General features: G+C 71.9%; 35 protein-coding genes. 11 read left to right on the top strand and 24 right to left on the bottom strand.

From position 1 onward, the window contains the following. Positions 1 to 72: 72 nt before the first annotated feature. Positions 73 to 573 carry a Tn3 family transposase gene (locus ACWDS7_RS14915; RefSeq protein WP_451929727.1) on the top strand — a complete coding sequence of 167 codons (501 nt, stop codon included), beginning with the start codon at positions 73 to 75 and terminating at the stop codon, positions 571 to 573. A gap of 297 nt (positions 574 to 870) precedes the next feature. Here ACWDS7_RS14915 and ACWDS7_RS14910 read toward each other — a convergent pair whose 3' ends face one another. The 7 genes from ACWDS7_RS14910 to ACWDS7_RS14880 all read right to left on the bottom strand — a co-directional run bounded on the left by ACWDS7_RS14910 (position 871) and on the right by ACWDS7_RS14880 (position 7,123). Continuing rightward, entirely contained in the window at positions 871 to 1,719 is an 849-nt protein-coding gene (locus tag ACWDS7_RS14910) for a cytochrome c biogenesis CcdA family protein (RefSeq protein WP_451929726.1), read from the bottom strand. 1 nt (position 1,720) lies between these two features. Beyond that, positions 1,721 to 2,500: a DsbA family protein gene (locus ACWDS7_RS14905; RefSeq protein WP_451929725.1), complete on the bottom strand. Its 780-nt coding sequence runs from the start codon at positions 2,498 to 2,500 to the stop codon at positions 1,721 to 1,723. A 143-nt stretch (positions 2,501 to 2,643) separates the two neighbouring features. Beyond that, entirely contained in the window at positions 2,644 to 3,180 is a 537-nt protein-coding gene (locus ACWDS7_RS14900; protein ID WP_451929724.1) for a DinB family protein, read from the bottom strand. 5 nt (positions 3,181 to 3,185) lie between these two features. After that, a complete protein-coding gene (locus ACWDS7_RS14895; RefSeq protein ID WP_451929723.1) occupies positions 3,186 to 4,361 on the bottom strand; it encodes a flavin monoamine oxidase family protein in 1,176 nt (391 codons plus the stop codon). 61 nt (positions 4,362 to 4,422) lie between these two features. Next, positions 4,423 to 5,718, bottom strand: coding sequence for an MFS transporter (locus tag ACWDS7_RS14890; protein ID WP_451929722.1), 1,296 nt, complete (start codon positions 5,716 to 5,718; stop codon positions 4,423 to 4,425). Between the two features lie 132 nt (positions 5,719 to 5,850). Further along, complete coding sequence (locus tag ACWDS7_RS14885) at positions 5,851 to 6,132, bottom strand: hypothetical protein (protein WP_451929721.1); 282 nt, start codon at positions 6,130 to 6,132, stop codon at positions 5,851 to 5,853. Positions 6,133 to 6,232: 100 nt separating this feature from the next. Beyond that, on the bottom strand, positions 6,233 to 7,123 hold the full coding sequence (locus ACWDS7_RS14880) for a LysR family transcriptional regulator (protein WP_451929720.1): 891 nt from the start codon (positions 7,121 to 7,123) through the stop codon (positions 6,233 to 6,235). Between the two features lie 236 nt (positions 7,124 to 7,359). Here ACWDS7_RS14880 and ACWDS7_RS14875 point away from each other — a divergent pair, with 236 nt between their 5' ends. Beyond that, positions 7,360 to 7,605, top strand: a complete 246-nt coding sequence (locus ACWDS7_RS14875) for a hypothetical protein (protein WP_451929719.1) — start codon at positions 7,360 to 7,362, stop codon at positions 7,603 to 7,605. Between the two features lie 328 nt (positions 7,606 to 7,933). On the opposite strand, the gene ACWDS7_RS14870 is transcribed toward ACWDS7_RS14875, so the two are convergent. From ACWDS7_RS14870 to ACWDS7_RS14795, 16 genes are all read right to left on the bottom strand, one after another. Next, positions 7,934 to 8,359 (bottom strand): MerR family transcriptional regulator, encoded by a 426-nt coding sequence (locus ACWDS7_RS14870; RefSeq protein WP_451929718.1) that lies wholly within the window; start codon positions 8,357 to 8,359, stop codon positions 7,934 to 7,936. A gap of 539 nt (positions 8,360 to 8,898) precedes the next feature. Continuing rightward, a complete protein-coding gene (locus ACWDS7_RS14865) occupies positions 8,899 to 9,267 on the bottom strand; it encodes an STAS domain-containing protein (RefSeq protein WP_451929717.1) in 369 nt (122 codons plus the stop codon). A 261-nt stretch (positions 9,268 to 9,528) separates the two neighbouring features. Beyond that, entirely contained in the window at positions 9,529 to 10,674 is a 1,146-nt protein-coding gene (locus ACWDS7_RS14860) for a LysR family transcriptional regulator (RefSeq protein ID WP_451929716.1), read from the bottom strand. Positions 10,675 to 10,693: 19 nt separating this feature from the next. Then, complete coding sequence (locus tag ACWDS7_RS14855) at positions 10,694 to 11,866, bottom strand: glycine C-acetyltransferase (protein ID WP_306875493.1); 1,173 nt, start codon at positions 11,864 to 11,866, stop codon at positions 10,694 to 10,696. Next, entirely contained in the window at positions 11,866 to 12,894 is a 1,029-nt protein-coding gene (tdh, locus tag ACWDS7_RS14850) for an L-threonine 3-dehydrogenase (RefSeq protein ID WP_451929715.1), read from the bottom strand. Before tdh ends, ACWDS7_RS14855 begins: the two co-directional genes overlap by 1 nt. A gap of 206 nt (positions 12,895 to 13,100) precedes the next feature. After that, entirely contained in the window at positions 13,101 to 14,171 is a 1,071-nt protein-coding gene (locus tag ACWDS7_RS14845; protein WP_451929714.1) for an SPFH domain-containing protein, read from the bottom strand. 2 nt (positions 14,172 to 14,173) lie between these two features. Continuing rightward, complete coding sequence (locus tag ACWDS7_RS14840) at positions 14,174 to 14,608, bottom strand: NfeD family protein (RefSeq protein ID WP_306863040.1); 435 nt, start codon at positions 14,606 to 14,608, stop codon at positions 14,174 to 14,176. 108 nt (positions 14,609 to 14,716) lie between these two features. Beyond that, complete coding sequence (locus ACWDS7_RS14835; RefSeq protein ID WP_451929713.1) at positions 14,717 to 15,808, bottom strand: Ig-like domain-containing protein; 1,092 nt, start codon at positions 15,806 to 15,808, stop codon at positions 14,717 to 14,719. Between the two features lie 199 nt (positions 15,809 to 16,007). Continuing rightward, positions 16,008 to 17,144, bottom strand: a complete 1,137-nt coding sequence (fahA, locus tag ACWDS7_RS14830) for a fumarylacetoacetase (RefSeq protein WP_451929712.1) — start codon at positions 17,142 to 17,144, stop codon at positions 16,008 to 16,010. Further along, positions 17,144 to 17,932: a hypothetical protein gene (locus ACWDS7_RS14825; protein ID WP_451929711.1), complete on the bottom strand. Its 789-nt coding sequence runs from the start codon at positions 17,930 to 17,932 to the stop codon at positions 17,144 to 17,146. The genes fahA and ACWDS7_RS14825 overlap by 1 nt, the downstream gene beginning before the upstream one ends. Then, entirely contained in the window at positions 17,914 to 19,083 is a 1,170-nt protein-coding gene (locus tag ACWDS7_RS14820; protein WP_451929710.1) for a homogentisate 1,2-dioxygenase domain-containing protein, read from the bottom strand. Before ACWDS7_RS14820 ends, ACWDS7_RS14825 begins: the two co-directional genes overlap by 19 nt. A gap of 182 nt (positions 19,084 to 19,265) precedes the next feature. Continuing rightward, entirely contained in the window at positions 19,266 to 20,504 is a 1,239-nt protein-coding gene (locus ACWDS7_RS14815; RefSeq protein WP_451929709.1) for a cytochrome P450, read from the bottom strand. A 39-nt stretch (positions 20,505 to 20,543) separates the two neighbouring features. After that, positions 20,544 to 21,938 carry an NAD(P)/FAD-dependent oxidoreductase gene (locus ACWDS7_RS14810; protein WP_451929708.1) on the bottom strand — a complete coding sequence of 465 codons (1,395 nt, stop codon included), beginning with the start codon at positions 21,936 to 21,938 and terminating at the stop codon, positions 20,544 to 20,546. Then, positions 21,928 to 22,161 (bottom strand): ferredoxin, encoded by a 234-nt coding sequence (locus tag ACWDS7_RS14805; RefSeq protein ID WP_451929707.1) that lies wholly within the window; start codon positions 22,159 to 22,161, stop codon positions 21,928 to 21,930. Before ACWDS7_RS14805 ends, ACWDS7_RS14810 begins: the two co-directional genes overlap by 11 nt. A gap of 333 nt (positions 22,162 to 22,494) precedes the next feature. Next, entirely contained in the window at positions 22,495 to 23,049 is a 555-nt protein-coding gene (locus ACWDS7_RS14800; RefSeq protein WP_451929706.1) for a hypothetical protein, read from the bottom strand. Between the two features lie 304 nt (positions 23,050 to 23,353). Further along, positions 23,354 to 23,986 carry an IclR family transcriptional regulator gene (locus ACWDS7_RS14795; RefSeq protein WP_306863057.1) on the bottom strand — a complete coding sequence of 211 codons (633 nt, stop codon included), beginning with the start codon at positions 23,984 to 23,986 and terminating at the stop codon, positions 23,354 to 23,356. Between the two features lie 140 nt (positions 23,987 to 24,126). On the opposite strand from ACWDS7_RS14795, the gene ACWDS7_RS14790 reads away from it, so the two are divergent. The 8 genes from ACWDS7_RS14790 to ACWDS7_RS14755 all read left to right on the top strand — a co-directional run bounded on the left by ACWDS7_RS14790 (position 24,127) and on the right by ACWDS7_RS14755 (position 37,859). Continuing rightward, positions 24,127 to 25,326 (top strand): NAD(P)/FAD-dependent oxidoreductase, encoded by a 1,200-nt coding sequence (locus ACWDS7_RS14790; protein ID WP_451929705.1) that lies wholly within the window; start codon positions 24,127 to 24,129, stop codon positions 25,324 to 25,326. 118 nt (positions 25,327 to 25,444) lie between these two features. After that, positions 25,445 to 27,169 (top strand): fatty acyl-AMP ligase, encoded by a 1,725-nt coding sequence (locus ACWDS7_RS14785; RefSeq protein ID WP_451929704.1) that lies wholly within the window; start codon positions 25,445 to 25,447, stop codon positions 27,167 to 27,169. Next, positions 27,169 to 31,038: an MMPL family transporter gene (locus ACWDS7_RS14780; protein WP_451929703.1), complete on the top strand. Its 3,870-nt coding sequence runs from the start codon at positions 27,169 to 27,171 to the stop codon at positions 31,036 to 31,038. Before ACWDS7_RS14785 ends, ACWDS7_RS14780 begins: the two co-directional genes overlap by 1 nt. Further along, positions 31,035 to 32,408: an MFS transporter gene (locus tag ACWDS7_RS14775; protein ID WP_451929702.1), complete on the top strand. Its 1,374-nt coding sequence runs from the start codon at positions 31,035 to 31,037 to the stop codon at positions 32,406 to 32,408. Before ACWDS7_RS14780 ends, ACWDS7_RS14775 begins: the two co-directional genes overlap by 4 nt. Beyond that, positions 32,405 to 33,622 carry a glycosyltransferase gene (locus tag ACWDS7_RS14770; RefSeq protein ID WP_451929701.1) on the top strand — a complete coding sequence of 406 codons (1,218 nt, stop codon included), beginning with the start codon at positions 32,405 to 32,407 and terminating at the stop codon, positions 33,620 to 33,622. Before ACWDS7_RS14775 ends, ACWDS7_RS14770 begins: the two co-directional genes overlap by 4 nt. 310 nt (positions 33,623 to 33,932) lie before the next feature. Further along, positions 33,933 to 35,282: a hypothetical protein gene (locus ACWDS7_RS14765; RefSeq protein WP_451929700.1), complete on the top strand. Its 1,350-nt coding sequence runs from the start codon at positions 33,933 to 33,935 to the stop codon at positions 35,280 to 35,282. Between the two features lie 633 nt (positions 35,283 to 35,915). Next, positions 35,916 to 37,031 (top strand): FAD-dependent oxidoreductase, encoded by a 1,116-nt coding sequence (locus ACWDS7_RS14760; protein WP_451929699.1) that lies wholly within the window; start codon positions 35,916 to 35,918, stop codon positions 37,029 to 37,031. 33 nt (positions 37,032 to 37,064) lie between these two features. Continuing rightward, positions 37,065 to 37,859: a L,D-transpeptidase family protein gene (locus ACWDS7_RS14755; protein WP_451929698.1), complete on the top strand. Its 795-nt coding sequence runs from the start codon at positions 37,065 to 37,067 to the stop codon at positions 37,857 to 37,859. A 15-nt stretch (positions 37,860 to 37,874) separates the two neighbouring features. Here ACWDS7_RS14755 and ACWDS7_RS14750 read toward each other — a convergent pair whose 3' ends face one another. Further along, positions 37,875 to 39,029, bottom strand: a complete 1,155-nt coding sequence (locus tag ACWDS7_RS14750; protein ID WP_451929697.1) for an alpha/beta hydrolase — start codon at positions 39,027 to 39,029, stop codon at positions 37,875 to 37,877. 254 nt (positions 39,030 to 39,283) lie between these two features. On the opposite strand from ACWDS7_RS14750, the gene ACWDS7_RS14745 reads away from it, so the two are divergent. Next, entirely contained in the window at positions 39,284 to 41,236 is a 1,953-nt protein-coding gene (locus tag ACWDS7_RS14745; RefSeq protein ID WP_451929696.1) for a beta-ketoacyl synthase N-terminal-like domain-containing protein, read from the top strand. The last annotated feature ends 91 nt before the right edge of the window (positions 41,237 to 41,327 follow it).

Raw genomic sequence — 41,327 nt, 5'->3', positions numbered from 1 at the left:
GAGTGTGAGGCCAGAAGCCGCAGTACTCGGCAGTCATCTGCGGTAGACCGTCACTGAGCATACAAGCGCACGATTCGGTTCCGATGTTCCCCAGAGCCCGGCACCGCCTCCACTGAGGCGATCTTGTCGCGGTTCACCCGCTCGGCCTCGCATCCGGCCTACCAGGCGATGCTCGAGATCGGCCGGGCCCAGCGCACCATCTTCGTGGCCCGCTATCTGCGTGAGCGTGACCTGCAGCGCCAGATCGAGGAGGGGCTGAACGTGGTGGAGGCGTGGAATGGCGCCAACACGGTGATCTGCTACGGCCGGGGCGGGGAGATCTCCACCAATCGGCGTGAGGAGGTGGAGATGACCGCGTTGTGCCTGCGGATCCTGCGAGCCGCCCTGGTTTACGTGAACACCCTCATGCTGCAGGACGTGCTGGCCGAACCGCAGTGGGCGGCCCTGCCCACCTCGGCCGACCGGCGGGGTCTGACCCCGCTGTTCTGGCAGCATGTGCGTCCTTACGGCGAGGTGCGGCTGAACATGGAGGCCCGGCTGCCGATCACCGGCCCCGCCAACGTGACCGGGTGAGCGGGAACTGCCGGCCTAACCCGTCTGCGTAGGCCGTCTTCCAGGATGTCGCACAGCCAGGGGCCGTTGCCCGCTCCTGCGCCACCGGTGGGCGTACGACTGAGCTGGTGCGGTGGCGGCTGGCGGGTGGCAGGACCTGTGTGCCGAAGTCTGGGCCGCAAGGCCAAGGAGGACGACCTGGCTGCGTACGGGGCCAGCAGGAGTAGGCACGATGCCCGCAGGGCCAGCGTCGGCTACGCCGCTTCGGTTGGGGGGTGTCTGCGGCAGGGCACGGTCGGCCTCAGTGCACTCGTCGTCTCACGATTGCCGTGTGTGCCTGTGCGGGGTGCGGCGGCCGGTGCGTGAGCGGTGGCGTAGCAGCCGGAGTGCGGCGGTGGGCGCGAGGAGCACAGCAGCGGCGATGACGACGGCGACGTTGGAGATGCCGGCGCCGAGCCGGGCGATCCCCGTCTCGAGGGCATACTGTGTGCCGATGGACAGCAGCCCGGCCGCGTCGGGATCTCGCGAGGTGATCAGCAGCAGTACGCCGAGGACGAGGGAAAGCGTCCCGGAGATGATGGCGTGCCAACTGTTGGTCCAGCGGCCGAGGCGGAGCATGCGAGGTCGCAGCCAGGTGCGGACGCCGCCGGACCAGCGCCTCCAGACCAGGGCGAGCAGCAGCAGTGGCAGGGCCATCCCGGCGGCGTAGATGACGAGCAGGACGGCACCGTAGACGGGGTTGGCGCCGGCGGCCGCGATCATCAGCACGGATCCGAGGATCGGGCCGGTGCAGACGCCGGCGACGCCGTAGGCGGCGCCGAGCAGGAACACCGTCCACGCAGTGCCAGGCTCGTGCTGCCCCGTGCGGCTGAGCGAGGGCAGAGGTATGCCGAGCACCTGGATGAGGCCGAAAACGATCACTATGATGGCGACGGCGACCAGCAGAGTGCCGCGCTGTTGGGACAGGAACGCCCCTGCGGTCCCGGCGAACACGCCGAGGGGTACGAGCGTGGCGACGAGTCCCAGGTAGAACACGCCGGTACGGGCGAGCAGAAGCGCGGGCCGGGAGAAGGCGTAGGCGAAGAACGCCGGCAGCAGCATGACTGAGCACGGGGACAGCAGGCTCAGCAGACCGCCGAGGAGCGCACCGAGATAGCCGATGTCCATCTCAGCCCTTCCCGGTCGTGGCCAGTTGCGCGTCGATGAGCTGGCGGAACACCTCGATGGGTTGCGCGCCGTTGACGGCTTGATCGCCGAGGACGAACGTGGGGGTGCCGCTCACGCCGAGCGCGTGGGAGGTGGCGGCCTCCTTCTCCACCAGCTGCGCGGTGGCGGGGTCGTCGAGCGCCTTGGTGAATGCAGCGACGTCCAGCTTGCCGATCGAGGCGGCGATGGCGATGAACTCCTTGCGGCTCCAGTCGGATTTCCCGGCGAAGGTCCGGGCGTAGAGCGCTTCGTAGTACGGCCAGAACAGGTTCTGCCGGGCCGCTGCGCGGGCGGCGATCGCGGTGTTGACCGAGTGCTGGCTGAGGACGGGTGCGTCGCGCCATTCGATGCGGAGTTTGCCCTGCGCAACGTACTCGGACATGAGGGCGGGCAGGGTCTGCCGGGCGAAGGCGGCGCAGTACTTGCAGGTGAAGTCGGCGTATTCGATGAGGACGACGGGGGCGTCCACCGGGCCGACCGCGGCGGGGTCGTCGGGGTTGCGCCGTACCAGTTGCGCCAGGGGGCTCTGGCTGGTCGTCGTGGTGGGGGCGGCGTCCGGTGCCGCAGTGCTGGTGGGAGGCTGGGAGGCGGTGTGTTGCGAGGTTTGTGCCAGGATCCCGACGATGGCAACGACGAGTACCACGACTGCCACGGTGATCAGCCGTATGGTGCGTGAGCGTCGCTGCTCGGTACCGGTGGGGGTCTTCGTCGCTCCGGAGGTCGACGCGGTGCGCTCGCTCACGTGAGGTCAGCCTCCGTGACCTGCTGCGAGGTGGTTTGGTCTGTCATGTACCGCAGGTCAAGCATGGATATGAGCTTTCCGATCATTCATGGTCAGGCATCGGTGAGGGTGGGGCGTGCTGGCGGCTGGGCGGCCCTGATGGGTCAGTGGGTCCAGCCGCACACCACCAGGTAACCGTCAACGGTGGTGATGAGATCAGAGGTGGGGGCGTCGGGCAGGGCGTGACCGAGGTCGCGGTTGCGGACCTCGCCGATCCAGCGGTCATGCTGGTATTCGTGGTTGATGATCGCCATGAGCAGCGTCTGCGCGATGATCTTGAGTTGGGCTGGGGCGCCCACGTCTCTGGCTCCGATGGCGTTGATGCGGGTGTGGACCCGTTCGCCGACGGTGGCGCGGAAGTCGGCCAGGCGCCGGGGATCGGGCAGGGGCAACCGGTTTGCTTCCGGGGTGGCGGAGTCCATGAGGTCGTCCAGGTCGGGGGCGGGGCTCGGTTCGGCCGCGGTGAGGTTGCGGATCATGAAGTGGGCCACGTGGGCCTGGTGGCCCAGGTGCCAGCCGATGGGGCTGAAGTCCTGCTCGGGCCGCCAGTGCAGTTCCTCGGCCGTCAGGTCGCGCCAGAGTTCGTCGGTGTAGGCGCGGGCGCGGTCGTATTCGGCCAGCAATTGCGGGATCTCATACATGGCGGTCACATCCGATCGTGGTAGGAGCGCTCACGGCAGGCTTCGGCCTTGGGGCGCGTGGCGTACGGCTGGCGGGTGGGGCACCCAGTCTTCCCGAGCCCAGCTGCCGGTGCCGAACCGGCTCGCTGCGAGAGATGGGCGGTAAGGACGGCGCGAGCGGACCTCTCCCCTGCCAGGAGTGCGCCCTCGACGTGGCCGGCATGGTCGGTGGCGGTTTCGGTCGATGCCCAGTGCAGCCGGCCGGCCAGCGCGGGCCGCTGGTAGAGCGGATGTCCGAACAGGTCGTAGTTCGTCAGCTGCTGCACTCCGGGCGGCGAGGTCCACCGCTCGGTGCTCCAGTCCTGTATATGCAGTGTTTCGGGCTGGGCCGCTTCCTGGCCGAACAGTCGCGCGAGCTGGGTGGTGACGGCCCTCTCGAAGCCGGGACCAGCAGCAGCGGCGGCGGGGGCGAAGCCGAACACGGCGGCATGCGTGCCGTCCGGCCCGGACATGTCGTGGACCTCCCGCAGTGGGCCGGTCCAGCTGATTGCCGCCCCGGCCAGGCCGCCCGCCCGCCAGAACGGGCTTCGATAGGTGGCCACGACCTTGACGACGCCGCCCATCCACACAGGCGTGGCCGCGGCGAGGTGTGCCAGCTCCGGCTCCAGTGAACCGTGGAAGTCGATGCTCGCCACCGCGAGCGCCGGCGGAATGGCCAGCACGACCTGGCCGGCGTTCAAGCGTTCAGCGCTCGCCCCTACCTCGATCGTGTCACCGTTCGGGCGAATAAGCGTGACCGGAGTCGACAGCCGCAGCGCGGCGGCCGGGAGCCGGGCCGCGAGGCCGGAGGTCAGCGCCGCCGCGCCGGGCCGATACCGGTAGGCAGGGGCGTCGATCGGGTTGCCGGTGACCCGCTGGATGCCGGTGGGGTGCTGCGCGAGCGCGTCACCCGCGAGGTGCTGGTCGAAGACGGCGACATCCAGCCGGGCGGCGAGCGCGGCGACCCGTGGCTCGCCGTCCCAGAACCAGGTGGCGCCCAGGTCGAGCCCGTCGTCGGTGGTCATCATCCGGCCTCCGGTGCGCTCACGCGCCTCCAGGCATACCGTGTCGAGCCCGGCCGCGTGCAGGGCGACCGCTGCTGTGAGGCCGGCCGCGCCGGCGCCGACCACGACGACGTCGTGCTGAGGGGCGGTAGGCGCCATGTGCGCCTCCCTTCTATCTGGTCTGCCTGGGCGCTTCTGTCTGGTCAGTCTGGGCGGAGCGTCACGCGTTCTGGCGGGTGAGGGTACGGCTGGCCATGAGGACGCCCAGCGGGATGAGCGCGATGAGGGCCACGACGGACAGCAGGGAGAAGCTGCTGACGGCCAGCAGCGGCCCGGACGCGAACGCCGCGGTCGCCCCGCACAGATTCGACAGCGCGTCGACGCCGCCTTGGGAGGATGCGCGGGTCTCGGCGGAGACAGCGGCGTTGAACAGCGCGGAAGCGGCGACGTTGACGAAAGACCACCCGATGCCCAGCAGGATCAGCGAGGTGATGATCCATCCGGTGTCGTCGGGTTTCACGGCGGCGATCAGGAGCGAGGCGGCCAGGACGCCGAGCCCGGCACTGATCGCCAGCCGATGACCGTAGCGGTCGGCGATCAGGCCGACGAGCGGGGCCGGGGCGTACATGCCGACGATGTGCAGGCTGATCGTGATGCCGACGAGGGGGATCGAGCCACCGTGGTGGGTGAGGTGGACCGGCGTCATCGTCATGATCCCGACCATGACGATCTGGGCGGCGAGAATCGCGATCACCGCCACCCGGGCGTGCCAGTTGACGCGCAGCTCGGCGAGCACCTGCCGGATACGGCCCGGCTGCCCGCGGCCAGGATCCGCGGGTGCCGGCGGGGTGGCCTGCCGGAGGACCAGCAACGGATCGGGACGCAGCCACAGCCACACGATCAGACCGGCAATGGCCAAGCAGAGCGCGGCGATGAGGAAGGCCGCCGCGTACACCGTGAGGCCGGTGGCGGCGCCGATGATCTCGCCGGGCACGCCAAGGTTCGGGCCGAACACGGAGCCGAGCGTGCCGACCCAGACGATCAGGGCCAGAGAGCGGGCCTTGTGGTGCGGCAGGGCGAGGTCGGTGGCGGCGAACCGCGACTGCAGGCTCACCGCCAACCCGGCGCCGATCAGCAGCAGGCCGCCGAAGAGCGGGACGATCAGGCTCCACTGCGCCGCGGCGACCAGCACCGCGGCGCCGGCTGCGGCCGTCCACCAGCCGCCCGCGAGGGCGACGCGGCGGCCACGGCGTGCGGCCAGCGTGCCCAGCGGCAGGCCGAGCAGGGCCGCGCCGAGTGTGCTCGCGGTCCGGGCCAGGCCCGCCCAGGCTTCGTTGTCGGTGACCGCTCCGGCCAGCAGGATCCCGATCGAGGGCGCGACACCCACCCCCACGGTGCCGATGATCTGCGCGAAGACCAGCACGGTCATCGTGCGCCGCTGGACAGCATCGACAACCGGCCTTGCCGGGGTGGACAGGTGGGGGCCGGTGTCGGCGAGGTGTTCGGGCTCAGGCACGGGCGTCCTTGTCTGAGCGACGTGCGGCGGCGGTGACCGAGCGGCGCTCACCATGAGTACGGATGGCGGGGCGTGGACAGCGGCGTGGACGGCAGAGCTGGCGGTGACTACACGCCTGTGCCGTCGACGGCGTCAGACGCTCTGGTAGATGCGCACGTCCGGAGCCGTGTTGAGGTAGGGCTGCAGAGCGGTGACGACGTGCTGGATGAACAGCTCACTGGACAGGTACGCCTGTGCGTCATCGACGGTGGCGAAGCCGTGCAGCACCTGCACGTCCTCGTCCCGCGCCAGCAGATCCTTGCTCTTGGCGCCGGCGACGGTGTCCAGGAACGGCTGCTTGTAGCGCTGGTAGACGCCCGCGGCGGCGGCACGATCAGCCGCACTGACGTCCAAAGTGATCTGAAGGTAGGCCATGGGTTTCTCGTTTCGCTCGAGGGCCGGCCACGGCGTGGCGGCCATGCGCCGAAGCTATGTCCAACATCGCCCGGCCGGTAGATCGGCAGCGCGAATACGGCTATAGGCGGCGGTTATCGCCAAGCGAGGCGACGAGCCGGCTCAGGTCAGCCGCGTATCGGGAGGTGGGGTCCCACACCGCCTCGTAGAACAACTCGACCGGCTGGCCGTCGTCGATGAGCGGGCGGGCGGTGAGACCGGCGTCGGTCAGCTTGGACTCGGGCAGGATCGCCATGCCCAGGCCGAGGCCGACCCACTGCTCCAGGACCTGGTAGCCGCCGGCCTCACCGGGATAGGCACGCAGCGGCAGGTCGTGCTCCTCAAACAGCTGGGTGGTGAACCTGGTCAGGCCACATGCGTCGGGCACCAGGATGAACTGCGCGTCGGCGGCGTCACTCAGCTCCACCACCGCCGACGACGCCCGCGCGTGAGCGTCGATCACGACGACCGGCTCGGAGTGGATGACGCGGTGCTCGAAGCGAGGTAGCGGGTTGACCGACGGGATCAAGATGATGTCGAGCTTGCCCTCGGCGAGCGCGTCGTGCAGGTCGGCCATGTTCGCCTCCCGCAGCACCAGATCCCCGGGAACGGGCAGGCGGCGGACGGCGCTGAAGGCCTCGGCGACCAGATCGGGGCTGATCAGCGGAGAGACGCCCAGGTGAATGCGGGGCGCCTCCGGAGAGGTCATTCGCCGCGCCTCGGCGGTGATCGCATCCAGTGCCGACAGGGCGGTGTCGACCAGCGGGATCAGCAGTGCCGCCTCGGCGGTCAAGGTCACACCGCGGGTGGACCGCTCGAACAACCGCACGCCCAGGCGCTCCTCCAGCCGGGCGATCGCGTTCGACAAGGCAGGCTGCGTGATCCCGTGAGCGCGCGCTGCTGCGGAGAACGAGCGGGCGTGTGCCACCGAGCGCGCATAGCGCAGCGCCTCCGGGTTCAGCCGCTCAGCCATAACTGGAGGTTATCATCCGATTCACGCCGCCCATCTACCTGCGCTCGCCCGCTCCGCCATATCGTTCGTGAATGCTTGGAGCCTGTAGGCACATGCTCCGATGATGAAGGGGGAAGTGTTGTCGACCACGTTCCGGCGCATGGCGGTCACCGAGCCCGGCGGGCCTCTGCGCCCCGTCGACGAGGCGCTCGCCGATCCCGAGCCCGGCTGGGGCTCAGTCCGATTCCTTATTCGCGGTGGTGTCCGTCTTATGGTCGTTCACGCCCGCCGTGGCGCACTACGTCGAACACCCCACGGCGGACGAGACCAGGAACCTGGCCGGACGGTTCCGCGCCCGGGGGCTGGACGTACTGCGGGTCGACGGCGGCCGGATCACCGCGATCACGTCGTTCGAACCGCGCTACTTCGCGGCGTTCGGCCTGCCCCCGGTCCTGCCGCGAGCGCGGGATTCCGGCGGCGCGAGGTGGTCTGGCCTGCGGTGAGGTCCGCGACTACGACGCGGCCGCCTGCACGACGCGCTCGTCCGGGTGCGAGGGGTAGAGGTCGAACTCGAAACGGTCGGCGGTGCCCGCCGGCGCTCCGGCCACGGCGCGGTGCTGTGCCTGGCCGGCCTTCCGCTGCGCGTGCTGCGCAATCCGGGGCCGGGCCTGGTCACGTTGATCGAGGTAAGCCGGAACCGGCTACGCGAACGGGCTTGGCGTACGTTTCCGATGCACTCCGACCCCCGCCACCAGGCGCGACCGCCCTGCCGCTATGGGGCAGGGGGCCGCGGACCACTGGATCGCCAACGAGGGCCGTGATCACCGGCCCTCACGCCGAGCGGTGGCCGGCGTTCTCGGGCCGCTGGTCGCGGGACTGCTGCAGCTCGGCGTTGATGCGCAGAGCCTCGGCGAGCTGGTCTTCCAGGATGATGATGCGGCAGGCGGCCTCCAAGGCGGTGCCCCGGTCGACGAGCTCCCGCGCGCGGGCGGCCAGACGCAGCTGGTAGCGGGAGTAGCGGCGGTGACCGCCGTCGGAGCGCTGCGGCTCGATCAGTTTGGCGGTGCCCAGGCTGCGCAGGAACGCCGGGGTGACGCCGAGCATCTCGGCGGCCCGGCCCATGCTGTAGGCGGGGTAGTCCTCGTCGTCGAATCGGTGACCTGGAGTGTCATCGGAGGCGGCGGGGGGCCTCTCGGCCGGGTGGGCTCTGTCGGTGGTGTCCTGGAGCGAGGGGCTCGATCGGACGGCCGACGCCATCGGTGCTTGATCCATATACCTTCCCGAATGCCAATAGGGGCCCCGGCGCCATAATGCGCCGGGGCCCATGAGGTTCAACACCATCTAGCGGCCATTTGGCCGACTTACTTGCTTCCGCATGGGGCCGCCCGGTAGGGGCGGGGATGCGGGGATCGCGAATGCGTGACCGTAGACCACCGTCCAATCCGTGGAGCTGCGGTACCCGTGCGGCGAACTTCAGCCGGCAACGGGCGATCCTGATGGCGTTCAACACTCCTTTCGTTTATCCCTGCTTCTTCTTCGAACTCGTACACCACGTGGCAGCGCGTCCACGGCCGGGACCCTTCACCTGCATCGGCCCTGGCACGTCCGACCTTCTGCCGTCAACCTGCCTCGTTCACTGCTATCCACGTCCGCCCGGGCAGTCCGTCGTGATGCTTGAGTATTGCTCTGCCCTCGTGGATCCGTTCCTTGCGATGTCAGGAACTCTATCCTCAACTAACTCAGATGTCTACCTCAGTCACTACAGATTTTTGATCCCGAGAAAGTAAGGATGATTCCTACGTCGAGAGCAGGTCAGCGACAGCCTGCTCGATGCTGTCGCGCAGCTCGAAGTGGGCCAGCAGGCCGGTGCGTTCCAGCAGATGCCGCAGGCCGTCCGGGATCCCCACGAGCAGGAGCCGGCTGGTGGCGGTGGCCTGAACGCGTTGCAGGGCGTGGGCCAGGACCCCCAGGGCGGTGGAGTCGTAGAAGGTCAGCTGCGACAGTTCCAGCACCAGGCGCGGGCCCACGTTTGGTTCCCAGAGCGTGTCGATGTGGTCGGTGAGCGTGGGCGCGGTGACGAAGTCCAGGTGCCCGCCGACCTCCAACACGCTGCAATGCCCCCGATGGGTCACCCGCACCCGCAACTCCTGCTCGTGATGATTCACCTCAGCCCCTCCTCCTGCGTACCGCCGGCGAAGCCCTGCGATACCCCGATGAAGAGCGGGAATGCCCAGCGCCGCGGACGGAAGGAGGCATGACGTCGCGCGAGGACAGACGCATTCCCTTCCCGTACGGCCCGCGGGAGGCGCTCCTCTCTGAGCCGTCCGTCACCCGGCGGGTCACCGGGAACACCATGGTCTGCCGCCTGACGGGGCGGCCACCTTCCTCTCAGGGGCGGTGGCCGTCCTGCCGGGAGCGCCGCCTCGTCACAGTGACGGGGCCCGGCGCAGTGCCGCCGCGGCGTCCTGGAGGGTGTCCAGCAGGGGGACGAGCAGGGGGTGCCGTTCGGCGCCCCGCCGTACGGCGGCGAAGACCCGCCGCTCCGGGCCCGGGACCGGGCGGATCACCACGCCGGACAGGTCGGCCGCGCGCAGCGCCAGGCGCGGGACCATCGCCACGCCCGCCCCGGCGGCGGCCAGCGCGACCACCGCGCTGAAGTCGTCGGAGGAGTGCGCGAACTCGGGGGTGAAGCCCGCGTGCTCGCAGGCCAGGGCGATCACGTCGTGGCAGGGATTGCCCGGGTAGGGGCCGATCCACGTCTCGCCCGCCAGGTCGGCGACGGACAGGCCGGGACCGTCGTCCGCGGGCGGCTCGGGCCGGCCCGCGGGGTGAAGGGCGCCCGGGACCCCCGTGACCGGGAGGGCGCCTCCGGCGAGGTCCGCGTCCGCCAGGGCGTGGCCCGTGTCCGCCAAGGAGCGGCCCATGTCCGCCGGGGCATGGTCCATGTCCGCCGAGGAGTGGTCCATGTCTGCCGGAGCGTGATCCGTGTCCGCCGGGGCGTGGCCCGCGTCCGCCGGGAGACGGTCCGCCAGGGCGTGGCCACGGGGGAGCACCACGTCGAACGGCTCGGAGTAGAGCGGGATCCGGGACAGCCGCCGGTCGTCCTCGGCGGGGGCCCCGCGATATTCGACGGCCACGGCCACGTCCACCGCGCCGTCGAGGACCTTGGTGAGGCTCTGGTCGCCCTCGGCGTCGAGGACCCGCACCTGGATGCCCGGCTCCTTGTCCCGCAGGGTGCTCACCGCCGGCGCGACGACCAGCCCGATCGCGGTGGCGAAGGAGGCCACCTTCACCTCGCCCGCCGTGCCGGCGGTGTAGGCGGCGATGTCGGCTTCGGCCCGCTCCAGTTGGGCGAGCACCTCGTTGGTGTGGCCGAGCAGGATCCGGCCGACGGAGGTCAGCCGGACGCCCCGGCCGTCGCGCTCCAGCAGCCGGTGGCCCACCTCGTGCTCCAGGGCGACGAGCTGCTGGGACACCGCGGAGGGGGTCAGGTGAAGCGCGGCGGCCGCGGCGGTGACCGTCCGGTGGTCGGCCACCGCGCGCAGGGTCCTGAGCCGCCGCGTGTCTATCACCTCTCCATTCTCGCCGAGGTCACCCGCGGGCCGTGACGAAGGCGTCCACCGCCCGGTCGACGTCCTCGGTGGAGTGGGCGGCCGAGAGCTGGACCCGGATCCGGGCCTTGCCGTGCGGGACCACGGGATAGGAGAAGCCGATCACGTAGATGCCCTGCTCCAGCAGGCGTTCGGCCATCGCGGCGGCCTCGGCGGCGTCGCCGATCATCACCGGGGCGATGGGGTGGTCGCCGGGCAGGATGTCGAATCCGGCCTCGGTCATCTTGGTGCGGAAGCGCTCGGTGTTGGCGCGCAGCCGCTCGCGGGCCTCGCTGTGGCCGCTGATCAGGTCGAGGATACGCAGGGAGGCGGCGGCGATCACCGGGGCGAGGGAGTTGGAGAACAGGTAGGGGCGGGAACGCTGGCGGAGCAGCTCGCAGATCTCCTTGCGGGCCGCCACGTAGCCGCCGCTGGCCCCGCCGAGCGCCTTGCCGAGCGTGCCGGTGATGATGTCGACCCGGTCCGTCACGCCGTGCAGCTCGGGGGTGCCCCGGCCGTTCGGGCCGACGAAGCCGACCGCGTGCGAGTCGTCCACCATGACCATGGCGTCGTAGCGCTCGGCCAGGTCGCAGATCTCCTGCAGCGGCGCGACGTAGCCGTCCATGGAGAAGACGCCGTCGGTGACGATCAGCCTGCGCCGGGCGTCGGCGGACTCCTTGAGCCGGGCCTCCAGCTCGGCCATGTCGCGGTTGGCGTAGCGCAGGCGGCGGGCCTTGCACAGGCGGATGCCGTCGATGATGCTCGCGTGGTTGAGCGCGTCGGAGATGACCGCGTCGCGCTCGTCGAGCAGGGTCTCGAACACCCCGCCGTTGGCGTCGAAGCAGGAGCTGTAGAGGACGGTGTCCTCCTGGCCGAGGAAGTCCGACAGCCGCGCCTCCAGCTCCTTGTGCACCTCCTGGGTGCCGCAGATGAAGCGGACCGACGCCATGCCGAAGCCCCAGCGGTCGAGGGCCTCCTTGGCGGCGGCCACCACCTCGGGGTGGTCGGCCAGGCCGAGGTAGTTGTTGGCGCAGAAGTTCAGCACCTCGCCGCCGCCGGACACGGCGATGCCGGCGCGCTGGGGGGTGCTGATGACCCGCTCGGGCTTGAGCAGCCCGGCGGAGGCGATCTCGTCGAGGGTGGCGCGCAGGTCGTCGCGGACGTTGTCGAACATCAGGCGGTCCAATCCAGGATGATCTTGCCGGTCTTGCCGCTGGCGGCGGTGTCGAAGGCCGCGTCGAAGTCGCGGTAGGAGAAGCGGTCGGTGATGACGGGGGACAGGTCGAGGCCCTTCTCCAGCAGCACGGACATGGCGTACCACGTCTCGTACATCTCCCTGCCGTAGATGCCCTTGAGGGTGATCATCGAGGTCACGATCGTGGCGAAGTCGACCGCGAACTCCTCGGCGGGCAGGCCGAGCATGGCGATCTTCCCGCCGTGCGTCATGTTGGCGATCATCTCGCGGAGCGCCTGCGGGTGCCCGGACATCTCCAGCCCCACGTCGAAGCCCTCGCGCATGCCGAGGTCGTGCAGGCCGTCGGCGACGGACCGCTCGGCGACGTTCAGCGCCAGGGTGACCCCGAGCTTGCCGGCCAGGGCCAGCCGCTCGGGGCTGACGTCGGTGATGACCACGTTGCGGGCGCCCACGTGCGTGGCCACGGCGGCGGCCATCAGCCCGATCGGCCCGGCCCCGGTGATCAGCACGTCCTCGCCGACCATCGGGAACGCCAGGGCGGTGTGCACGGCGTTGCCGAACGGATCGAAGATCGCCGCGATGTCGGGGTCGACCGGCACCCGGTGCACCCAGACGTTGGAGGCCGGGAGTGTCACGTATTCGGCGAAGGCGCCGTCCCGGTTGACGCCCAGCCCGACCGTGTTGCGGCACAGGTGGCGCCGCCCGGCCATGCAGTTGCGGCACTTGCCGCAGACCAGGTGCCCCTCACCGCTGACCAGGTCGCCGACCGCGATGTCCTCCACGCCGGGTGCCACCTCGACGACCTCGCCGCTGAACTCGTGGCCGACGACGAGCGGCGTCCGCAGGGTGTGCCGCGCCCACGCGTCGAAACTGCGGATGTGCAGGTCCGTCCCGCAGATCCCGGTCCGCAGCACCTTGATCAGCACTTCTCCGGGGCCGACCACCGGCTCCGGAACGTCCAGCAACCACAGGCCCGGTTCGGCCTTCTCCTTGACCAGCGCCTTCATCACAGATCCCCCCTCAGGTCCGACCTTACGCACTGTGCCCGGCCGGCTCCGAAGGTGTCCATCGCGGTTTTCTTAACCCCGCCCACAGTGCTGCTTCACGCTCGGTCCGGACGCCCTCCGGGTGCCCTTCCCAGAGGGTCTGCCCGGAGGCTCCGCCGGATCACCTGCGATCGGACGCGCTGGTAGGGCCCGTACGGCGCGCGGGGTCAGGAGGTGGAGGGGTGGTGGTGCTTGTTCAGGTCGGCGAGGGCGTCGGAGGGGGCGGTGGCGGGCCCGAGCTGGCGGGGTCCCGCGTCGACGTCGGCGGCCTCGGCCACCGCCTCGGCCGCGGCCTGCTCCGCCTGCGCGGTCTCCCTGGCGGTCGCCTCGCTGATCGCGGGGGCCTCGCGGGTCGCCGCCGACGGGGGCAGGGACTCGGTGAACGCCTTGGAGACGCCCTGGAGGGCGGAGGTGACCTCGCTGGGGATCACCCAGAACGTGTTGCCCTGGCCCTTGGCGAGCTCCGGCAGCACCTGCAGATACTGGTAGGCCAGCAGCTTGGGGTCCGGGTCGTTGCGGTGGACCGCCTGGAAGACCTCGTCGATGGCCTGGGACTGGCCCTGGGCCTTGAGGATCGCGGCGCTCCGGTCGCCCTCGGCGCGCAGGATCGCGCTCTGCTTGTCACCCTCGGCGGTGAGGATCTGGGACTGGCGCTGGCCTTCGGCGTTGAGGATCGCGGCGCGCTTGTCACGCTCGGCGCGCATCTGCTTCTCCATCGCCTCCTTGATGGACTTGGGCGGGTCGATCGCCTTGATCTCCACCCGGTTCACCCTGATGCCCCACTTGCCGGTCGCCTCGTCCAGCACGCCCCGGAGCTGGCTGTTGATCGTGTCGCGTGAGGTGAGCGTCATCTCCAGGTCCAGCGAGCCGACGACGTTGCGCAGGGTGGTGACCGTGAGCTGCTCGACGGCCTGGATGTAGTTGGCGATCTCGTAGGCGGCGGCGCGGGGGTCGGTGACCTGGAAGTACAGCACGGTGTCGATCTCAACGACAAGGTTGTCCTCGGTGATCACCGGCTGCGGGCGGAAGGAGACCACCTGCTCGCGGAGGTCGATCATCGGATAGACCCGGTCGATGTAGGGGATCACGAAGTTCAGGCCCGGCTTGAGCGTGCTGTGGTAGCGCCCGAGCCGCTCCACGTTGCGGGCCCGGGCCTGGGGGACGATGCGCACCGAGCGGACCACGGTCATCACGGCGAACAGGACGATGAGCAGACCGGCTATCAACAGCGCATCCATGGTCACTCCCGGGGATATACGAGCGCGGTGGCGCCCTCGATCTCGATGACGTCGACGACGGCCCCCGCTGGGATCACCAGCGTCTCGTCGTAGGCCCTGGCCGACCACTCCTCGCCGCCGATCTGCACCCGGCCGTCCCGCCCGGTGACCTCTCGCACGACATAGGCGGGTTTGCCGACGAGCGCCTGGACCCCGAACCGCTGCTCGGCCGGCATCCGCTGGAGCTGGCGCCTGGCGATGGGCCGGACCGCGACCACTCCCGCGGCCAGAGCGGCGGTGAACACCATGAGCTGGAGGGGGATCGGCAGACCGAGACCGGCGGCGATGGCGGCGAACAGGGCGGCGCCGCCGAGCAGACCCAGGGCGGTGGTCAGGGTGAAGATCTCAGCCACACCGAGCACCACCGCGAGGACCAACCAGATGACCCAGTCTTCCATGCTCCGGCCTCCTATTTAGATGAACGGCTCGGATGTCCAGGAGGTTCCTCCCCCTACCGTATGCCGTTATCTGGAGCACCGTCAGTGCCCGCGTCGCGGGACTTGCGGTCAGGGCGGCGCCGGGGCGGGGGTGGTCAGGCGGCGGGGCGGTCCGGGGGTGCGCAGGGCGCTGCCGGCGAGCCACTCCTCCCAGGAGCGCTGCCAGTAGCCCCAGCCGTTGTCCCACTCCAGCTCGCGGTCGGTGCCGCGGATGATGACGGGGTCGCCGCGCAGGGAGGTGTCGAAGAACCAGGCGGCCTGGTCGGGGCGGGCGTTGACGCAGCCGTGGCTGACGTTCGCCCTGCCCTGGGCCCAGAGGTTGTCCTTGGCGTGGACGTACTCGCCGCTGCCGGAGATGCGGACCGCGTGGTCGATCATGACGTCGTAGAAGCCGGGGTCGCCCTTGTCCCGGCCGGGGGAGACCATGCGGACCGGGCTGGCCTTGTCCATGGTCAGGTGGACGCCGCTCGTCGTGGTGTACTCCTCGGTGGTGGCCGTGCCGGCGCTGATCGCCATCCGCTGGACCGTCCTGCCGTCCCGCGTGACCCGCATCCGGTGGGTCCGGGTGTCGATGAAGCTGACCTGCCCCCGGCCGACGGTGAAGGGCACCGTGTGGTCGGCCGTGCCGTAGGTGCCCCTGGCCGCACGGACGCCGGACAGGTGCGCGGTGAAGGAGACCCGCTGCCGGGCCGGCCAGCCGCGGCGGGGCCGGTAGACCACCTGGGTGTCGCTCACCCAGTGCCAGGCGCCCTCGACGGGCTTGGTGGAGCGGACCTCCAGGGCCCGCTCGACGGCGGCCCTGTCCTCCACCGGGGCGGTGAGGTCGACGATGATCGGCATGCCGACGCCCACGGTCTCGCCGGGGTAGGGGGTGACGGAGCGGACCTGGAAGGTCCGGGCCGGGGTGAGCGTGCGGAACCTGCCGGAGGCGGTCGCCGTGGTGCCGTCGGCACCCGCCGAGGTGACGTTGACGATGTACTCCCGGTCGGGGACCAGGGCCCAGTCCGAGCGCCAGGTGGTCCGGGCGCGGTCGAACCGGCCCGGCACCGGGGCGCCGCCCGCGTAGGCGCTCACCCCGGTCAGCGTGCCCGTGCCGGCCCGGACGACCAGGCCCCGGCCGGTGCGGGCGCGCACCGAGTCGAGGGGAGGGGAGATCCGCACGCCGGCCGCCGTCACCGTCGTCGGGCGGCCGTCGCCGGCGACGACCGATGAGCACCCCGTGACCGCGAGCGGGAGGAGAACGATCGGGAGACATCCCGCGGCGCGCCGCATCTGTTCCTGCCTTCGGGGTACGCGAATGATCGACTACCCCACATTAGCGATCAGTGATCAGATGGGCGCGCGGCGTCACGCGGCGTGGCTACCTCGCCGGCCGGACGGTCCCCGACACCTCGCCCAGGGTGATCACGGTGCCGCCGGGGCCGGGGGCGGACGCGGTGATCGTGACGGTGTCGCCGTCCTCCAGGAAGGTCCGGGCCGAGCCGTCGGGCAGCTTGAGCGGCTCGGTGCCGTTCCAGGTCAGCTCGATCAGCGAGCCCCGCTCGCCCGGCTCGGCGCCGGAGACCGTGCCGCTGGCGTACAGGTCGCCGGTGCGCAGGCGGGCGCCGTTGACGGTCATGTGGGCGAGCATCTGGTCGGGCGTCCAGTACATCTCCCGGTACGGCGGGCGGGAGACGATCTCGCCGTTCAGCGCGACCTCCAGCGTCAGGTCGAGCCCCCACGGCTCCTGGCGGCGCAGGTAGTCGAGCGGCTCGGGGGTCTGCTCCCGGCCCGGGACACGGGCCTCCGACAGGGCCGCGAGCGGCGTGATCCACGGCGACATGGAGGTGGCGAAGGACTTGCCGAGGAACGGGCCCAGCGGGACGTACTCCCACGCCTGGATGTCCCGGGCGCTCCAGTCGTTGACCAGCGTCACGCCGAACACGTGGTCCTCGAACCGGCCGGCCCGCTCGCCGAGGGCCGTCGGCGAGCCGACCACGAATCCGAGCTCGGCCTCGATGTCCAGCTTGGCCGAGGGGCCGAAGACCCCGGCGCCGCGCTGTCCGGACGGCCGGACGACCGGGGTCCCGGAGGCCACGACGGTCCCGGCCCGGCCGTGGTAGCCGACCGGCAGGTGCCGCCAGTTGGGCTTCAGCGGCTCGTCGTCGGGACGGAACATCCGGCCGAGGTTGGAGGCGTGCTCCAGCGAGCAGTAGAAGTCGACGTAGTCGGCCACCTCGATCGGCAGGTGGAGTGTGACCTGCTCCAGCGGGATCAGGTGCGGCTCGACCGCGCCCAGGTCGGTGCCCAGCTTGTTCTGGATCACCGCCCGGGTGTCGCGCCAGGCGTCCGCGCCCCTGGCCATGAAGGCGTTGAGCGAACCGGTGGCGAACACCTCGTCGTGCAGGGCCCCGGCGAGGTCGACCACGTGCTCGCCGTAGCGCACGCCGACGCGCGGGGTCTCACCCTCCTGCCGGGAGAAGACTCCGTAGGGCAGGTGCTCCAGGCCCCAAGACATCACGCGTTCTCCTCTGCGTCGACGGGCGCGTCGACAGTCGTGTCGGTGATCAGGCCGAGGGCCAGCAGGTCCTCGACCGGGGTGCTCGTGCTGCAGGAGCCGTACGACACCAGCAGCTCCCTGGCACGCTTGGCGGTGGCGTCCGGCACGGCCTGCGCCAGCCGTACCAGCCCGCCCACGTCCGTCGAGCGCAGCACCGGCACCGGGTCCCCGCCCTCCACCGCCGCGCAGACCGCGAGGACCAGGTTGAGGAAGCCGTGCCGGTCGGTGCCCAGCGTCGGGTAGAAGTGGCGGACCGCGTTGTGCAGCCCCGCGGTCGCCTTGAACGGGAGGTCGTGCTCGGCGCAGTAGGTGATGAAGGAGCCCAGGTCCTGGGCGGTGGGGAAGGCCGCCGCGGTCAGCCCGCCGCACCGGATCTTCAGGCCGACCCCGGGCGGCACGTCCACCGGGAGCTGGGCGGCGGTGACCTCGACGAACTGGCGGGCCGGGAAGCCGAGGCCGACGGCCCGGCCGCCCGGCACCTCGACCAGCTCGACGGTGAGGCCGTCGAGCGGCGGGACCTCCGGGGTGTCGAGGATCAGGCCGAGCCTGACCGGGGAGTCCAGGTGGGCGCGGAGCTCCGGCAGGCGGCTGGCCGGGCAGAGGAAGCGGTGGGTGAGCACCGGGCTGCCCTTGGCGAGGTCGGCGCTGTGCCGCTGGAGGGCCTCGGCCATCGGCAGCGCGGTCGGCGGGAACAGCCCCGCGTCGTCGACCAGGTCGTGGAAGAGCGTCATCGGGCCCAGGTCCACGCGTAGGCGGGGTCCTCGACCGACAGCCCGGCGGGGCCCAGGTCGAGCGGGCGGAAGGTGTCGACCATCACGGCCAGCTCGCTCGTCTGGGTGTGCCCCTGCCGTACGGCCTCGATGACGGCCTCGACGGCGCCCGGCTGCGGGCCGTGGGTGAACCCGGCCGGGTGCAGCGAGATCGAGCCGACGTCGATGCCCGAGCCCTTGCGCGCGGTGTAGTCGCCGCCCGCGTAGAACATCAGCTCGTCGGAGTCGACGTTGTGGTGGTTGTAGGGGATGGGGACGGCGTCGGGGTGGAAGTCGAGCGGCCGGGGGCAGAACGAGCAGATCACGAAGTTCGGGCCCTCGAAGGTCTGGTGCACCGGCGGCGGGGCGTGGGTCCGCTTCACGATGGGCTCGAAGTCGTTGATGTTGAAGGCGTAGGGGTAGAGGCAGCCGTCCCAGCCGACCACGTCGAAGGGGTGGTTGCGGTAGACCAGCCGGGTCAGCCCGCCGCGCGTGCGGACCAGCACCGGAACTTCCTCGCCCTCGACGGTCAGCGGCTCCTGCGGGGTGCGCAGGTCGCGCTCGCAGTAGGGGGCGTGCTCCAGGAACTGGCCGTATTTGGACAGGTAGCGCTTGGGCGGCCGGATGTGCCCGGCGGCCTCGATGGCGAAGGCCGTGACCCGGCCCTGGGGGACCCAGCGGTGGATCGTCCCGGTCGGGATGACGACGTAGTCGCCCGCGCCGGCCTCGATGACGCCGTAGGTCGACTCGAACCTGACCCGGCCGTCGGCGATGTAGACGCACTCGTCGCCCATGGAGTTGCGGTACAGCTCGCTGGGGGTCTCGCTCGCGGCGTACGACATGCGGACGTCGGCGTTGCCCGCCAGCAGGCCGCGCCCGGTGACCAGGTCGCCGCCCGCCGGCAGGTCCTGGGTACGGAAGTGGCGGGGGGAGAGGGGGAGGTTGGGGGTGAGCGCCGTGGCCGAGGTGGGCTCGACCGCCTCGGCCTTGATGATCGCCGTGGGGAGGTGGCGGTGGTAGAGCAGGGAGGAGTCGCTGGAGAAGCCCTCCTCGCCCATCAGCTCCTCGGCGTACAGCCCGCCGTCGGGCCGCCGGAACTGCACGTGTCGCTTCCTGGGGACCTCGCCCACGGTGCGGTAGTACGGCATCCGCTTCTCCCAGCTTGTCCGATTAACGGACGTTGTTGTCCTTTATACGAACAACCATCTTTCACCGGCGGGATGATGTCAACCAGGGCCCCGGCGCGCGGACCCGGGGGTGGGTCTCAGCCGCCCGGAGCGACGGCTCCGGGATCGATCAGGCGCAACGGGTGACCGGCCCCGGCGGCGCGCTATGCCGTGACGCCGTCGAAGGCGACGGGGAGGTGGCGGGGGCCGCGCAGGACCGGGTTCTGCCGGTAGGGGGGCGGGTCCGCCACGAGCCGCGGGCCGTCGAGCCGGCGGGCCAGCCCGGTCAGCGCGAGCTGCGCCTCCAGCCGGGCGAGGGGCGCGCCGAAGCAGTAGTGGATGCCGCTGCCGAAGCCGAGGTGCTCGTTGTCCCGGCGTCCGGGGTCGAACCGGTCGGGGTCGTCGAACCGCCTGGGGTCCCGGTTGCCGGAGGCCAGCATCAGCCAGATGGACGCCCCGGCGGGGATGACGGTGCCGGCGATGTCGATGTCGGCCAGGGCGGTGCGCTGGGGCAGGAGCTGCACCGGCGGCTCGTAGCGCAGCAGCTCCTCCACCAGGGGGACGGCCAGGTCGGGGTCCTCGCGCAGCCGCTTGAGGGCCTCCGGGTGGCGCAGCAGGGTGAGCGTCCCGTTGGTGATGAGGTTGACGGTGGTCTCGTGGCCGGCGATGAGGAGCAGGACGGCGGTGGTGATCAGCTCCACCGGCGACATCTGCCCGTCGGGCCCGTGGTCGGTGATCAGCGCGGAGAGCATGTCGTCGCCGGGCGCCCGGCGGTGCTCCTCGACGAGCCCGGCGAGGTAGGTGCCCAGCTCGGTGCGGGCCCGCTGGGCGGTGCGCTGCCGCTCCTGCGGGCCCTCGGCGGGGCTGGGGTCGAGGGCGGCGACGATCGCGTCGGCCCAGCCGTGGAAGAGCACCTCGTCCTGGTGCGGGACCCCCAGCAGCTTGCAGATCACCATCACCGGGAAGGGATAGGCGAAGTCCTCGACGATGTCGACCTGCTCCCGGCCCTGGAAGCCGTCGATCAGGCCGGACACCATCCGGACGAGGTCGCCGCCCATGTCGTGGATCCGCCGGGGACTGTGCGGCGGTCCGAACGGCCGCGTCGCCAGGCGGCGCAGCCGGTCGTGCTCGGGCGGGTCGAGCCGCAGGAAGCTGGGCGGGAGCATCGTGTCGTCCTCCGGCGGGAGGTCGCCGCCCGCTTGAGGGGTGCGGTTGCGCACGTCGGAGCTGATCCGCGGGTCGTGGAGCAGGCTGCGGATCTCCCAGTAGGTGCTGACGGTGTAGACGCCGTCGTCCTGCCGCGCCACCGGGGTCCTGCGGAGCTCGGCGTAGAGGGGGTAGGGGTCGGCGCGGTTGGCGTAATCGGTGATCTGGTGCAGCAGGGTGCCCGAAGTCGCAGTCATGGTGGAGTCCTTGGACGTGATCGGCCGGCGCGCCGGTTGTCAGGCCCGGGCCGGGGTGAACGTGACCCGCCGCTCGCTGGGCGAGTAGCCGCTCAGGGTGACGGTGGGCCCGTGGGTGGGCAGTGCGGGGTCCGGGAAGTCGGCCCCGACCGGCCGCAGTCCCTCGGGCCGCCGGTCGACGTTGGCGAAGACGGGCGGGAACGGCGCGGCCGACTCGATCTGCTCGCGATAGAAGTCGATCCATCTGGCATGGTCGAAGGTGACCGCGGCGATGACGCGGCCCTGGTGGCCGTAGGCGGCGGCGAATCTGCGTTCGGCGAGCGACCCCTGGGTGACGATGAGCTCCTCGCCCATGGGCGGCACGCCGACGGACTTGATGTTCACCCCGAACTGGGCCGACCAGAAGGCCGGCACCCACAGGTGGGGGCGGCGGTCGGGCCCGGAGCTGATCATGTTGTGCGCCGCGACCTCGGCCTGCGCGAGCGCGTTGCCCCAGTGCTCCAGGGAGAGGAACTGGTAGCCGAAGAGCGGGTGCGGGGACCGGGCGACGTCGCCCGCGACGAAGATGTCGTCGGTGACGATGCCGTGCACGTCGAACGCGCGGCACCCGGCGTCGCAGGCGACCCCCCGGGGTCCGGCGCCCAGCCCGGAGCCCGCGAGCCACTCGGTGTTGCGCATCGCGCCGAGCGCGATCACCGCCACGTCGACGTCCAGCGTGGTGCCGTCGGACAGGTGGGCGCGCTTCAGCCGCCCGGCCGGATCGCCTTCGAGCGCGGTCACCATGATGCCGCAGCGCAGGTCGACGCCGTGCTCGCGCTGGAGCTCCGCCGCGACCGCGCCGATGACGCCCCCGAGCGCGCCCACCAGGGGGGCCGGGCCGCGCTCGGCGACCGTGACCTCCAGGCCCCGCTCACGGCAGGCGGAGGCGACCTCGGAGCCGGTGAACCCGGCGCCGATGACGAGCACCCGGCGGGGCCTGGCGGCCAGCCGACGTTCCAGCCGGGCGGCGTCGTCGGCGGTGCGCAGGACGAAGACGCCGTCCAGGTCGGCCTCCGTCTCCCTGGGCCACGGCCGGGCACGGGTGCCGGTCGCGATCAGCAGGCGGTCGAACCCGACCTCCTGGCCGTCGGCCAGGCGCACCCGCTTGCCGGTCAGGTCCAGCCCCGTGGCGGCGACCCCGAGCCGCCACTCGGCGTCGAGCGCGCGGCGCCGGGGGAGGGCGGTGCCGTCCGACGGCACCTTGCCGAGCAGGACCTGCTTGGACAGCGGCGGCCGGTCGTAGGGTTCGGACGGCTCGTCCCCGATCATGGTCAGCGCCCCGACGAAGCCCTCCTCGCGGAGCGTCTCCGCCGCGCGCAGCCCCGCCAGGGAGGCGCCGACGACGACCACGCGGCCGTGCTGCCTGAACGCCCTCGCGGATCCGTCAACGGTCATGGGCCTGCGCCCTCTCCAGCGCGATCGGCGCGTCTGCCCGGTCGACCAGGATGGCCTGGACCGGGCATGCCGCCACGGCCCTCATGACCTGTTCGCGCCGCGCCTCGTCGGCGCCGGGGTCGTACATCAGCGCTTCCTCACCGTGCATGGTGAACACGTCGGGGGCGAGGAAGGCGCACTGCGCGTATCCCTGGCACCGGTTGAGATCGACGACGAGCCTCATGAGGACCCTGTCCCTTCGACGGGTTCGGTCATCAAGTTCTGCCCAGCGTAAAAGCGCTGGGCAGGGCAGTCGTCACCGGTAATCGCCGTGTTGCGCATTTTGGCGTGACCTTTGCCGGGCTTCTCCCAAACGGCTCCCGAACGGTGAGCGATGGGCGGTTCTCGCCGAGATTTCGGGTGTCTCGCACGCGCGCCGGCGGGGTCGTGCTCCCTGGCCGGGGAGCGGCCCCGGCGGCCGGTCCCGGGGGCTCCGCCCGCCGGGACCGCCGTTCACTCCCGGTCCACGCCGGGAAGTCGTCTCATTCCCGGTCCACGCCGGGAAGCCACTCCCGGATCAGGCCGGGAAGTCGTCCGGGTCGACGCCGCTGGTGCGGGCGTTGCCGTTCCTGACGGGGTTGAGGGTCAGCGTCCAGATGGTGGAGCTGGAGGAGGTCGTGGTGAACTTCAGCCGGTCGTCGAAACGCTGGTAGACGGCGCTCTGGGTGAACCTGCCCTTCGAGGTGCTGAACTTGTATCCGCTGGTGAAGTAGATCCGGTAGGTGCCGTCCTCGACCACGTCGGTGCTCGCGTTCGACCTCGCGCGGATGTAGAGGCTGATCGCCTTGGACCTGCCCCGGACGAGGGTGACGACCGCGTCCCTGCCGGTGCCGTTCTTGATTTTCAGGGTGCCCTGCCCGCTGCTGAGGCGGTCGTAGAGGAGCGTGCCGTTGCCCGGCCGCGCGGCGGTCAGCGCCGAGGACGCCGAGGACGCCGAGGACGCCGAGGACGCCGAGGACGCCGAGGACGCCGAGGCGGTGTCCCGCGTGGACGCGGCAGCCGGGCCGGCGGCGAGACCGGCCAGGAGAACGGATGTGAGGATCGCTCCCGCGAGGGGACGTAGAGAGATCATCGTGCCAATATGGCGAATCCCGGTTGCCCGGTCAATGTGATTCCCATTGGCGGCCTTCATGCCCCGTGGTATCCCCGGAACGGGGACGGCGGCGCCCCGGATGAGCGGGCCGCGGACGGCCGTTAAAATCCGCAAACAGTATGAAGTAATTGGAATTCATATCAAAAGCTGAAAATGCATGGCGAGCAGCGGAGCGGTCCTTCAAAACTCTGCAGGTGGGGGGATTCATCGCATGCGACATCGTGGAGTCAACGCGTGGCGCGTCATGCCGTCCGTCTCTCCCCATCCGGCCCGGCACCGGACATCAGGCCAGGGCCGTGGCCAGTTCGGCGGCGGCGGCGGCCACCCGGGGGCCGATGACGGCCGGGTCCAGCGGGGTGAAGGAGATCACTCCCACCGACGCCTCCAGCCAGGGGACGTCGGGGACGGGGGCGGCTATGCCCCGGGCGCCCTCCTGGAGCTGGCCCTCGGTGACCACGTAGTCGGTGCGGCCCTGGCGCAGGGCGAGGACGGCGAGGCCGGCGGCGCCCCGGGTGAGCGGGTGGCGGGAGCCCTCGCGGTAGGCGACGTGCATGTCCGTCCAGGAGGGCTCGACCACCGCCACCGCCAGGCCGTCGTCCCCCTCGGCCACGGTGAGATGGGCGGTCGCGCCCACCTCCTCGGCGAGCCTGCGCAGGGTCGGCATGGCGCCCTCACGGAGCAGGGGCTGGACGGCGCGCGCCAGGACCAGGACGCCGAAGCCGAGGTGGGCGCGGCCGTCGCCGTCGCGGCGGACGAAGCCCTCGCTCTGCAAGGTGGTGAGCAGGCGGTAAACCGCCGGGCGGCTCAGCCCGAGCTCGGCCGCGAGCTCGGTCGGGGTGCGCCCGCGGCGGCCGTCGGCCAGCAGGCGGAGCAGGCGCAGGCCGCGTTCCAGGGTCTGCGACGATTCGGCCGGCATCAGGGCACCTGCTGGGCTGGGAACATGCTCCCGATTATCGGTGGTGCCCGGGACGGGGGCGGGCGGGGCCCGGCGGCCTTGCGGCGGGGACCGGGAGTGGTCCACGGTGAAGGGGTCCACAGAAAAGGGGTGGCCGGGGGATGAAGTCCGTCATCGTGGTCGGAGCGGGGATCTGGGGCACGTCGCTGGCGCTGCGGCTGGCGGAGTCGGGGTGGCGGGTCACGCTGGTCGAGCAGTACCAGCCCGGGCACCTGCGGCAGGCGAGCGCCGGGGAGACGCGGCTGCTGCGGGCCTCGCACGGGAGCGACGACTGGTACGCCCGGATGGCCCGGCGGGCCCGTGAGCTCTGGCGGGGGCTCGGCGAGCGGGTCGGCGAGGAGCTGTACGCCGAGACGGGCATGCTCTGGTTCGCCCGACGGGAGCAGGGCTGGGAGCGGACGAGCGCCGCGGTCCTGGAACGGCTCGACATCCCGCACGAGCTCTGGGACCCGGCCCGGGCGGGGACCCTCTTCCCCGATTTCCGGGGCGACGACCTGGAGTTCGTGCTCTGGGAGCCGCAGGCCGGGGTGGTCCGGGCCCGGCGGGCCACGCAGGTGACGGCCCGTCTGGCCCGCGCGGCCGGGGTCACGGTGGTCAGGGGGCGGGCCGAGCCGTACGGCGCGGAGCCGTACGACGTGGTGGTCCCGCGCGGGCCGGAGCCGTACGGCACGGCGTTCCAGGGGTGGGCGGAGCCGGACGGCGGACCCGGCGGGCCCGCGGTGCGGATCGGGGAGGAGGTGCTGCGGGCCGACCGGGTGGTGTGGGCCTGCGGGGCGTGGCTGCCCCGGCTCTTCCCCGGGACCGCGGACCTGCGCGTGACCAAGCAGGACACCGTGCACTTCGCGGTGGAGTCCGGATGGGACACCCCCGCCTGGGTCGACTACGACGGCTCGGTCTACGGGCACGGGGACGTCGACGGGCTCGGGATGAAGGTGACCTCGGACGCCGAGGGCGGACCGTACGACCCGGAGACGGGGGAGCGGCGGATCTCGCCGTCGAGCGAGGAGGCCTCGCGCGCCTACCTCCGCCGCAGGTTCCCGGGCCTGGCCGGGGCGCCGGTGCTGTTCAGCCAGGTCTGCCAGTACACCCTCACCCCCGACGCCGAATGGGTGCTCGCCGAGTGGCAGGACGGGGTCTGGCTGCTCGGCGGCGACTCCGGACACGGGTTCAAGCACGCCCCGGCCCTGGCCGAGTACGTCGCGGAGATCCTCGACGGCGGGCGGGAGCCCGAACCCCGCTTCGGCCTTCACCCCCGGACCGCCGCCCGGGGCCTGCGCACGAGCGGTCTGACCGACCGGTGATCAGTTGTCATGCCGGTAATAACCGGAGGCCCGGAATGTGCAGGTCTTTGGCAAGAACTGTCGGAGTCGCCTGACGTAACTTGCTAGGTCCCTGTATCTCGGCGAGGGGACCTTGAACATGAGCGATGCGCTGATCGCCCAGGTCGAGCGGTGGGCGAGAGAGATCCCGGACGCTCCCGCGTACACCTTCCTGGACTACTCCGCCGGGCACGACGGGGTGAAGCACACGCTCTCCTGGGCGAAGGCGGATCTCAAGGCGCGGGCGCTGGCCGTACGGCTGCGCGAGGTGACGCTCCCCGGCGACCGGGCGGCGATCCTGGCGCCACAGGGGCTGGAGTACGTGGTCGCGATGCTCGGGGCGATGTACGCCCGGGTGGTCGCGGTGCCGCTGTTCGCGCCCGACCTGCCGGGCCACGCCGACCGGCTGGTCCGGGCCTACGCCGACGCCGACCCGGTCTGCGTGCTGACCACGACCTCCGCGCTGGACAGCGTCCACGCCTTCCTGGACGGCGGGTCCGCGCCCCGGCCCAAGCAGGTCATCACGCTGGACACGGTCTCCGACCTGCTCGCCGACGAGTGGGAGCCCGAGCCGATCGGGCTCGACGACCTGGCCTACCTGCAGTACACCTCCGGCTCGACCCGCGCCCCCACCGGGGTGGAGATCAGCCACGCCAACTTCACGGCGAACGCCCGGCAGCTCTGGGAGGCGTTCCGGGCCACCCCCCGGGTGTCGACGGCGGCCCTGTGGCTGCCGCTCTTCCATGACATGGGGCTGATCGCCACGGTCGCCGCGCCGATGGTGGGCGGCAACCAGGCGGTGTTCATGGACCCGGTGGCGTTCGTCATGCATCCGGTGCGGTGGCTGCGGATGCTCAGCGAGTACGACGACGTGTTCACCGGCGGCCCGAACTTCGCCTACGAGTACACGGCCGGCCGCGTCACCGACGAGGAGAAGGCGACGCTCGACCTGTCCGGGGTCTCGGTCATGCTCAACGGCGCCGAGCCGCTGCGGGGCAGCACGATCGACCGGTTCTCCGAGACGTTCGCCGGGTGCGGGCTGCGGCCCGAGGCGCACACCCCCGGGTACGGCCTGGCGGAGGCGACGGTCTTCGTCACGGTGATGGACCGGGACCTGCCGGCCCGGGTGACCCTGTTCGACAGGGACGAGCTGACCGCCGGGCGGGCCGTGCCGTACACGGGTCGGGGGCGGGTCAGCGACCTGGTCTCCTGCGGGGTGCCGACGGGCCAGCGGGTGGTCATCGCCTCGGAGTCCGGTACGGCCAGGCCGGACGGCGAGGTCGGCGAGATCTGGGTGCAGGGGCCGAACGTGTCGCGGGCCTACTGGCGGGACGAGGAGCGCAGCGCCGAGGTCTTCGGCAACGTGCTCGACGGCGCGGACGGCACCTGGCTGCGGACCGGTGACCTGGGCGTCATCCACGGGGGCGAGCTCTACATCACCGGGCGGATCAAGGATCTGATCATCGTCGACGGGCGCAACCACTATCCACAGGATGTGGAGGTCACCGTGCAGGAGGCCGACCCGGCCGTCCGCCGGGACCACGTGGCGGCGTTCGCGGTGGCCGGGGAGGAGACCGAACGCCTGGTCGTGGTGGCCGAACGATCACGCAGGGCCGACGGGCGGGACCTGGCCGAGATCACGGCCAACGTCCGCGCCGCCGTCGCGAAGAATCACGACCTGCGGCTGCACGACTTCGTGCTGACCGAGGCGGGAGCCGTACCGCGCACGTCGAGCGGGAAGATCGCCCGCAGGGCGTGCGTGCGGGCCTACCTGGACGGCGCCTTCGGCGCGCGGCAGGCCGGCCCCAGGGACGCCGGCGCCTGATGTTCGAGTCGTTCGGGCGGACCGTCTACCGCGGACGCTGGTCCCTGCTGGTGCTGGGAGCGGTGTTCACGGTCGTCGCCGGATACCTCGGACTGGGACTGTTCGGGCGGATGGCCGACGGCGGGTTCGAGGATCCGGGCGCCGAGTCGACCTCGGCCGCCCGATGGAGCGGGCAGTGGTTCGGCGGCAGCGCGCCCGACGTGGTGGTCCTCTACACGCACCCGACGTTCGAGGCGGGCGACGAGCAGTTCGAGCGGGACGTGCACGCCGCGCTCCGCGCGCTGCCCGCCGAGCGCGTCGCGAAGACCTCCACCTACTGGACGACCAAGGCCAAGGAACTCGTCTCCGAGGACAGGCACTCCACCTACGCCCTGATCACCCTGCGCGGCGGGAAGCTGACAAGACAGAGCGGCTACGAGCAGATCAAGGACCGGCTCAGGGAGGCGCCGACCGGATACACGGTCAAGGTCGGCGGCCCGATCCCGCTGCTCAAGGACCTCAACGCGCAGACCGGCGCCGACCTGCAGCAGGCCGAGGCCCTGTCGATGCCGGTCCTGCTCGTCCTGCTCGTCATGGTCTTCGGCAGTCTGGTCGCGGCCGGGCTGCCGCTGGTCGTCGGGCTGGTGGCGGTGGCCGGCGCGCTCTTCCTGCTGCGGCTGCTCACCGAGGTGACCGACGTCTCGGTCTTCTCGCTGAACGTCGTGACGATGCTCGGCCTGGGCCTGGCCATCGACTACTCGCTGTTCGTGCTGAACGCCTTCCGCGAGGAGATCCGCCGGGGGTCGCCGGTGGAGACGGCCGTCGTGCGGACCATGGCGACGGCCGGCCGCACGGTCGCCTTCTCCGGGCTGACCGTGGCCACCTCGCTCAGCGGGCTGCTGCTGTTCCCGCAGATGTTCCTGCGCTCGATCGGCCTGGGCGCGGCGGCGGTGGTGCTGGTCGCGATGGCGGCCGCGCTGATCGTGCTGCCCGCGCTGCTGGCCGTGCTCGGGCCCAAGGTCGACGCGGTCCGGGTCGTGCCCGACTTCGGCAGGCACAAGGGCGGCAGCGGGACCTGGCACGCGGTCGCCTCCAGCGTGATGCGCCGGCCCGTGGCCTATCTCGTGGGGGTCGGCGTGGTGCTGATCGCGCTGGCCGCGCCGTTCCTGCACGCGCGGTTCGGCAGCGTGGACCACCGGGTGCTGCCCGAGCGGTTCGAGAGCCGCCAGGTCGCTGAGGAGATCAACGCGAGGTTCGCCCGGAACGCGATGTCGCCGATCGAGGTCATCGTGCTCGTCGAACGCGACCTCGTCGGGCCGATGACCGTGGCGGCGCCCGGCGCGCTCACCTCGGACGTGGGGACGCGGCGCGGCCCCCTCGGGGTCGGCAACTCGGGGATCACCCCTGTCACCGAGGTCGGTCCGCTGGACGTCAGGCCCTTCGTGGAGAGGCTGGAGGCGCTCGACCACGTCACCGGCGTGGACGTCACCGGGATCTCGCAGAACAACGGCGCGATACGGCTGGCGGTCCGCTACGACAGGGACCCGATGTCGGAGGAGGCCCGCGCGCTGGTCGAGCGGATCCGTGACCTCCCCCTGGAGCGGAACTTCCAGGACGTGGTCGTCGGCGGCCCCACCGCCGCCCAGCTCGACCTGCAGGCCAGCCTGGAGTCCACCCTGCCCTGGACCGCGCTGGTGGTCTGCCTGATGACCGGCGTGCTGCTGTTCGCCGCGTTCGGCTCGGTCCTGCTGCCGATCAAGGCGATCCTGATGAACGTCCTGTCCCTGGGCGCGTCCTTCGGCGTGATCGTCTGGGCCTTCCAGGACGGCAACCTGGCCGGACTGCTCGGCTTCACCCCGACCGGCAGCATCGAGGCGACCATCACCGTGCTGATCCTGGCGGTGGTGTTCGGGCTGTCGATGGACTACGAGCTGTTCCTGCTCAGCCGGGTCCGCGCCGAGTGGCTGAGGACCGGGGACAACACCGCCGCCGTGGCGGTCGGCCTGGAGCGGACCGGCGGGGTCATCACCAGCGCCGCCCTGCTGCTGCTCGTGGTCATCGCGGCGTTCTCCACCGCCGGGATCACCATCGTGAAGATGCTCGGCGTCGGCATGTTCGTGGCCATCGTGGTGGACGCCACGCTGGTCCGGGCGCTGCTGGTGCCCGCGACGATGCGTCTGATGGGCAACGCCAACTGGTGGCTGCCGGACTTCCTGCGGGGCATCCACCGGCGCATCGAGATCCGCGAGCACGACGTCCGCGACCATCGCCCCGCCGAGATCGCCCCCACCTACGTCACCGTGGAGCGCGAGGACGGCCCCGGCGACCGCTACGTCACCCCGGCGCACCGCCTGGACGCCTCCCCACCGGTCCCGCAGATCACCGCACCCGAGCCCCTCGCCCCCGCCGCCCCGGTCCGCGTCATCAGGACCACCCCCGACGGCTCCGACCAGCAGTGGGCCGGGGAGCCCGCCGGTGGCGGTTCTGACTGGCAGTGGACCGAGGAGTCCGCTGGTGGCGGTTCTGCCGGTGGTGGTTCTGACTGGCAGTGGACCGAGGAGCCCACCGGTGGTGGTTCTGAGTGGCAGCGGGCAGAGAAACGCGCCGGTGACACCAGGTCCACTCCCCGCCCCGCCGCTCCTCGTCCCACTCCACCCCCCGCTCCTCGTCCCACTCCACCCCCCGCTCCTCGTCCCACTGCTCCGCCCGCTCCCCGCCCCGTCCCACGTGCGACCCCCGCTCCGCCCTCCTCGCGTCCGGCCCCTCCTCGGGTGACTCCGGCTCCGCCGCCCCCTCCCCGCCCCTCGCGTCCGGAGCCCCGGGCCGAGCCGTCACGGGCCTCGGACACCCGGCACCGGCAGCACCGGTCGAACCCCTACCCCCTTCCGGGACTCGACCCCGGCTCGCCGCCTCCCACCCCGGCGGCGCCCTCCGGCCCGCCGGAGCGCGAGCCGGCCCGGGCACGCAAGGTCAAGAAGGTCATCAAGCCCAACCTGGACGGCCCGGGCTGGCACTGGGCCGAGGAGCACGAGGATCCGTCCCCGCCGGAGCCCCTGCTCACCGTCCAGGACGCCGTGGGGCCCGCCCGCCACTCCCCGGTGCACTCCCCGATCCCCGGCCGCCCCGTCCCCAGGCCGGCCCCGCCCGTGCCGCCCCGCCCGGAGCTCCCCCCGCCCCCGGTCATCCGGGTACGGCCGGAGCCCGATCCGCACCCGCGTCCCGCCCCGGCGCCTCCCGATCCGCGCCCGGGTTCCGATCCGCACCGGCGTCCCGAGCCGACGCCCGCCCCCCGCCCGCGTTCCGGGGCGGAGCTGGAATCGCACCCGCGTCCCGCCCCGGCGCCTCCCGATCCCGGCCCGCGTCCCGGACCCGCCCCCGCCGCCCCGGCGGCCACGACCCCCGCTCCCGCGGCGGGCGCCGGGGACGCGCCCGGCGCGCGGAGCACGCCACTGGTCAGCAGCCATCTGATCGACCAGCTTGAGCCGCTCGTCCGGCAGGACGGCCGGCCGGTCGGTCCCGCCGTACCGGCCATGGAGCATCGTCCTGAGGCGCGTCCGGAGTCCCGTCCGGGGCCGGTCAACGGAGCACGGGCCGGAGAGTCCCCGGCCGCGCATGCCGTACCGCCGGTGGTCGAGTCCGAGCGCGGTATGTCCGAGCGCGGCGTGTCCCGGCGGGCGGGAGCGGAGCCGGAACCGGTGCGGGAACAGGTGCGGGAGCCCGAACCGGTGCGGGAGCCCGAACCGGTGTGGGAGCCGGAAGGGGTGTGGGAGCAGGGACAGGAGATCGAGGAGGGAATTGGTGGCTGGGTCCCCGTGGGGACCCGGACCACGAGGGTCGTGCGGCCCAAGCCGGACGGGTCCGGCTGGGAGTGGGTGGAGGTACGGGAGTGAGCGGCCTCGCCGCCGAGCCCGAGGGCGCCGCCCCGGTCCGGCCCGCCCGGCACGGTCTGTTGTTACTGGTCGTCGGCCTGGGCGGGTTCGTGACGACCCTGGACAACACGGTCGTCACGGTCGCCCTGCCCACCATCCAGGCCGAGCTGGGCGCGTCCCTGGCGGCGCTCGAATGGATCGTCACCGGCTACGTCCTCACCTTCTCGGGCTTCATGCTCGCCGGAGGGCGCCTGGCCGACGTCTACGGCCGCCGCAGGGTCCTCATCGCCGGACTCGCGGTCTTCACGGCCGCCTCTCTCGCCGCCGGGCTGGCGACCTCGGCGGGCGCGCTCGTCGCCGCCCGGCTGGTGCAGGGCTCCGGCGCCGCGCTGATCCTGCCCGCGATGCTGGCGGTGGTCTCGGTCGGCAACGACGACCGGCGGCGGTCGGCCGGCGTCGCGGTCTGGATGGCCTCGGGGGCGGGTGCGCTGGCCCTGGGCCCGGTCGTCGGCGGCTACCTGACCCAGCACTCCCACTGGAGCTGGGTCTTCCTGCTCAACGTCCCCCTCGGCGCGCTCGTCATCGCGCTCGCGGCCGTCGCGATCCCCGAGTCACGTGACGGGGCGGCCGCCCGGGTGGACGTCCCCGGGGTCGTGACGTCGGTCGTCGTCCTGTCGACGGGCACGTTCGCGCTGACCTTCGGGGCGGAGCTGGGCTGGACCACCCCGGTGATCCCGGCGGCGGCGGCCGTCAGCGTGGTCGCGGCCGTCGTCTTCGTCGCCGTCGAGAGGCTCGGCAGGGACCCGATGGTGGATCTCGCGCTGTTCCGGTCGCGGGCGTTCACCGGCGGGGTGGCCGCCCAGGTGCTCTGGGGGCTCGGCGTCAACGGCGTGTTCTTCTTCACGGCGCTGTTTTTGCAGGGGGTCCTCGGCTTCAGCCCGACCATGTCGGGGCTGGCGTTCGTCCCGCTGGCGCTGCTCGTCGTCGTGGTCACGCCGCTGGTCCCGGCCGTCGAGCGCCGGATCGGCGCGGGCCGCACGGTCGCCCTGGGGCTCCTCCTGGTCGCCGCGGGCATGGCCGCCGTGGGGTTCCTGCGGCCCGGGGACGGCTGGGCCGACCTGCTGCCCGCCGTGTGCGTGATCGGGATCGGCTCGGCGCTGACCATGCCGCTGGGTTCGGCGGTGCTGGGGGCCGTCCCGGAGTCCAGGGCGGGAGTGGCGGGAGGAGTGTTCAGCGTGGCACGTGAGATGTCGGGGCTGTTCGGCATCGCGGTCATCGGGGTGATCGTCAACAGCTCCGCGAGCTTCACCGCCGGCTACTCCGCCGGCCTGCTCACCGCGGCCGGCCTGGTCGTGGTCGGCGCCGTCGTGAGCCTGGTGACCCTCAGGTGAGGGTCGCGGTCCTGGCCTTCGGGTCGCGGGGCGACACCCAGCCCTGCGTGGCGCTCGGGGCGGGACTCGCCGCGAGGGGGCACCAGGTCACGGTCGTCGCCGCCGCCCGGTACGGCGGGCTGGTCGAGGAGGCCGGGCTCGGGTCCGCCCCGATCAGCGTCGACCCGTTGAAGATCGTGGAGTCCGAGGAGGGGCAGGCGTGGCTGCGCAGCGGCCCGGCCGGATTCGTCCGGGGATTCCGCAGGATCGTGGAGCCGCTCGCCGAGCGGCTGGTCGCCGAGGTGGACGCGGCCTGCTCCGGCGCGGACCTGGTGCTCTCGCCCGCGCTGGGCGGCTTCGGGCACCATCTCTCCGAGCGGTACGGCATGCCGTACGCGCTGCTCCACTTCCAGCCCAGCGAGCCCACCGGGGCCTTCCCCAACCCGCTGGTCCCGCTGCGCACCCTCGGCAGGGCGGGCAACCGGGCCAGTTACGCGCTGGTCGAGGGGGTGAGCTGGCTGCTGCTCGGCCGCATGGTGAACCGGGTGCGGGGCAGGGTGCTCGCGCTCGGCCCCATGCGGGGCAGCCCCTTCCGGCAGGCGCGGGCCGGCCGGGTGCCGGTGCTGTGCGGGGTGAGTCCCTCGGTCGTCGCGCGCCCGGTGGACTGGCCCGGCTACGTGCACCTGACGGGGTTCTGGCCGCTGGAGCGGGCCTGGGCGCCCGCCCCGGAGTTGGCGGCGTTCCTGGACGCCGGGCCGCCACCGGTCTACGTGGGGTTCGGCAGCATGGTCCCGGCCGACCCCGGCGCGATGGCGGGGACGGTGGTGGCGGCGCTGCGCCGGGCCGGGGTGCGGGGAGTCCTCCAGGGCATGCCGTACGGCGGGGCGGAGGACATGTTCGTGACCGGCGACGCCGACCACGGATGGCTTTTCCCGCGGATGGCCGCGGTGGTGCATCACGGCGGGGCCGGTACGACGGGGAGCGGGCTGCGGGCGGGGGTCCCGGGGGTGGTCTGCCCCTTCTTCTCCGACCAGCCGTTCTGGGGCGCCCGGGTGGCCCTGCTGGGCGCGGGGACCGCGCCGCTGCCGGTGCGGAAGGTCACCGTGGAGGCACTGGCCGGGAGGGTGGCGCAGGCCGTACGGGACGGGCGGATGAGGGCGGCGGCGGCCCGGCTGGGGGAGCGGCTCCGCGCCGAGGACGGGGTGGGGCGCGCGTGCGAGGCGCTGGGGGTCTGACCTGCGGACGTCCCGTCCCCGGCGGGGACCGCCTACCCCGCCCCCGCGACGACCGTCGATTCCCGATGGCTCCCCGGCGGGGGACCGCCTGCCCGCCCACCCCTGCGACGACCGTCGATTCCGGGTGGCTCCCCGGCGGGACTTGTCACCGGTCGCCCCGGGGCCGGCGATGATCAGCCCGTTCTTGCCGTAATTGGACAGGACATGTCTGGAATTTGACGTTTTAGTGTCAGGCCCTGTTGGGGTGATGGTGATCTCTGTAGAGTGCGAGGCAACCGTTTTGGCTGGCATTACCGGGGAGTTTCAGAACATGCGATTCACGCTGCGACGGGCCCTCGCCGTCGGTGCCATGCTCACGGTCGCCGGGGTCGTGACCCCCGCGGTCGCCGCCTACTCGCAGGACGACCCTCGTAGCTGCAACGACCTGATGAGCGCCGACACCCCGGCATACGTCGTGTGCCATTGGCTGGCCAAGCCCGAGGAGGCGCTCGGCGTCGCGATGTTCTGGCTGAGCGACGACGGGGCCAGCCTCAAGGAGGCCACCCCGTCGAAGGGTAACTTCATCGACTGCTCCGCCCCCGGAAGCTCCTGCCCGGCGCTGGAGGGTGACGACACCGTCGGCGACGAGAACTCCCCGGCCCCCGAGGGCGCCGAGGACGGCGGGACGCCCGAGTGCGAGGCCGGCCAGCAGTGCTCGGTCGACGGCAACGAGATGGGCGGCGACGGCACGCCGAGCCGGCCCGAGCCGGGCAGCGCCGCCGCCCCCTCCACCTCGCCCGCCAAGACGGCGGCCACGCAGAGCTTCGCCACGACGGAGCAGGAGATCGCCGCGGCCGCGCAGACCCCCGCCGGCCAGGCGGTCGTCGCCGCCAAGGCCACCGGCATCCGGGTCTGGCTCGACACCGAGCTGGCCGACGACTGGAAGGCGGGCGCCACGCAGTTCGCCGCGGCCGTCAAGCGGGTCGGCGCGCTGGCCGCCCGGCCTGAGGTGGCCGGGATCCGGTTCACCTCGCAGCTCGGCTACAACACGACGTTCAAGACGGACGAGGAGATCACCGCCTTCGTCACGGCCGCCTCGGCGGCGCTGCGCCAGGCGGCCCCCGGCAAGCGGCTGGGCGTGCACACGGTGGTGCCTGAGCTCGCCTGCGGCGCGGACGAGGCGTGCAAGACCGAGATGCGTAAGCGCTACCCGCTGGTCGTCCCGGAGCGGGTCGAGACCCTGCTGAGCGCCGGCCGCGCCGACCAGATCTCCCTGGACACCGGCCTGCTGTACGGCGGCTACGAGACCTGGAAGATCGACGCCGAGAAGGCCCACCGCAACCAGTGGATCCAGGTCCGGGCCCGCTCCTGGGACGTCCTGGCCCAGGTCGCCGCCGAGGAGACCGGACTGGTCGGCCAGGTGACGCCCGAGCAGGTCGCCACCCGCGCGTCCACGCCCGTCATGGACGGCGCCGCCCAGCAGGTGAACCTCTGGACCCGCGTCCAGAACGCCCAGGGCACGGTGAACCGGCTGACCGCCTGGGACGACCTGAAGAAGCTCAACCCGATCAAGCGCCGTCTGGCCGCGGTCTACAACCCGACCACCCCCGAGGTGGACGTGACCACCGACCTCAAGAAGATCTCCGAGGTCTTCAGCCAGGTCTACCTCACCACCGCCTGACCTCAGCGCCACCGCCGAACCACCGCCGAACCACCGCTGACCTCAGCGCCACCGCCGACAGGCCCGCACCCCAGCACCGGGGTCGCGGGCCCGTCGTTTCCCACCGGGCTGCGGGCCGTCGCCCTCAGCTGTTTCCCCCGGGGCGTGGGCCGTCGCCCTCAGCCGCGCCGGCCCGATCGCCGGCCCGCCCTCAGCCGGGCGGGCCGCGTCGGCTGCCGCCCCCAACGACCCCACTGAGGGCATATAGGCGAGCCTGCGCCGAACGCAGGCAATCCAGCCCCCTTCCCCCCGCCGTGACCGCCGGGGGCCGGCCAAAAACGCGTCAACACCGGCCCGGCGCGGCCAATGGATCCGCGGCGGAAATCCTGCCGGCCGTCAAGCGCCCGTCATCCGGGGCGTCGGCCGGGACGTGGCTCCGTCCCCGTTCGATCCGGTTCGCCGTGCTGATCGGTAATGCTTCTCCAACGATCCGCGGCCGACCCCGCCCCGGGCCCGGCCCGTCTCCGTTCCGGAATCCGCGGACACCCCCATTTAACCTGGGGGAGTTTCGGTGTCCGTCGCGCCGACCTCCCGTGGCCGGCCACGTCCAAAACTGATCGAGCTGGACGGACTGAAGAAAGAAGGCTTTCCCAGGTGCGCGCGAATTCGGAGAAGGTTCTCGTCGTCGGGGCCGGTGTGAGTGGATTGACGACCGCGCTCTGTCTGGCCAGGGAGGGATTCCGCGTCACCGTGATCGCGGAGAAGTTCGCGCCCGAGATCGTCTCGGTCGTCGCGGGCGCGCTGTGGGAGTGGCCGCCCGCGGTGTGCGGTTACCACCACGACCAGATCTCCCTCGCCCGCTCCAAGGAGTGGTGCGTCACCTCCTACGGGATGTTCGAGGAACTGGCGCGGGCCAGGGTTCCCGGGGTGGCCATGCGGAGGTCCAACTTCTACTTCAGACGCCCCGTCGACGAGAGCCCGCACGACCTGCACAAGATGGAGGAGCTGGCGGGGAAGGTGCGCGGCTTCGTCCGCGACCCGTCGCTCGCCGAGCGCAACGGCGTCAGCCCCGGATACGGCGTGGTCGACGCCTACTCCCACATGGCCCCGATGATCGACACCGACCAGTACATGGCGTGGCTGATGCGCCAGGTCAAGGCCCACGGGGTGCAGGTCAGGCGGTATCGGGTCGAGGGGACGCTGGCCGAGGGGAGAGCCGAGCTGCTCAACCGGTTCGGCGCCGAGGTGATCGTCTGTTGCGCGGGACTCGGCACCGCCCAGCTCCGCGGGATCGGCATGTATCCGCTGCGCGGCGCGCTCGTGCGGGTCCGCAACGGCGGGCTCGGCGGCCCCCGGATCAGCGAGGCCCACTGCGTCTCCCATGTCGAGGGCCAGGACGAGCAGGACATCGTCTTCATCGTGCCGCGCAACCAGAGGCTTCTCGTTCTCGGCGGGCTGGCGGAGAAGGACGAGTGGGACACCGGCATCAATCTGGACAATCATCGGCCCGTGCGGGAGATGTATGAGCGCTGCCTGGCGTTCATGCCCGCACTCCGGAACGCCAGAATAGACCCGGATGAGCCGGTCCGGGCTGGACTGCGGCCATTCCGGAATGAGAATGTCTGCCTGGAATGGGATGAGGCGGACCAGGTCATTTACAATTTCGCGCACGGTGGGGCCGGATTCAGTTTCTCCTGGGGATGTGCGAAAGAGGCGGTCGCGCTGGTGCGTTCAGCCGTGGCGGACCGTGAATACTCATATTCCTGCTAGCTGATTCCGCCCGAGAGCGGTTGGAAGCGAAACATGCGAAGAACTGTTCATTTCCTCCTGATCGCGGGCACGGCCGTCGCCCTGGCCGTGTCACTGCCATTGATCCTCGCGCACACCGGCATCGCCTCGCCGCGGAGCTCCGGGCGCCCCGCGCCGACCTCCGGAGCGACTCCTCAGCCGCCGAAGGCCGGGGCCGCCCCCGCGCCGCCGCGGTGGCCCACCCTGCGTCTCGGCGACGAGGGAGTCCGGGTCGAGGAGGTGCGCAGGCGGCTGGACCGGCTGGGCTTCAGCCCGGGGTCCGCCGGGTCCGGATACGACCCCGCGCTGCGCGTGGCCGTGTGGGCCTTCCAGAAGGCGAACGGGCTGCCCCCCGTCGACCAGGTCGACCTGGCGACCTGGCGGGCGCTGGCCCGTCCGGCGCGCATCAGGCCGCTGGTGAGCTACGGCGGGCCCGAGCGGGTGGAGATCGACCTGCGCCGACAGTTGCTCACGGCCTGGAAGGACGGCAGGCCCGCACTGGTCACCCACATTTCGACCGGTAACGGCGAGTCCTACTGCAAGAAAGGCCACTGCGGGGTCGCCGTCACGCCCACCGGAGACTTCCGCGCCTGGTGGCGGACGGCCGGATGGACCACCGGACCCCTGGGCGAGCAGTTCTACACGGTCTACTTCAACGGCGGCATCGGCTTCCACGGCTCCGAGCGGGTCCCGCGCCACCCCGCGTCCCACGGATGCATCCGCGTCCCGCTCCACAACGCCAAGCCCCTCTTCCGGATGATCCAGACAGGGGACCAGGTCTACGTCCGCCGTCCCGAGCGGGACGTCTGACGGAGGGCCCGGAGGCTAACGGGAGGGTCCGGCGCCGGAGATGACGATCGAGGAGCGGTGGCCGAGCAGGTCCCCGATGCCGTCGTCCATCTCGTCCTGCGGCGACGCCTGCTCATCCGGCGAGGTGGGCGGGCCGCCGCCCTCCAGGCCGAGGGCCGCCAGGATCATCGGGAAGGAGCGCTTGAACTCGCGGGTCCAGTAGGGCCAGGTGTGGGTGCCGTCCTTGTACAGGTGGACCACGGGCTTGACGCCGTACCGACGGAGCTTGGCGATCAGGTCCTTGGCCGTGTAGGCGGAGATCGGCTCGCTGAGGTGGGCGGGGCTCCAGGGCGCGCCGGGCGGGTCGAGCTCGCCGAGCCGGCTGGTGGTGCCGCTGGAGATGTAGACACTCGTCCCGCGCAGGTTCCTGGCCAGGTAGGCGGGGTCGTTGTCCCGCCAGACCCGCCAGTTCTTGACCGGGTCCCCCCACAGGGCCTTCGGGTCCTTCCGCTCGGCCGTCTGCGCGTTCATGATGAGCTCGGGGATGCCGGGCAGGCGGGTGGACATGACGCCGCTGTAGGAGCCGGCGAAGCGGAACATCCCGGGGTGCCGCGCGGCATACTTCATCGCGCCGTAGGCGCCCATGGACAGACCGGCGACGGCCCGGCGGCCGCCGGCCCGGTAGCCGATCTCCAGCAGGCGGCGCACCTCGTAGGTGTGGAAGGTCTCCCAGGCGGGCGCCCCGCCCCTGCCGCCGTTGTACCAGTCGGAGTAGTTCCCGGCGCGGCCCGCCTCGGGCATCACGACGATCGCGTCCAGGTCCTCGGCCATCTCCTCGACGTCGGTCATCCGGGTCCACGAGGTGTAGTTGTCGGCGCCGCCGTGCAGCAGGTAGAGCACCGGCCAGGTGCGCCCGGCCCGCTTCGACCAGCCTCGGGGCAGCAGCAGCCGGACCGGCAGGATCGCGTTGACCGAGGGCGACGACACCTGGATGTCGAGCATGCGCGGGCCGAGCCGGCGCTCCTTCACCACTCGCGCGCTGCCGGCCAGCGCGGCCGGCCAGGGGCCGGACGGACTCTTGCCGGACGGGCTCTCGCCGGCCGTGCCGCCGAGGTCGGCGTGCGCGGCCGTCGGCAGGCCGACGATCAGCGCGGTCGCCAGCACCAGGAGTCCGCGTCGAGCAGGTCGCATCGTCTTTCCTCCACCCGGCCTGGAGACAGGGGCCGTGGCAGGCGACCCTAAGCCCGGCCCCCGGGGCGCGGATATGAGCGTTCGCAACGAAACGGGAGAGGTGATTGAGCCGCGCGAACAAATCCCCCGAACGGGTGGCCGTTATCACAGTGGTGACAAAACGCGCTGGTGGATTGTGGGCTGTCAGGGCTCCCTTATGTCGATTTGTCTCTGTAAGTTTGCCGATCACCTCGGGTGTTCTTGGGAGCCGCCACGTGGACCTGATCGGCGAAGAAGAGATCCGCCGCTTCCTCGGGGAGCGGATCGCGACCCGCTGCCGTCTGCCCCTGGCGGACGTCGACCCCGACCGCCCCCTGGAGGAGTTCGGGCTGTCCTCCCGTGACGCGGTCGCGGTGGCCGGCGAGCTGGAGGTGTTCCTGGGCCGGGCGCTGGGGCCCACGCTGGTCTGGGAGTACCCCACGATCAACCGGCTCGCGCGGGGCCTGGCGTCCGGTACGGCCGTCGCCCCGGCGGCCGGCCGCACGGCCGACCCCGAGGAGGCGATCGCGGTGATCGGCGTCGGATGCCGCCTCCCGGGGTCCGTGCACGGGCCGGAGGACTTCTGGCGGCTGCTCATGGCGGGTGGCGACGCGGTGGGCCGGGTGCCCGAGGACCGGTGGGCGGCCTTCGACGACGGCTCCCCCCGCACCGCCGAGGCGCTGGCCGCGACCACCCGGCACGGCGGGTTCCTGGACGACGTGGCCGGTTTCGACGCCGACTTCTTCGGGATCGTCCCGGGGGAGGCCGAGGTCATGGACCCGCAGCAGCGCCTGCTGCTGGAGACGGCCTGGGAGGCGCTGGAGCACGCCGGCATCGCCCCCCGGTCGCTGGGCGGCAGCCGCACCGGGGCGTTCGTCGGCATCTCCGGCAACGAGTACGCCTACCTGACCACCGCCGATCCGGCGAAGGTGGACGCCTGGACGGCGACGGGGGCGGCGTTCAGCATCGCCGCCAACCGGCTGTCCTACCTGCTCGACCTGCGCGGGCCGAGCCTGTCGGTGGACACCGCCTGCTCGTCCTCGCTGGTCGCCACGGATCTCGCCGTCCGGAGCCTGCGCTCGGGGGAGAGCGACCTGGCGCTCGCGGCGGGGGTCAACCTGCTGCTCTCACCGGTGATCACGATGGCGTTCGACCAGGGCGGCGGGACCGCGCCCGACGGCCGTTGCAAGAGCTTCGACGCCTCGGCGGACGGGATGGTCAGGGCCGAGGGGTGCGGCGTCGCCGTGCTGAAGCGGCTGACCGACGCCGAGCGCGACGGCGACCGGATCCTGGCCGTCGTCCGGGCCACCGCGGTGAACCAGGACGGCCGTTCGAACGGGCTGGTCGCGCCCAATCCGGAGGCCCAGGAGGAGCTCCTGCGCGCCGCCTACGCCGAGCTGGACGGCCCCGACTACATCGAGGCCCACGGCACCGGGACCTTCCTGGGCGACCCCATCGAGGCCCGGGCCATCGACGCCGCGCTCTGCGGCGGCCGTACCACGCCGCTGCTCATCGGCTCCGCGAAGAGCAACCTCGGCCATCTTGAGGCCGCGGCGGGGATCACCGGCCTGATCAAGACCGTCCTCGCGCTCCATCACGGCGTGATCCCGCCCAGCGTCCACTTCCACCGGCCCAACCCGCACATCCCCTGGGAGCGTCTCAGGGTCGTCACCGCCCCGACCCCCTGGCCGGGCGACCACCCCCGGGCCGGGGTCTCCTCCTTCGGCTTCGGTGGGACCAACGCCCACGTCGTCCTGGAGCGCGCCGCGCCGGTCGCGTCCTCCGCCGCGGCCGCCCCGGTTCCGGCCCCGGGCCGGTACGGCGAGGCCGGACGCGATCGGCCGGGGGCGAAGGTGTTCCTGCTCACGGACGTGTCCGCCGAGCGGGTCCGGGACCACGCCCGGGTGCTCGCGGACTGGGTCGGCGCCGAGCTCGCACCCGGCGGGGTCCCGCCTGAGGCGGCCGCGTCCGCGAAGGTCACCTCCGACGGTGCCGTGTCCGAGGAGCCCGCGTCCGACGGTGTCGCGTCCGAGGAGCCCGCGTCCGACCGTGCCATGTCCGAGGAGCCCGCGTCCGACGGTGCCGCGTCGGAGGAGCGCGTACCCGAGGAGCGCACGTCCGAGGGCGTCGTGCTCGGCGACATCGCGCACACGCTCGCCCGGCGGGCCGGGCGCGGCCGGGCCGGCTGAGATGTGATGCCGAGCCGATTGTGGCGAAGTGGGTGATCCTATGCTGCCGAGAAAAGCCTCTAGTGAGTGTCGTGGCGGCCCGTACCCGAAA

This window comes from Streptosporangium sp. NPDC003464 (assembly GCF_053588315.1).
This window is presented reverse-complemented; position numbering and strand designations above follow the sequence as displayed.

Coding starts and splice junctions, on each gene's coding strand:
- ACWDS7_RS14840 (WP_306863040.1), bottom strand. CDS start 14,608: ATGGAAGACTGGGTCATCTGGTTGGTCCTCGCGGTGGTGCTCGGTGTG.
- ACWDS7_RS14780 (WP_451929703.1), top strand. CDS start 27,169: ATGTTCGAGTCGTTCGGGCGGACCGTCTACCGCGGACGCTGGTCCCTG.
- ACWDS7_RS14765 (WP_451929700.1), top strand. CDS start 33,933: ATGCGATTCACGCTGCGACGGGCCCTCGCCGTCGGTGCCATGCTCACG.
- ACWDS7_RS14870 (WP_451929718.1), bottom strand. CDS start 8,359: ATGGCGTCGGCCGTCCGATCGAGCCCCTCGCTCCAGGACACCACCGAC.
- ACWDS7_RS14900 (WP_451929724.1), bottom strand. CDS start 3,180: ATGTATGAGATCCCGCAATTGCTGGCCGAATACGACCGCGCCCGCGCC.
- ACWDS7_RS14810 (WP_451929708.1), bottom strand. CDS start 21,938: ATGACCGTTGACGGATCCGCGAGGGCGTTCAGGCAGCACGGCCGCGTG.
- ACWDS7_RS14800 (WP_451929706.1), bottom strand. CDS start 23,049: ATGATCTCTCTACGTCCCCTCGCGGGAGCGATCCTCACATCCGTTCTC.
- ACWDS7_RS14790 (WP_451929705.1), top strand. CDS start 24,127: ATGAAGTCCGTCATCGTGGTCGGAGCGGGGATCTGGGGCACGTCGCTG.
- ACWDS7_RS14795 (WP_306863057.1), bottom strand. CDS start 23,986: ATGCCGGCCGAATCGTCGCAGACCCTGGAACGCGGCCTGCGCCTGCTC.
- ACWDS7_RS14785 (WP_451929704.1), top strand. CDS start 25,445: ATGAGCGATGCGCTGATCGCCCAGGTCGAGCGGTGGGCGAGAGAGATC.
- tdh (WP_451929715.1), bottom strand. CDS start 12,894: ATGAAGGCGCTGGTCAAGGAGAAGGCCGAACCGGGCCTGTGGTTGCTG.
- fahA (WP_451929712.1), bottom strand. CDS start 17,144: ATGTCTTGGGGCCTGGAGCACCTGCCCTACGGAGTCTTCTCCCGGCAG.
- ACWDS7_RS14880 (WP_451929720.1), bottom strand. CDS start 7,123: ATGGCTGAGCGGCTGAACCCGGAGGCGCTGCGCTATGCGCGCTCGGTG.
- ACWDS7_RS14895 (WP_451929723.1), bottom strand. CDS start 4,361: ATGGCGCCTACCGCCCCTCAGCACGACGTCGTCGTGGTCGGCGCCGGC.
- ACWDS7_RS14855 (WP_306875493.1), bottom strand. CDS start 11,866: ATGTTCGACAACGTCCGCGACGACCTGCGCGCCACCCTCGACGAGATC.
- ACWDS7_RS14885 (WP_451929721.1), bottom strand. CDS start 6,132: ATGGCCTACCTTCAGATCACTTTGGACGTCAGTGCGGCTGATCGTGCC.
- ACWDS7_RS14910 (WP_451929726.1), bottom strand. CDS start 1,719: ATGGACATCGGCTATCTCGGTGCGCTCCTCGGCGGTCTGCTGAGCCTG.
- ACWDS7_RS14805 (WP_451929707.1), bottom strand. CDS start 22,161: ATGAGGCTCGTCGTCGATCTCAACCGGTGCCAGGGATACGCGCAGTGC.
- ACWDS7_RS14750 (WP_451929697.1), bottom strand. CDS start 39,029: ATGCGACCTGCTCGACGCGGACTCCTGGTGCTGGCGACCGCGCTGATC.
- ACWDS7_RS14755 (WP_451929698.1), top strand. CDS start 37,065: ATGCGAAGAACTGTTCATTTCCTCCTGATCGCGGGCACGGCCGTCGCC.
- ACWDS7_RS14815 (WP_451929709.1), bottom strand. CDS start 20,504: ATGACTGCGACTTCGGGCACCCTGCTGCACCAGATCACCGATTACGCC.
- ACWDS7_RS14845 (WP_451929714.1), bottom strand. CDS start 14,171: ATGGATGCGCTGTTGATAGCCGGTCTGCTCATCGTCCTGTTCGCCGTG.
- ACWDS7_RS14820 (WP_451929710.1), bottom strand. CDS start 19,083: ATGCCGTACTACCGCACCGTGGGCGAGGTCCCCAGGAAGCGACACGTG.